Consider the following 48,689-nt stretch of genomic DNA (forward strand, 5'->3'; position numbering starts at 1 on the left):
CGTGTGCCAGGCGTACAGGTGAGCAGCCCTGGCGGTGTGGCGTCGCTGTCGCTGCGCGGCACCGGCACCGCGCAAACACTGGTGCTGGTCGACGGCCAACGCATTGCCTCGGCCACCAGCGGCTTCGCCCGTCTCGACTATCTGGCCATCGACAACATTGAGCGTGTCGAAGTGATCCGTGGCCCACGCTCGTCGCTCTATGGCGCGGATGCCGTTGGCGGCGTCATCCAGATCTTCACCCGTGGCGGTGAACCTGGAATAAATCCGGAAGTCCGTATTGCGGCCGGCAGCGAGCAGACCTTTCAGCGCAGCCTGAGCCTGGCCGCCGGGACCGAGCAGACCCGTGTCCATCTCGGCGCCAGCCTCGACGAGCGCGACGGCTTCGATATCACCCGCGACAACCGCGGCGCCGATCGGGACAACGATGGCCAGCGTAACAAGGCTCTGCATTTAAAACTGGATCATCAGTTCGACTCGAACTGGAAAGCCGGCTTGAGTCTCAACGACCAGCGCGGCAAGAACGAGTACGACGATGCCAATGACTTCGAACCCGGAAGGCCGCAGGACGAGTTTCGGGTCAGCAGTTACAGCGGCTACCTGGACGGTCAGTTGACCGACATGTGGAATAGCCGTCTGGAACTGGGTCGCAGCTTCGATCGTAATCACGCCGTCGGCGCCGGTAGCGCTTGGAATAACACCCTGTTGGAAACCACGCGTCATTCGGCGGCCTGGATAAATCGGCTGCAATTGAGCGAGCGCCACCAACTGAGCGTCGGCGGCGACTGGTATGAAGACCAACTCGATTCCGCGACGACTTTTGAGGAAGACAGCCGCGACAACTGGGCTTTCTTTGCCCAGCACAGCTTTCAAGGCGAGCGCTTCGGCACCGAGCTGGGGCTACGCCACGATGACAACCAGCAGTTCGGCAGCCACAACAGCTGGAATGCCGCGGTCAGCCTGCCGGTAGGTCAGTCGCAGCGCTGGATTCTGAGCTATGGCGAAGGCTTCCGCGCGCCGACATTCTCCGATCTTTACGGACCGCCGTTGTGGGGACCAAATCCGGACCTCAAGCCGGAGACCTCGAAGACCTATGAGTTGCAATGGCGCGCCGAATTCGACGAGACCCAGCTGGAAGCCGCGCTTTATCGTACCGACCTCGAAGACATGATTGCCTGGGGTGGAACCCGGATGGGGAACGTCAGCCAGGCACGGATCAACGGTTTCGAAGCCAGTGCGGCGCGCCAACTGCTGGGGTGGCAGGCGAGCCTCGGCGTTAGCATCATCGATCCACGCGATCGGGACAGCGGCCATACTCTGGCGCGCCGGGCAAAGCGCACGCTCAGCATCGACCTTGATCGCACTTTCGGCACGCTTTCGGCTGGCGCCGGTTGGCACGTTTCCAGCGCTCGTTACGACACGATCGCAAACACCCGCGAGCTGTCCGGCTATGGGGTTTTTGATCTGCGCGCTGGCTGGCAGAGCCATCCGGAGCTGCGTTGGGAGGCGAAGGTCAACAACCTGTTCGACCGCGACTACGCGCTGGCGACCTACAACCGCCCAGACGGAACTAATTGGTGGGATCACGGCTATCGCGAGGCGGGCCGTACAGGGCTGTTCGCCGTCACCTGGACTCCGTCGCTGTAGTCGCGTTAACTGGCGCGCCCGCTCAGGGCGCTGCCGCCATCACTTCGCAGAGCTTCCCGATCGCCCCCAGCATCTGGAAGCTCGGCCGCTCCAGCCCCTTGTCGGGGACTTCCAGTAATCGCCCATCGCGCACAGCACTGAGCTGCGGCCAGGCCTGCCACTCATCCAGCTGCGCACCACTGCCGGCCAGAATGACTTCAGGATCGCGAGCAAGCACGGCTTCGATGCTGACCTGAGGCGCCGCCTGGGTCAGATCGGCGAAAACATTCTGCCCACCACACACCTCGATCGCTTCGCTGATGATCTGCTGTCCGCCGAGGGTATACAGCGGGCGATTCCAGATCTGATAGAACACCCGCAGCGGTTGCTCACGTACATACTTCCGGCGCAGCTCGACCAAGCCCTGGCGAAAACGCTCGGCCAGTATCTCCCCTTCCTCGGCTCGATTGACGGCATTGCCGACCACGACGAATTGTTCGGCCAGCCTTTCGAGACGGGTTTGCTCGACGACTAGAACAGGAATACCGAACTGCTGCAGCTGCTCTCGCTGGCTACGCGGCACGCTGTCCGGCCAGAGCAGGACGAGATCAGGACGCAGGCTGAGCAGGGTTTCCATTTCCACCTGGCCGTAGCGCCCAACCGAAGGTACCGACTGCAGCGCAGCTGGCCGCTCGCCGCCATCCAGAACGCCAACCAAGCGGTCGGCGGCATCGAGTTCGAGCATGATCTCGCTGAGCGATGGCGCCAGGCTCACCACCCGCTCGGCAGCCAACGCAAGCAATGACGCCAGGGAAAGAAGCGCGGCGAGCAGCAGACGTCGCATCAATGCAATTGCCGCGGAATGCGGTAGAGCACCAGCAACACCAGGCTGCCAAATACCAGCAACAGGCGAGCAACCGGCTCCATGCCGAATAGCGCACCCGCAGCGCCGAACCAGGCCGGTAATGAGGCGATCAGCAGACCGCGACGGCGCACACGCCGCAGATCGCTCCAGGCATCGTCTTCCTCCGGGCCATTTAGCGCCTGTTCGGTGGCGATCAGAGCATGTTTGAAGCGGGTGAAGGCTCGCAGGCTGAAGAACAGCGAAACCAGGCCGGCAGCGAACAGCGGCAGCCCCCAATCGGCAAACACCACCGATGTGCGCCCAAGCACCAACACAGGCAGCACCATTAGCAGCGTATGCAGCCAGCCGTCACGTGCGAGCTGGCGAAGGGCGGCGGCTCGCGTCACGACTGCTCGGCTTCGCCCTGGTGAATCTCGCCGAGCATGTGGCCGAGCTTGCCGGCCTTGGTGGCGAGGTAGTTGCGGTTGTATGGGTTATGCGCGATCTGCAATGGCTTGCGCTCGGCGACGCGAATGCCGAAGCCCTGCAGCGCCTTGACCTTGCGCGGGTTGTTGGTCATCAGCTTGATCTCAGCGATGCCCAGGTGTTCGAGCATCGGCAGGCAAATAGCGTAGTCGCGCATGTCCGGGGCGAAGCCCAGGCGCTCGTTGGCCTCAACGGTATCGGCGCCGGCATCCTGCAGCTCGTAAGCGCGAATCTTGTTCAGCAGGCCGATACCACGGCCTTCCTGGCGCAGATAGAGCAGCACACCACGCCCCTCTTCGGCAATCGCGCGCAGCGCCGCTTCGAGCTGGAAGCCGCAGTCACAGCGCAGGCTGAACAACGCATCGCCGGTCAGGCACTCGGAGTGCAGACGACCCAGTACCGGCTTGCCATCGGCCACATCGCCGAGCGTCAGCGCGACATGTTCCTTGCCAGTGTCCTGGTCGAGAAAACCATGCATGGTGAACACGCCGAACGGCGTCGGCAGTTGGGAAGCGGCGACGAACACGACAGACACGGGCGGAGATCCCAGAGGCAGAAAAGCGGACATTGTAACACCAACAAAAGGCGAGTCAGGCCGGAGAGTTTGCCGACGAAAGCGCCAATCGTGTCACCCAGAGAGCGGATGCGCAGGTGCTAGGAGGTCTTCGACTCCAGCACGAGCATACCCTGCTCCTCGCGCCAGCTGACGCGACCGAGGAAGCTCATGCCAAGCAGGGCCTCAGTGGGCGAGCCACCTTCGACGACAACCGCCTCCACCCCAATAACCTCGATTGCCCCAACTTTGACGCTGTTGAGGTGCACCCGCCAGGCCTTCGCCGTGCCGCTGGCGGTGTTCACCACCATCGGCCGTCCGTTGACCCGATAGTCGATACCCAAGCGGCGGGCCTGATGCTCGTTGATCGCCACCGAGGTAGCGCCGGTATCGACGAGAAACTGGATCGGCTGGCCATTGATAGTGCCGGCGATCCAGTAATGGCCGCCGGTGCCCTTGGCTACGCTCAGTTGGGTCTTGCTTGGTGTGGCGTAGGCGCCGCTGTATTCGCGGCTCAGGTTGTAGTGACGTTCGACGCCATCGACCCGCAGCACCGCGCCGCTGGCATCGGCACTGACTACCTGAACGCCACCTGGGCCGGTCTGCCCGACCTTGACCAGCTTGCGCTGGCCGTCGACATTGACCACCGCCGCTCCCGGAAACAGCCCGACCACCTGCACCATGGATGCGGCCTGCGCCAGAGCGGGCGACAGCAAAAGGCTGGCGAACAGAATGTGGATGCTACGCATGGCAATTTCCCTCGAAACCAGGCCCGGGCAGGACGCCGATCATCCTTCAATGGCCAGCCGCCTGCAGCGACCGGACGCACAATCAAACCAATAGCGCCACCAGCCCCTGCATAACGACCCAGGCCGCGACGCCTGCAAGGATGTCATCGAGCATGATCCCGAAACCGCCGTGGATATGCCGATCGACCCAACTGATCGGCCAGGGCTTGGCGATGTCCATTACGCGGAAGATGACAAAACCGAGCAGCATCCAATACCAGCCTTCCGGCACCAGCCAGAAGGTGATCCAGATGCCGACGAACTCATCCCAGACGATGCCTTCGTGGTCATGCACACCGAGTTCGCGCGCCACCTTACCGCACAGCCAGACGCCGAACAGCATGGTCAGGCCGAGCATCAGCAGATAACCCCAGCCTGGCAGCAGTTGCCACAGCGGCACGAACGGCAGTGCTACCAGCGAACCCCAGGTTCCCGGTGCCTTGGGCATCAGCCCGGAGCCGAAGCCGAACGCCAGGTTGTGCCAGGGGTCGGACCAGACCAGGGTTTGCGGCTTGGCCGCGACTGGTGAGGATTCAGTCAAAACAGCGTTCCTTTCTCGGATCGGAGGTAAGCGATCGCATCGCAGCACTTACGCATTGAAATGGTTGTAACCACGTTCGGACACAGCGACTTCATTACCCGCCGCATCGATCAGCTGCACACCCTCCCCTGCCAACACCCGGCCGATGACCTGTACCGGCCAGCCGGCGGCCTGCAGTGATACGAGCTCAGCAGCCGGCAGGGTGAACGCCAGCAGGTAGTCGTCGCCGCCGGCCAGCGCGCAACGCAGCGCTTCGGCGTCGCCGGCGAAGCGCCGCAAAGGTTCGGACAGCGGCAGGCGATCACGTACGATCTGCAAGGCCACGCCCGAAGCCTTGGCGATATGCCCACAATCGGCCAGCAGACCGTCGGAGATATCCAGCGCTGCAGTGGCCTTGCCTCGCAGCGCTTCACCCAGGGCCAGCTGCGGTTGCGGCGACCAGTAGCGTGCCAGCAGGTGTTCGGCGACGTCCGCATCGGCTTCGGCCTGGCGCAGCACCAGCGGCAGGGCACCGGCCGCCTCACCGAGCACACCGCCGACACAGAGCAGATCACCGACCTGCGCGCCAGACCGAACCAGCGCCAGCCCGGACGGCACCCGGCCGAACACGGTGACGGTCAGGCTCAGCGGGCCGCGGGTAGTGTCGCCACCAATCAAACGCAGGCTGCAATCAAGCGCCATCGAATCCAGGCCACGGGCAAGTTCCGCCAGCCAGAGTGGATCGCCAGCAGGCAAGGTCAGGGCAAGGGTGAAGCCGATGGGCGTGGCGCCCATGGCGGCGAGATCACTGGCGGCCACGGCCAACGAGCGCTGGCCGAGCAGGAAGGGATCGCAGGGATCGGGGAAATGTACCCCGGCGACCAGGGTATCGGTGGAAACCGCCAGCTGTTCGCCGACCGGAAGCTGCAGCAGGGCACAATCATCGCCGATGCCGAGAACAACTTCGCCGCCAGCCCTGGCACAAGCGGCGGCGGCGAAGTAGTGACGGATCAGCTCGAACTCACCCAGCAAGGCGAGCAGCCCTCAGCGCTTGTGATTGCGCACTTCGGCGCTGCGCAGCGTGGGGGCCAGCTTGTCCAGCACGCCGTTGACGAACTTGTGCCCGTCGGTGGCGCCATAGACCTTGGCCAGCTCGATGCCTTCGTTGATGACCACGCGGTAAGGCACGTCGATGCGCTGCATCAGCTCGTAGGTGGACAGCCGCAGAATCGCCAGCTCCACCGGATCGAGCTCCTCCAGCGGACGGTCGAGATTCGGCGCGATGGCACCGTCGACTTCGCTCTTGCTACGTGCGACACCGGTCAACAGCTCGTGGAAGTAGCTGCCGTCCACCCCGGAGAAATCGTTGTCGACGCGGAACTGCGCCTCGATTTCGTTGAGGCTCTGACCGGCCATGTGCCACTGATACAGCGCCTGCATCGCCAGGCTGCGGGCAACCCGGCGCGTGGCGATCTTGCCCTTGGCCTTGGGCTGGGGAGCGTCCTGGCTATCGTCGTGATTCAGGCTCACTTCGCCTCCAGCTGCGACAGCAGGCTCACCATTTCCAGTGCGGAAAGTGCGGCTTCGGCGCCCTTGTTGCCGGCCTTGGTGCCGGAGCGCTCGATGGCCTGTTCGATGGAATCGACGGTCAGTACGCCGAAGGCGACCGGCACACCGAATTCCATGGAAACCTGAGCCAGACCCTTGGTGCATTCGCCGGCAACGTATTCGAAGTGCGGCGTGCCGCCACGAATGACCGCACCGAGAGCGACGATGGCGTCGTATTCACCCTGCTGGGCGACCTTCTGCGCAACCAGCGGAATCTCGAAGGCACCCGGTGCACGGATGATGGTGATGTCGTTCTCGCTGACGCCGTGGCGAACCAGCGCATCGACCGCGCCGCTGACCAGGCTCTCGACGACGAAGCTGTTGAAGCGGCCTACGACCAGGGCGTATTTGCCCTGCGGGGCGATGAAGGTTCCTTCGATGGTCTTCAGGGGCATGGGTGCTTTCTCATCTCTTTAAAGAACGAAGGCGCCGCGGACTGCGCGGCGCCTCTGATTATTCGGCCGGGAGGTATTCTACAACTTCCAGATCAAAGCCGGATATCGCGTTGAACTTCATCGGCGCGCTCATCAGGCGCATCTTGCGTACACCAAGATCACGCAGGATCTGCGAACCGGCACCGACGGTGCTGTAGGTCGCCGGGGTCGGCGGCTGCTGACGGGTCAGCTGCGCCAGCAACTGCGGGCCGGTCAGCGGGTTGCCGAGCAGCAGCACAACGCCCTTGCCGGCCTTGGCCACTTCGCTCATTGCCGCGCGCAGGCTCCAGCGACCCGGCACGGTGACCAGCAGCAGATCACGCAGCGGCTCCATGTTGTGCACGCGCACCAGCGTGGGTTCTTCCGGGGAGATTTCACCGCGGGTCAGTGCCATGTGCACGGTGTCCTCGACGCCGTCGCGGTAGGTGACCAGGTTGAACTGACCCAGCTCGGTTTCCAGCGGCTGCTCGGAAACCCGCTCGACTGTGCGCTCGTGGATCATGCGGTAGTGGATCAGGTCGGCGATGGTGCCGACCTTCAGCCCGTGCTGCTCGGCGAACAGCTCAAGCTCCGGGCGGCGCGCCATGGTGCCGTCGTCGTTCATGATCTCGCAGATCACGCCGGATGGTTCGAAGCCCGCCATGCGCGCCAGATCACATGCCGCCTCGGTGTGACCGGCACGCGCCAGTACGCCGCCCGGTTGCGCCATCAACGGGAAGATGTGACCCGGGCTGACGATGTCCTCGGCTTTCGCTGCTCGCGCTACAGCTGCCTGCACGGTACGAGCGCGGTCGGCCGCGGAAATGCCGGTGGTCACGCCTTCAGCCGCCTCGATGGAAACGGTGAATTTGGTGCCGAAACCGGAACCATTGCGCGGCGCCATCAGCGGCAGTTTGAGCAGCTCACAGCGCTCGCGGGTCATCGGCATGCAGATCAGGCCGCGGGCGAAGCGTGCCATGAAGTTGATGTGCTCGGCGGTGACGCATTCGGAGGCGACGATGATGTCGCCCTCGTTCTCGCGGTCCTCGTCATCCATGAGGATGACCATCTTGCCGGCGCGGATGTCTTCGATCAGTTCTTCAGCGGTATTGAGCGCCATGGAGCGTCTCCTCAATTCTTCAGGTAGCCGTGCTCGGCGAGAAAACCTTCGGTGAGCCCCGAGGCCTTGGGTTCGGCGGCCTTGTCGCCCATCATCAGGCGCTCCAGGTAACGCGCCAGCAGGTCGACTTCCAGGTTCACCTGCCGCCCGGGGCGGTAGTCGGCCATGATGGTTTCGCCGAGGGTGTGCGGCACGATGGTCAGCTCGAACTCCGCGCCGTTGACCGCATTGACCGTGAGGCTGGTGCCGTCCACGGTGATCGAGCCCTTGAGCGCGATGTACTTGGCCAGCTCGCGCGGCGCACGGATGCGGAACTGCACGGCGCGGGCGTTATCTTCACGCGCCACGACCTCGCCGACGCCGTCGACGTGACCGCTGACCAGGTGCCCGCCGAGGCGGCTGGTAGGCGTCAGGGCCTTCTCCAGATTGACCCGACTGCCGGCCTTGAGGTCGATAAAGGCGGTGCGCGCCAGGGTTTCGCGGCTGACGTCGGCCCAGAAGCCGTTGCCCGGCAGCTCCACCGCAGTCAGGCAGACGCCGTTGACAGCGATGCTGTCGCCCAGTTTGACGTCGCCCAGATCCAGCTTGCCGGTTTCGACCAGCACGCGTACGTCGCCGCCCTTGGGCGTGAGCGCACGGATGGTGCCGATGGCTTCGATTATTCCGGTGAACATGTGGCCTCCCGAGGAAGGCGGGTAAAACGCTGCATACGACGAACTCCTGTTTTTGAAAAACAGGGCGCTACGGATCGATAGGGATGCATGACGGGCGCACGGACGACGTCCATCGGGATATCCCGCTCTCTCTCATCCGGACTATACCGTCGGCCCCGGAATCACACCGGGTCTGCTGACCTTGCCTAAGCAAGCGCTCGCGGGCTAGACGCGATTGAAAGCTACTGCGCGCAGAGCATGCTGCGTTGTGGTCCTCCTCGAAGTGCTCATTTACCGAGGTAAACTCCGCCTTCTCGTCGAATCACGCATTGCCTGCTCAGCGCTCGCTACGCTTTCATCCTTATAACTGCGCCATTACCGCCGGTGGGGAATCGCACCCCGCCCTGAGAACGTTGGGCCGCTTGCGGCCCGGCAGCGTTTTTAACACAAATAGCGGCGCGGGGCAGCCCGATATCGCCAGATAGCAGCTATGAGGGTGCAAGACACAGGCTATCGGCGGACACAGCCGACACGGGTTGCCGATCAGCTGGCCGGACGCGCCACCATCTTCCAGTCGTCACCCACCGCACGGATGTCGACGATCTTCAGCTCGCTCGCCTCGCTCATGCGCTCCAGAGGCAGCTCCAGCAGCGGCCGTGCGGAGGAGCCGAGAAACTTGGCGGCCATGAATATCTGGTATTCGTCGATCAACCCGAGGCTGGCAAACGCACCAATCAGCCGCGGGCCCGCTTCGACCAGCACCTCGTTGGCCCCGCGCGCGGCCAGTTCCCGCAGCAGTGCGACCAGATCGACCCGCTCCTGCCCCAGCACCAGTGCCTCATGGCCCGCTGCACGATAGGCCTCCTCGCAGCCCGGCACGGCCGTAGCGACCAACGCCGGACCAGCCTGGAAGAACGGCGCTTCCAGCGGCACGCGCAACCGGCCATCGACCAGCACTCGCAACGGCGGACGTTGCAGCGCCAGCGCAGTCGTTTCCGCATCCAGCCCTAGCTCGTCTCCGCGCACGGTCAGCCGCGCGGCATCCATGAGCACCGTATCGGCGCCGGTCAGCACGACGCTGGAACGGGCGCGCAGGCGCTGCACCTCGGCGCGCGCGGCCGGCCCAGTGATCCACTGACTCTCGCCGCTGGCCATCGCGGTGCGCCCGTCCAGGCTCATCGCCAGCTTGGCACGAACAAACGGCAGGCCGCTTTCCATACGTTTGATAAAGCCGCAGTTGAGCTCCCGTGCCTCGAACTCCAGCACCCCGCTGGCGACCTCGATGCCGGCGCTACGCAACAGCTCCAGACCGTTCCCGGCGACCTGCGGATTGGGATCCTGCATGGCCGCCACCACGCGGCCGACGCCGGCCTTGACCAGCGCTTCGGCACAGGGCGGCGTGCGCCCGTAATGGCTGCAGGGTTCGAGGGTGACGTAGGCGGTGGCACCGCGGGCGCGCTCACCCGCCTGGCGCAACGCGTGGACCTCAGCATGCGGCTCACCGGCACGCACGTGCCAGCCTTCACCGACCAACTCACCATCAGCGACGATGACGCAGCCGACCCGCGGGTTCGGGTGGGTCGAATACAGCCCCTTACGCGCCAACTGCAGTGCGCGGGCCATCCAGGCGTGATCGGTAGTCATTCGGGCTTCGCAGGCTCGCGGGACAGCCGCTCGATCTCCTCGCGGAATTCGTTGAGGTCCTGGAAGCGGCGGTAGACCGAGGCAAAGCGGATATAGGCGACCTCGTCGAGCTTCTGCAGCTCGGCCATCACCAGCTCGCCGAGCACCCGCGACTTGATTTCGCGCTCGCCGGTGGCGCGCAGCTGATGCTTGATATGGGCGATGGCCGCTTCGAGACGCTCGACGCTGACCGGACGCTTTTCCAGCGCACGCTGCATGCCGGCGCGCAGTTTCTGCTCGTCGAACGGCTGTCGGCTGCCATCGGACTTGATCAGGCGCGGCATCACCAGCTCGGCGGTTTCGAAGGTGGTGAAACGCTCGCCACAGGCCAGACACTCGCGGCGGCGGCGCACCTGATCGCCTTCGGCAACCAGGCGGGAATCGATGACCTTGGTATCGTTGGCGGCACAGAAGGGACAATGCATGGGGCTGAAATCGGTCGTACGTCGGGACGGCCATGGTAGCGCATCCGACCCGCAAGACAAGGCGACGGCTTTGCTGCTATACAACCCGCAATCATCGTTCAGGAGGCTGTCCGTGCCGCCACGTTTTTTCGTTCTCCCTGCCTTCCTGACCTTGCTCGCCGGCTGCAGCAGCCAACCCAGCGAGCCGCCGACCGCGCCGGTCGAGCTGAGCACTGCCCCGCACTCCAAATTGCTCAACGAACTGAGCGGCAGCCTGATCGGCGCGCCGGCTGGCAGCGACGTCGAACTCGCCTTACTGGAAGTCGATCGCCGCGACCAGCCAGACCGCCTGCTGAGCAACGTGCAGCTCAAGGGCCGCGGCAGCGAATTGCCATTCATCCTGCAGTTCAACCCGGACACTTTCCGTCCAGGCCAGCGCGTGGAGCTGCGCGGCCGTGTCACGCGAGCGGGACAGCTGATCATGCGCCTGCCATCGCGCAGCATTGCCAGCCCCGCCAGCCAAGCGCTCGGCCCGCTACAGCTGGTCCCGGCGCCGTGACGGCACCGGCACCCTTACAGGCGGCATTGAACGATCTGCTGGGCGACGCAGACCTGGTTGCCGAGCCGCTGCCGGGCACCGATCTGCGACTCTGGCTGATCGACGCCGCCAACATGGATCGCGCCTTCAGCCCCGAGGAAACCCGGCGGATACTCGAAGAGCCGCCGTACTGGAGCTTTTGCTGGGCCAGCGGCCTGGTGCTGGCGCGCTGGCTGGCCGAACGGCCGGAATGGGTGCGCGGCAAGCGCGTGCTCGATTTCGGCGCGGGCTCGGGCGTCGCCGCCATCGCCGCGGCCAAGGCGGGCGCTGCCGAAGTGGTGGCCTGCGACCTGGACCCGCTGGCGCTCGCCGCCTGCCAGGCCAACGCCGCGCTGAATGAGGTCGAGCTACGCTATTCGCAGGACTTCTTCGGCGAAGCGGATCGCTACGACCTGATCATCGTTGCCGACGTGCTCTACGATCGCGCCAACCTGCCGCTGCTGGATCACTTCCTCAGTCGCGGACGCGAAGCACTGGTGGCCGACTCACGGGTGCGCGATTTTGCTCATCCGCTCTATCGGCGTCTGGACGTGCTGGATGCCTGCACCTGGCCGGATCTGGCAGAGCCTGCGGAATTCAGGCGCGTTAGCCTCTATCACGCCGCAAGGAAATGAAAGCTGAAGAGTCTGAGGTAGCGTGGAAAACCACGAAACGTTTTCCGCCGAGATGTGCCGCCGCGACCGGAGACCAGACATGATCGACGACACCCTGCGTCTGTTCTTTGCCCTGCCCTGTCCACCCGCGCAGGCAGAGGCCATCTGCACCTGGCGTGACAGCCAGGCTCTCGACGGCCGGGCCGTGGCACGCGTCAACCTGCACCTGACTCTGGCCTTTATCGGCGAGCAACCGAAGAATCACCTCGATGCCCTGTTGCAAATGGCCGCGACGGTGCGGGCCGACTCATTCAACCTCTCGCTCGACCGCCTGACCACCATCGGTAAAGGCTTCATCTGCCTGCAGCCTTCCTCCACACCTTCCGAACTGCTGCAGCTGGTCGAAGCACTGACCGAACGGCTGGCGGCGCTTGGCGTGGTGCTCGACTGCCGGCCATTCCTGCCACACCTGACGTTGAGCCGCCAGGCCCGGAGCCGAGCGCAGAAACCGGCACCGGATTTCAGCTGGCACGTCGACCGCTTCGTGCTCTACCGCTCCCGCAATACCGAGGATGGTGTGCGCTACGACGAACTGGGAAGCTGGTCTCTGGCTGCGCCGTAGCGACCGCTCAGGGCCGCCATGGCACTGTCGTTCAACGTGGCACTTCGATCAGAAAACGAAACAGTGCGCCATGTTGCTCCACCGCCAGGCAGTTATAGCCCTTGGATTTGGTGTCCTCCGGAATGCCATGCACCGACTGCGAGCAATCGGTCACCACCTCGAGCAACTGACCCGGCTGCATCGTTTCCAGGGTTTCCAGCGTAGCGATGGCGTTGTACGGGCAGTGCTCGCCACGTAGATCAAGCGAGAGATTCGGTTTGGCCTGGCTCACGGGCAGGACTCCTTTTCGATTGGAAACGACGGGCATTGAGGTGCACCAGCAACATGGCGATGGCCAGGCCGGCAAAGGTCAATAGCAAACCACTGGCCGGGCCGAAGCTCTCCAGCAGATTGATCTTCGGATAGGGCAGCGCCAGCGATGTGCCGAGTTGGTCCCAGTAGACGGCGACCAATGTGCCGCCGATGACATTACCGACGCCGACCACCCAGAAGTGCACCTGCCCTTCCATGGCGCGATACATCCAGCCGGTTTCGCAGCCGCCAGCGACGACGATACCGATGCCGAACAGCACACCACCGATGATTGCGTTTGGGCCCATCCAGAAAATCTTCGGGCTTGCCCCCAGCGCGATGGCGCCGAAAGTACCGACGCAGGCCACCGCCATGCCCAGCAGGATGCCGTAGGCGGCGCGGGTGCGGCCGGTGGTCCAGAGATCGCGGGCAGCGCTGGTGAAGCAGATCTGTGCGCGCTCGATCAGCCCGCCGAACAACAAGCCGAACAGCACGGCCATGCCGAGCACCAGCGAAGCATCGAAGCGCCAGGCGGCGAACGCGATCGCGAGCACCGCAACCGCCGTGCCGATCCGGGCCTGTAATGTGGCCCGCCGCCGTGTGCCTTCCATGTCGCCAAACAGGGAACTGGCCTGGCTACCGACCTTCAGCGGCGTGCGCAGCCAGGGTAGCAGGCAGATCTTCACGCCAACCCAGGCGCCACCCACGGTGGCCAGCATGAAGGCCCAGGCGTGCAGCGAGAACATCGGAATGCCGGTGAAGAAGGCCGCCAGGTTGCAGCCCATCGCCAGGCGCGCGCCGAAGCCGGCGATCACCCCGCCGATCAGCCCCTGCAGCAAACGTCGTTTACTCGTCGGCCAGCGCAGGCTGACGTTGTTCGCCCACAGCGCCGCGCAAAGTGCGCCAAGCAACATACCGATGATCATCACGCCATCTACACGATCGAGCGGCGTGCCGGACAAGCCGATCAGCTTGAAGTAGCTCCACTCCTCGGGCGCGTAACCAAACCAGGAAATGACGTGTCCACCCCAGCGGGTGAACTCTCCGGTGACGGCCCAGAAGGTGCCGGTGATGGCAAAGTAGTAAGCGGAGGCGACGCCTAGCGCAACAAGCGCGGGCAATGGCGACCAGAAGCGCACGAGATAGCGCTCCCGGAAGTCGGAGAGGAAAGTCATGTACAACTCCTTTGACGCGCGACTGCAAACGCCGCACCGGTCTAGGAAAAAGGTGTTGCCTCAACGCCGCAGGCAAGTGCCCTGCCGCGCCGGGCGGCGAAACCATAGTCCAATACCCCGCCGCATGCGAGCCCTTGCTTCCGAAGTCAAGCGCCCCCACATACCATGCACGCCTTTCCTGTCATTTGTGCCCACGAGAATCCCGATGAGCCAGACGCCCTATATCTTCGATGTCACTACCGCCAGCTTCGAACAGCTGGTGCTCGAAAACTCGTTTCACAAGCCGGTACTGGTCGACTTCTGGGCCGAATGGTGCGCGCCGTGCAAGGCGCTGATGCCAATGCTGGCGAAGATCGCCGAGGAGTATCAGGGCGAGCTGCTGCTGGCCAAGGTCAATTGCGACGTCGAACCGGATGTCGTGGCCCGCTTCGGCATCCGCAGCCTGCCGACCGTGGTGTTGTTCAAGGATGGTCAGCCAGTGGACGGTTTCGCCGGTGCGCAGCCCGAATCGGCGATTCGCGCGATGCTCGAGCCCCACGTGCAGGCTCCGGCGACGCCGCAGGGCAACCTGCTGGAAAGCGCGCAGGCCGCCTTCGCTGAAGGCCGTTTCGCCGAGGCCGAGGCGCAGCTGCAGCAGCTGCTGAGTGAAGACAACGAGAACGCTGCCGGGCTGATTCTTTATGCCCGCTGCCTGGCCGAGCGCGGAGAACTGGGCGAAGCGGAAACGGTGCTCAACGCGGTAAAAGGCGATGAGCACAAGCAGGCTCTGGCCGGCGCCCGTGCTCAGCTGACGTTTCTGCGCCAGGCCAACGACCTGCCGGAAGTCGCCACCCTGAAGAGTCGCCTGGCGCAGAACGGCGAGGACGATGAAGCGGCGTATCAGCTGGCCATCCAGCAACTGGCTCGCCAGCAATACGAGGCGGCGCTCGACGGCCTGCTCAAGCTGTTCGTGCGCAACCGCGGCTACGCCGATGGGCAGCCGCACAAGACGCTGCTACAGGTTTTCGATCTGCTGGGTAATGACCACCCGCTGGTGACGCTGTACCGCCGCAAGCTTTACCAGGCGATCTACTGATCGCGGGCAAACCTCCGGCGTGCCCATCAGGAAGGCGCGCCGACCCAGTGATAGCAAGCCGAGTCGGCGCCGTGCTCGACCTTCACCTCGTCACAGTGACGCAAGCGCACCAGCAGCCGCTTGGCCAGCAGCGCATTGCCGGCAAGCGCTTCCAGTTCGGCGAGCAATTCCGGGCCGTCCAGTTTGCCGGCGCAGCGCAGTCGCTCCCGCGCGCTGTGCCACAGGGCATCGCCAGGTGGCGTCGCAGGCGCCGGGACGCCGCCCGCCGCAGCCTCATCGGTGCCGACGCTACGGGTCAGGTTCATCCAGTCCTGGGCGTCCAGCTCGATTTCCAGATCGACCGGCCAATCTCCTATGCGTCCGCGGATTCGAATCATGCTGTCCCTCCAGAGCTATGCGCTCATCCTCACATGAAGGCAGCGGACTGGCCAGCCGCACGGCAAAGTTGTTATAACGTAACGAACCCCTTTCGATGGAGCCGACCATGCGCCACCTACTCTTTGCCGTGCCTATGCTTCTGCTGCCCCTGAGCTACAGCCAAGCACATGAAGACGATCATCACCATGAACACGAAGGCGCGACCAGCCTGGGTGCGCATGAGCATGGCGCGGCGCGCCTGAATGCGGCACTGGATGGCAATCAGCTGGAGCTGGAGCTGATCAGCCCGGCGATGAACCTGCTCGGTTTCGAGCACGCTGCTGCCAGCGCAGCAGATGAGGCGAAGATCGCCAGCGTACGCTCGCAACTGGAACAACCTCTGGCCCTGTTCGGCCTCCCGGCGGCGGCAGGTTGCAGCGTCAGTGAGCAGCAGTTTGCCGGCGAACTGCTCGGCTCGGCCCATGCGGGCTATCAGCGCGGCGATGATCACGAACACAAGCAGGAGGATAAGCACGACCACGACGACCACGAAGCCGGTGGCCACAGCGATATCGAAGCGCACTACCAACTCGACTGCAGCAACCCAGAGGCGCTGCGCGCACTGGATCTCACACGGCTGTTCGAAAGCTTTCCCGGCACGGAAAAGATTCAGGTACAACTGATCGGCCCGAGCGGCCAGCAGGGCACGGAACTGACGCCGGCCCGCGCGCAGTTGCCCTTCTGAACCAGCACTGGACCCCGATGAGCGCTCCACTCCTCGCAATCGACAACCTCGGCTTCGCCTGGCCCCGCCAGGCCGAGCTGCTGGACATTCCCACGTTTCGCCTCGAACGCGGCGAAAGCCTGTTCCTCAAGGGCCCGTCGGGCAGCGGCAAGACCACCCTGCTCGGCCTGATCGGCGGTGTGCAGAAAGCCGGCCGCGGCAGTATCCGCCTGCTCGACCGCGACCTCGGCAGTCTGTCGGCCGGTGCCCGTGACCGCTTCCGCGTCGATCACACCGGCTACATCTTCCAGCAGTTCAACCTGCTGCCTTTTCTTTCGGTACGCGAGAACGTCGGCCTGCCCTGCCATTTTTCGCCGCTGCGTGCCGAACGTGCGCGCAAGCGCCACGGCAGTACGGACGCCGCGGCGGCGAGCCTGCTGGAGCATCTGGGACTGCCCCCGGAGCTGTTCGAGCGTCGTGCCGATGCGCTCTCCATCGGCCAGCAGCAACGCGTCGCTGCTGCCCGCGCACTGATCGGCCAGCCGGAGCTGGTCATCGCCGACGAGCCGACCTCGGCGCTGGATGCGGATAGCCGCGAAGTCTTTCTGCAGCTGCTGTTCTCCGAGTGCCGCGCAGCCGGCGCGAGCCTGCTGTTCGTCAGCCATGATCAGAGCCTGGCGCCTCTGTTCGACCGTAGCCTGTCGCTGGCCGAACTCAATCGCGCGACGCGCGCAGTGGAGTGCTGAGCGATGTATCTCCTGCGCCTGGCCCTGGCGAGCCTAAACAATCGGCGCTTCACCGCCCTGCTGACCGTGTTCGCCATCGCCCTCTCGGTGTGCCTGCTGCTCGCCGTCGAACGGGTGCGCAACGAAACCCGCGCCAGCTTCGCCAGCACCATCAGCGGCACCGATCTGGTGGTCGGTGCGCGCTCCGGCTCGGTCAATCTGTTGCTGTACTCGGTGTTCCGCATCGGCAATGCGACCAACAACATCCGTTGGGACAGCTACCAGCGCTTCGCCGAACACCCGCGGGTCGCTTGGGCGATCCCGATTTCCCTGGGCGACTCCCATCGTGGCTACCGCGTAATGGGCACCAACACGGCCTATTTCGAGCATTACCGCTACGGTCGCAAACAGCCGCTGCAACTGGCCGAAGGCCGCGCCTTCGAAAGCGACCCGTTCGAGGTTGTGCTTGGCGCGGAAGTGGCTAGTGCACTGGGCTACAAACTCGACGACAGCATCGTCCTCGCACATGGCGTAGCGCGTGTCAGCCTCGTACAGCACGATGACAAACCGTTCCGCGTGGTCGGCGTGCTGCAGCGCACCGGCACGCCGGTCGACCGTACCCTGCACATCAGTCTGGCCGGCATGGAAGCGCTGCATGTCGACTGGCAGAACGGCATGCCGGCCCGCGGTGCCGGGCGTATCGACGCCGAGCAAGCGCGGGCACTCGATTTACAGCCGCAGCAGATCACTGCGGTCCTGCTCGGTTTGAACAGCAAGGTCGCCACCTTCACCCTGCAACGGGAAATCAACCAGTACCGCAGCGAGCCGCTGCTGGCGATCCTGCCCGGCGTCGCCCTGCAGGAGCTCTGGAGCCTGATGGGCACGGCCGAGAAAGCGCTGTTCGTGGTCTCGCTGTTCGTCGTGCTGACCGGCCTGATCGGCATGCTCACGGCGATCCTCACCAGCCTCAACGAGCGACGCCGGGAGATGGCGATCCTGCGCTCGGTGGGTGCTCGCCCCTGGCATATCGCCGCGCTATTGATCATCGAGGCGTTCGGCCTGGCCCTCGCGGGCACGCTGCTGGGGCTGGCGCTGCTGTATATCAGCATCGCCATCGCGCAGTCGCCGCTGCAGAGCCTCTACGGCCTTTATCTGCCGCTGGCCTGGCCGAGCGCCTATGAGTGGGGACTGCTCGGCGCTATCCTGCTGGCGGCACTGCTGATGGGCAGCGTGCCGGCCTGGCGGGCCTATCGCCAATCGCTGGCCGATGGCCTGTCGATTCGACTGTGAGGAACCCGATGTCGCGCCTGCTGCTTGCTCTGCTACTGGCCTGTGCGGTCTCTGCGTATGCCGATGACGTCCGCGATCTACAGTGGTCGGAGCTGATTCCCGAGGGTGCGCCGCCACCACCGCCGCCAATGGCCATGCATGACATGTCGCAGCTGGCCGATGCACTCGCTGCCGAGGCTGGGCCGGCTGCCGCACAACAGTCGCCGGCCGCGCCAGTGGTCGAAGCCCTCGATGGGCAGATGGTGAAGTTGCCGGGGTATATCGTGCCGCTGGACATGACCGAGGAAGGGCGCGTCATCGAATTCCTGCTGGTGCCCTACTTCGGCGCCTGCATTCACGTGCCCCCGCCGCCATCCAACCAGATCGTGCATGCCACCAGCGAGCTGGGCGTGCGGGTGGAAGCGCTATATGAACCGTTCTGGATCGAGGGCCCGCTGAGGGTGGAACACGCCAGCAGCGAGCTGGCGGAGTCTGGTTATCGCATGCAGGCACAGAAGATCTATCCCTACGAATTGCAGTAATCACCAGCCGGCAGGTTACGTTCTGCCAGCTCGATCAGTGCGCGCTGGCGATCTGCTTCTCACGCTCGAAACTGAGCTCACCTTCCGCCCACTCGCGCCATTCGCGCACGCGACGACGTTCGGCGCCGGCCCGCTCGGCCTGCTTCAATGCGTCAAGCCCGGCCTGCCAACGAGCCTGTTCCAGCTCGAGCTGCGCCACATTCATCCAGAACTTCGCGCTGCCGGTCTGAGTCGCCAGCTGGCGATAGATCTTCGCGGCCTCGGTGCGCTCGCGGGCCTGCCACCAGAGCATGCCCATGCGCTCCTGGCGACTGGCATTGCTCGGCAGCAAGCGTGACGCCAGCATCCCTTCGAGCAGTTTGGCGCCTTGCCATGGCTGCCCAGCGGCACTAGCGAGAGCGACCAGGTTGTCCAATTCCGCCTCACTGAAGCGCAAGCCCTTCGCGTGCGCAGTGCGCAGCGTCGCCAGCGCGCGATCTTCAGCGCCGGCCATCTGCTGCAGGCCGGCCAGCTGCCGCCAGGCCTTGACCTGATCGGGGTGGCGCAGCAGCAGCTTCTGTTGCCAGCGTTCGGCAGCCTGATAGCGCTTGAGCTCGGCGTTGCCGGCAACCAGGAACTGCAGCCAGGTATCGCCCGCCTTCGGGTTCGCCTGCACATAACGCTCGGCCAGCGGCAGCGCCTTGGCATGCTGACCGAGGCCCTGGTAAGCCTGCACCAGCATCTGCAGCACTTCTTCGTTGCCCTGATTAGCCGATCCCAGCAGGCTGACCACCTTGGCGTAGCGACCCTCGACTAGGTTCAGCCGCGCAAGGTTCATCCGCTCACCGGCCAGCAGCTCTTCGTCCAGCTTGCCGCTGGCCACTGCCTTGTCCAGCCATTCCAGCGCCTGGCGATTATTGCCTTCGGCCCAGGCCAGATAGCCGCGACTGCGCCAGAGCAACGCCTCTTCACCGCTACCGGCCTTAGCGCTGACGCCCTCCAGCGCCTTGCGCGCAGTGGCATAGTCGCCCTTGCTCTGCGCGGTCTGCGCTCGCTCGAGCGCCATGAACACCGCGGGGTCGATGGCCAGGGCGGCCTGGGCCGAAGCGGAGAGAAAAAGCGACAGCACGAGCAGCAAACAAAGCATCTCAGCGTTCTCCTTGCAGGCGGAAGTGCAGGGTTTTCACGGCTTCACGGGATACCGGTGCACCGTTTTCGGTACGCGGCGCGAAACGCCAGCGGGCCGCCGCGCGCCGGGCCTCGCGGTCGAACACGTTACGAGGCGAGGCTTCCAGCACGCGGATGTTCTCCACCCGCCCCTGCGGGTTGATGGTGAACGCCAGTTTGATATGCCCTTCGATGCCCTGTTGCCGTGCACGGTAGGGATACTCCGGACGCACATCATTGAGCGGCATCACTTCCTGCTCCGGGCCGCCGGGCTTGCCCGCCGCTTCAACTGCCGCACTGGCCGGCGCTGGCGCCGCGGCCGGGGCACTCTGTGCCGCCGTCAGGCCGGACAGACTCGGCGCTGGAGCGGTGGCGACCGATACGCCTGCGTCGATGTTCGGCAGGTCGAGGTCGAGCTTGGGCAGATTGGCGTCTGGGGTCGCCATGTTCGGCGTCGGTGGCGTCGGCGGTTGTGGCGTCTTCGGCTGCGGTGGCTGTGGCGCCTGCTGACGTGAACGCGTGGCGGTGTCCTCGTTGCGCCCATCCATGCGCACGAAATTGGCAATCGCCAATGGATCTTCCTCAATCTTGCTGCGCGGGGGATTGACCATGCTCAGCATCAGGGCGAACAGCAGCAACGCCACCACACAGGCGGCGATGAAGGCCAGACTGAAACGGACCAGCCGCGGTTGCATCAGCGCGACCCCGTGCTGGCGGCCAGCGCAACGTCTTGCACGCCGGCCTGACGCGCCTGGTCCATGACCTGCACCACCAGGCCGGTGCGCGCGTCCTGGTCAGCCTGGACGACCACTGCGCCCTCCGGCTGATCGACGCGCAGCCGCTCGACATGCGCCCGCACACTGCGTACGTCGACCACCTGCTTGTCGATCCAGACCTGGCCATCGGCCGTGACGGCGATGAGGATATTGCCCTTGTCCTGGGTGCTGGCGGTGTCCGCCTGCGGGCGCTGGACTTCGACACCGGATTCCTTGATGAAGGAGCTGGTGACGATGAAGAAGATCAGCATGATGAAGACCACATCGAGCATCGGCGTGAGATCGATGCCGGTATCTTCTTCCTGCTGGTAATGATGACGGCGCATACGCATCCCGCTAATCCTCAGTCGTGACGCAGCTGGTCAGCCAGCCGGTCGAGAGACTGGCGCGCGATTCGCTCTAGGCGCGCCAGACTGAACAATCCTGTGATGGCCAGCACCATGCCGGCCATGGTCGGCAGGGTCGCCTGCCAGACACCCGCGGCCATGCCGCGTGGGTTGCCGGAGCCACTGAGCGCCAGCACGTCGAAAACCGCGATCATGCCGCTGACCGTACCGAGCAAGCCAAGCAGCGGATACATCGCCACCAGGGTCTTGCTCAGCCGTAGCGGTCCGGACAACTGCTGCTGAGCCTGCGCCAGCCAGGCCGAACGCACCGCACGCTGCCAGCTACCAGGCTCATCGGCCATCTGCGCCCAGGCCTGGCGGCGTGACTCGACCCAGTGCGGGAAGACCCGCCGCATGAACCAGAGGCGCTCGAAGACCAGTGTCCAATACAGCACGCACAGGCCAGCCAGCGCCCACATCACCACGCCGCCGGCAGCCATGAAATCGAGCAGCGCGTGACCGCTGTCGATCAGACCCAGCCAGTGAGCGCGCAGATCAGTCACGACGTGGCGCCCCCGACAGGTGCAGCGCGATGAGGCCGGCGCTCTGCTGCTCCAGCAACTGGATCAGCGCCTTGCTACGGCTGGCCAGCAGGCTGTGCAGGAACAGCAGCGGAATCGCCACCACCAGGCCCAGCACCGTGGTTACCAGCGCCTGGGAGATACCGTCGGCCATCAGCCGCGAGTCGCCGCCACCGCTCTGGGTGATGGCCTGGAAAGTGATGATCATGCCGGTCACGGTGCCCAGCAGGCCGAGCAGCGGTGCAACAGCTGCCAGCAGCTTGAGCAGCGGCTGACCGCGCTCCAGTGGCGGGGTTTCCTGGAGGATCGCCTCGTCCAGCTTGAGCTCGAGGGTCTCCAGATCCGACAACTGTGGCTTCGGCCCCAGCACGCCGATGATTCGGCCGAGCGGATTGTCATCGCGCGGCTGGTTCAGCTCGCGCATCTGGCTGCCCACCTTGCGACCGACGCCACCCAGATACACCATGCGCCAGATCGCCAGCAGCAGGCCGACGGCACCGAGCACCAGAATGACGCCACCCACCAGACCACCTTGCTTGACGCGATCCCACAGGTCCGGCTGGCGTTGCAACTGGGCGATCAGCGTGCCGCGGCTCGGATCCACCGGCAATGTAGCCAGCGCATCGGAGCTGCTCAGATAGTCTTCGATCAAACCCTGACCGGACGGCTGGCGTGTCGGTACCAGCAGCTCGCCGGCATCGGCGTCGTAGCGCAGGAAGGCCTCGTCGGTGAATGCGGAGAAGCTGCCGACCCGCAGTACCGGCTGCTCGCTGCGCGCGCCATCGGTGCCCACCACCGGCAGCTGTACGCGCTCGACGCGGCCGCTGGCCGCCAGGTCTTCCAGCAGGGTCATCCAGAACGCATCGAGGTCATCGGCCGACGGCAGCGCGCGGCTTTCCGCCAGGCTGCGCAGCTGGGTCAGGCGCTCGGGATACTGAGCGTTGAGCAGACTGTCCTGCCACTGGCCAGCGATGTCACCTGCACTCTGGCGCACGACGCCGAACAGCTCACCCAGATGGCCAACACGCTGCGCCAGGAGTTTTTCCTGCTCGGCCAGCTCGGCCTCCTGGCGATCGAAGTCGGCCTTCAGGCGTTCGGCCTCGGCCTTCTGCTCGGCCAGTGCGGCACGGGCACGGGAAAGCAGTTGCTGCTGCTCGCCACGATCACGAACGAAGCCCTGCTCGCGGGCCTGCATGGCGCTGACCTCGGCGGCACGGTCGCTGCGAATGCGTTCGAGCAGCTGGTCGGGACTGAGCGGTTCTGCCGAATGAGCCGTGAGGGGCAACAGCGCGACAAGAAGGAGGGAAAACAGACGGCTCATTGCGCGGCCTCCTCGGCCAGGGTCTTCACGGGCAATTGCAGGTAGGCCGGAGCCTGTTGCTGACGGGCGATGGCGATGGCCTGCGTAAGCGGCCGGCGGGCGCTGCCGTCGAGCACTTCCCAGGCGCGAGTCTGCGGATTCCACCAGCCGCTCTCGTGAGCATCGAGAGTCTGGTAATAGAGCATCACTCGACCGAGCCGCAGGAATTCGACGCTGCGTGACTCCGCGTCGCCCGGCAGCTCACCACGCCAGGCTTCCAGCGTGCGGCCGTAATCGCTTTCGATCTGATAGGCCTCGAGGATGCGCCGGTACTTTTCCGCCAGGCTGACGTCGGCGCGTGGCAGTAGGTCCTGCAGGCCGGCCAGACGGTCGGCACGCTCATCGGGGAGGAACGGCAGATCGGCCGCGATGAATTCCCCCAGCACCTCGACCATACGACTCATCTGCGGCGTAACGGCTTCCTGGGTGCGCTCGATGCTGTCCAGCTGGCGCTGAAAGCCCACCAGCTCCTTGCTCTGCGCTGCGGTCAGCTCCTGCAACTGCTTGTTGTAGGCCTTCAGCGCTTCGGTCTGCTGCAAAGCACTGCGGTACTCGTTGAGCATCTCGCGAGTGGCGTCGTCGAGCTGGTCGATCCGCGCCTGCGAGGCCTTCGCCTCGGCGGACAAACGCTCGCTCTCATCCAGCGCTGCGTCCAGCGGTGCCGCGGACAGCGACCCGGCATAAAGCTGAAGACAGCACGGCAGCACGGCAACCGCCAGCAGGCGGGGAAAGAAGGAAGGCATTGAAGGGTCCTTGCAGACGGTCGTTAACTCAAAAGAGAAACATTATCATCTGTGAGTTGACGCAAAGCAACCCGGGCGTTTCGTCGCAGTCGAGGCGGCGTTTTTCATTGAGCTGGATCAAAAAGCCCCAGCGCTCAGTCCCTACCATGGCGCTCAATCGCATTCCAACAAACGGAGCATCATCATGCGCAAGACCCTGTTCACCGCTTCCGCGCTGGCCCTGGCGCTGGCCGCACCCTTCGCCCAGGCTTTCGAAGCCGGGGACATCATCGTTCGCGCTGGTGCTATTACCGTTGATCCGCGTGAAGATAGCGGGGAGGTCAAAGCTGGCGGCACACCATTCACTGGCAGCCAGGCGACGCTGAACAGCGACACCCAACTCGGCCTAAACTTCGCTTACATGGTCACTGACAAGGTGGGTATTGAACTGCTTGCCGCCACCCCATTTAGCCACGACGTGGGCGTCAAAGGCGTAGCAGCTGGTATTGATGGAAAGCTCGGAAGCCTGAAGCACCTCCCACCGACGCTCGGCGTGATCTACTACCCGCTTGAGAAGAACTCCGCCTTCCAACCTTATGTAGGGGCTGGCATCAACTACACATGGTTCTTCGATACGAAGCTGAGCAGCTCTGCGGATCAAATCTTTGACGGCCTGGACGTTAAAGACTCGTGGGGTTTAGCCGCTCAAGTGGGCATGGACTACATGCTGACTGACAACATCATGCTGAACGCCCAAGTTCGCTATATCGACATTGATACCACCGGCACCACTCACCTGGGTGACACCAAAGTGAAAGTAGATATCGATGTCGACCCCTTCGTCTACATGGTCGGTCTCGGCTACAAGTTCTGACGTAACCGGCCCAGCCGGATCGCAGACAGACAAAAGGCGCCTGGGGCGCCTTTTGTGTTTTCAGAGTTTGCAACCTACAAACCCAACAGCTTGGCCAACCCTTCCCGCATGTCGGTCGGCGGTTCCGGCAGACGATAGCGCTGCACTAGCCGGGCATTATTCGCCCGCGAATGACGAATATCCCCCGGCCGCGCGGCCTGATAGCTCACCTTGGGAAGCCCGCCCAACACGTCACCGATGGCCACCAGCAGCTGATTCAGCGAAGTGGCCTGATTCAGCCCAACATTCACCGCGCCCTCCACCGCCTCGGGCGACTCCAGCGCCTGCACCAACACCTCGACCAGATCGGCAACGTAGAAAAAATCGCGCGTCTGCTCGCCATCGCCGAACACCGCAATCGGCAACCCCTTCTGCGCCCGCTCGGTGAAGATGCTGATCACACCGGAATACGGTGACGATGGATCCTGCCGCGGCCCGAAGATATTGAAGAAACGGAACACCACCGGCTCCAGACCATGCTGGCGCCGATAGAAATCCAGGTAGTGCTCGCTGGCTAGCTTGTCCGCGGCGTAGGGTGTCAGGGGCGCCTTCGGTGTGTCCTCATCGATAGCATGGCCTTCGCCGTTGTTGCCATAGACCGCTGCGCTCGAGGCAAACAGCACACGCTTCACACCCGACTCGCGCATCGCCTCACACAGATTGAGCGTGCCAATCAGGTTGCTCTGGTGCGTACCGAATGGATCATCCACCGACGCCTGCACCGACGCCACCGCGGCCAGATGCACCACCGCCCGACATCCCTGCACCGCACGACGCACGCAATCGGCATCGGCGACATCGCCGACGATCAGTTCGACGCGTGTATCTTGCGGCAGGTTTTCGCGCTTGCCGGTCGAGAGATTGTCCAACACACGAACGGCATAGCCGCGCGCCAGCAACGCATCGACCAAGTTCGAGCCGATGAACCCGGCACCGCCGGTGACCAGAATCGGGGCATCAGCCATGACGGTAGTAACGCTCCAACAGGCTCGGCAACCCGGTGCGCCAGGCGCGAGGCTTGATGCCGAAAGTGGTGAAAATCTTCTTGCAGGCGAGTACGCCGTGCTGCGGTTCGGCTGCGGCATCCGAACAGGCGGCATGCGCCACGGCCGTCAGATTCGCCGTTGTGACGTCGCGATACTTGCCGGCCTCGCCGAGCAACGCCTGGGCGACCAGCAACGGGGTGGAAGCCTCATGTCCGCCGTAGTGATAGGTACCCCACAGCGGTGCCTGGCAGTCGAGCTGCTTCAATACCGCAAGGATCACGCGCGCGGCATCGTCGACAGGTGTCGGATTGCCGCGCCGGTCATCCGCCAGCAGTATCGCCTCGCTCTGCTCGAGTCGTTGCAGCACGCGCCCTAGAACACCGTCCCGACTGTCATCGAGCAACCAGCCAAAACGCAGCAGGACATGTCGCGGGCATAGCGAACGCACACTCTGCTCGATGCGCCACAGCGCCCCGCCTCGTGCATCCAGCGGCGCCACCTCGTCCTTTTCGCTATAGGCCGTGGTTCGGGCACCGTCGAATACCCGGTAGCTCGATGGCTGCAACAGGACGAAATCATGGTGCTGACAGAGTTCGGCGAGCCGCTCGACCGCACGCTCCTGTGCGGCGAGCGCCGGCTCGTTGGGCTGTCCGCTCTGGAACCAGTCGTAATAGTAGGCAAGGTTGACCACGACATCCGGACGGTTGTCGTCGAGCAACTGGGTAAGACTGGCGGCGTCCCAGCCCTGAGCGGGCGGTCGCGGTGCGAGGAAGCCGATGTCTTCCTCGGCGCCGAGGCGGATGAGCGCCTGGCCCAGGGCATTGCCGCCGCCCAACAGCATCAGGCGCATTCGCATTCAGATAACTCTAGAAAGGGATGTCGTCGTCGAAGCTGTCGTAGTCCGGTGCCGGCTGCTGCCGCGCAGCGGGCTGCTGCGGCTGGGCCTGCTGACGCGGCGCCTGCTGCGGCTCACGCTGCTGCGGGCGAGCCTGACGCGGCGCATCGTCGGAACTGCCGCCACGGCCACCGAGCAGCTGCATGGTGCCGTTCATGTCGACGACTATTTCGGTGGTGTAGCGCTTGACGCCGTCCTTCTCCCACTCGCGGGTCTGCAGGCGTCCCTCGATGTAGCATTGCGAACCCTTGCGCAGATATTCGCCGGCGATCTCGGCAACCTTGCCGAACAACACCACGCGATGCCACTCGGTACGCTCCTGAAGCTGGCCGGTCTGCTTGTCCTTCCAGCTATCGGTGGTTGCCAGCGTGATGTTGGTCACCGCATTGCCATTGGGCATGTAGCGGGTTTCCGGGTCGCCGCCGACATTGCCGATCAAGATGACTTTATTCACCCCTCTGGCCATGGGTAACTCCTCATTGGAACGTTGAATTGGATGGATTCACCGATGGCGGTTGTACCGCCAGCAAAGCCGATGACCGCGAATCTTACCTCAGCCACCCTTGACGGCCAACCGACGCACTTTCATGTTGCGCGGCACTATGCAGCCGCGAACAGGCGCCTCAGGCAACCAAGCGATCAAGAGCTTCACGATCCAGCTGCTGCGTATCGACCTTGATATAGGCCGCTGCCTCGTCGGCAACGATGAGCACGTCGCTAACACCGGCGACTTGTAGCAGGTCACGCCCAAGCCCTGCGTTGGCCAGCGCTCTGGTCGAAAGCGGCAAGCGCAGGCTCGTTACATAAGGAGGTTCGCGCATGCTGAAGGCCACCACGAACCACAACGCGCACAGCGCAGCGCAACCGGCGAACACCAGCGCCAGGCCACCCTGCTGATAGAGCATACCGCCCAGCACGCCACCGAGACCGGCACCGAGAAACTGACTGGTGGAGTAGACGCCCATCGCGGTGCCCTTGCCGCCGGCCGGCGCGACTTTGCTGATCAACGAAGGCAGCGACGCTTCCAGCAGATTGAACGCGATGAAGAAGCCCACCATGCCGACGACCAGCATCCACAAGCCATTTCCGAACCACCAGAAGAACAGCTCGCAGAGCAGCAGCGCGGTGACCGCGCCCAATAGCACGCGGCGCATCTGGCGCTTCTTCTCGCCATAAATAATGAAGGGAATCATGCCGAAGAAGCCGACCAGCAGTGCCGTGAGGTAGACCCACCAATGCTCTTCCTTGGGCAACGCGCCCTGCTCTACCAGTGCCAGCGGCAGCGCGACGAAGCTGGCCATCAGGATCGCATGCAGCGCCAGGATGCTGAAATCCAGACGCAGCAGATCAGGATGGCGCAGCGTCAGGCCGAGTGCCTGCTTGGCGACGCCCGATTCGCGATGGCGCACATGCGCCTGGGCCTTGGGCAGCAACGCGACGATGACTCCGCCAAGCAACGCCATGCCGGCGGTTACCCAGAACAGTCCGGAGAGACCGAAGGCACGGGTCAGCAACGGCCCGACGATCATCGCGACAGCGAAGGAAAAACCGATGCTCACGCCGATCAGCGCCATCGCCTTGGTCCGGTGCTGTTCGCGGGTCAGGTCCGAGAGCAGCGCCATCACTGCAGCGGAAATCGCCCCCGCCCCTTGCAGGATGCGCCCGGCGATGACGCCCCAGATGCTGTCGGACATCGCCGCGAGCACCGCTCCAGCGGCGAAGATCAGCAGGCCGAAATAGATGATAGGCAAGCGACCAATACGATCGGAAAGAATACCGAAGGGAATTTGCAGCAGCGCCTGGGTCAAACCATAGGCACCTATCGCAAGACCGATCAGGGTCGGCGTAGCGCCTTCCAGGTCCATGCCGTAGGTTGCCAGCACGGGCAAAACCATGAACATGCCGAGCATGCGAAAAGCGAAAACCAGGGCCAGCCCGGAAGCTGCGCGTTTTTCGCTGGCGCTCATGCGCTCGCTGTAGGGGTCCTGCATGGAGGGTCTCGCTTGTATGAACCGGCGGCGATTCTAGCAGCCCTACCCTGTTCGGCACAGGCGCGCGGTTTTGCCGCGACTATCACCCCGGCCGTATACTTTCGGGTTTCCGCCCGCCACGCGAGGCTGTTTTGGACAAGATTCTGATTCGTGGGGCCCGCACCCACAACCTGAAGAACATCGACCTCACCCTGCCGCGCGACAAGCTGATCGTCATCACCGGCTTGTCCGGTTCTGGCAAATCATCCTTGGCATTCGACACTCTCTACGCAGAAGGCCAGCGCCGTTACGTCGAATCGCTTTCGGCGTATGCGCGCCAGTTCCTCTCGATGATGGAAAAGCCCGACGTCGACACCATCGAGGGGCTCTCCCCGGCGATCTCCATCGAGCAGAAATCGACCTCGCACAACCCGCGCTCCACCGTGGGCACCATCACCGAGATCTACGACTACCTGCGTCTGCTCTATGCGCGGGTCGGCACGCCGCGCTGTCCAGATCACGATGCCCCGTTGGAAGCGCAGACGGTCAGCCAGATGGTCGACCAGGTGCTGGCACTGCCCGAAGGCCGCAAGCTGATGCTGCTGGCCCCGGTCATCCGCGAACGCAAGGGCGAGCACCTGGCCGTGTTCGACGAACTGCGTGCTCAGGGTTTCGTGCGCGCCCGCGTCAACGGGCGGCTGTACGAGCTCGACGAGCTACCCAAGCTGGACAAGCAGAAGAAGCACTCGATCGACGTGGTGGTGGATCGCTTCAAGGTTCGCGGCGACCTGCAGCAGCGCCTGGCCGAATCCTTCGAAACGGCGCTCAAGCTGGCCGATGGCATCGCCCTGGTCGCCTCCATGGAAGAGGACGACGACAGCGAGGAAATGATCTTCTCCGCACGCTTCGCCTGCCCGATCTGCGGCCACTCGATCAGCGAGCTTGAGCCCAAGCTGTTCTCCTTCAACAACCCAGCCGGCGCCTGCCCCACCTGTGACGGCCTGGGCGTGAAGCAGTTCTTCGACGCCAAGCGCCTGGTCAATGGCGAGCTGACCCTGGCCGAAGGCGCCATACGCGGCTGGGACCGGCGCAACGTTTACTATTTCCAGATGCTCGGCTCACTGGCCTCGCATTATGGCTTCAGCCTCGACGAGCCTTTCGACTCACTGGCCGCCGATCATCAGAAGTCCATCCTGCGCGGCAGCGGCCGTGAGAATGTCGAGTTCCGCTACCTCAACGACCGCGGCGATATCGTCAAGCGTTCGCACCCGTTCGAAGGCATCGTTCCCAACCTGGAACGCCGCTACCGCGAAACCGAATCCAATTCGGTTCGCGAAGAGCTCGCCAAATACCTGAGCACCCAGCCCTGCCCGGACTGCCGCGGCACGCGTCTGCGCCGCGAAGCACGCCACGTGTGGGTTGGCGACAAGACCCTGCCTGCGGTCACGGCCATGCCCATCGGCGACGCCACCGACTACTTCGGCGTCCTCTCGCTCAGCGGACGACGCGGCGAGATCGCCGACAAGATTCTCAAGGAGATCCGCGAACGCCTGCAGTTCCTGGTCAACGTCGGCCTGGATTATCTGACCCTGGATCGCAGCGCCGACACCCTGTCCGGCGGCGAAGCCCAGCGTATTCGCCTGGCCAGTCAGATCGGCGCCGGCCTGGTTGGGGTGATGTACATCCTCGACGAACCCTCGATCGGCCTGCATCAGCGCGACAACGAACGCTTGCTGGGCACCCTTCGCCACCTGCGCGACATCGGCAATACGGTGATCGTCGTGGAGCATGACGAGGATGCGATCCGTCTCGCCGACTACGTCGTAGACATCGGTCCAGGTGCCGGCATACATGGCGGCCGCATCGTCGCTGAAGGCACACCTGACGAGGTGATGGCGCACCCGGATTCGCTGACCGGCAAGTACCTCTCTGGCCGGGTGAAGATCAACTATCGGCCTGAGCGCACCCGCCGTGATCCGAAGATGCTGCTCAAGCTCAAGGGCGCGCGTGGCAACAACCTGCGCAACGTCGACCTGGAGATTCCGGTCGGCCTGCTCACCTGCATCACCGGTGTGTCGGGCTCGGGCAAATCAACGCTGATCAACAACACGCTGTTCCCGATCACGGCGACTGCACTCAATGGCGCGACCACGCTGGAAGTAGCACCGCACGACAGCTTCGACGGGCTGCAGCATCTGGACAAGGTAGTGGACATAGATCAGAGCCCGATTGGTCGCACCCCGCGCTCCAACCCGGCGACCTACACGGGGCTGTTCACGCCGATTCGCGAGCTGTTTGCCAGCGTGCCGGAAGCGCGCTCACGCGGCTACGGCCCGGGCCGCTTCTCTTTCAACGTCAAGGGCGGACGCTGTGAAGCCTGCCAGGGCGACGGCGTGATCAAGGTGGAAATGCACTTCCTGCCCGACATCTACGTGCCCTGCGACGTGTGCAAGGGCAAGCGCTACAACCGCGAAACGCTGGAGGTGAAGTACAAGGGCAAGAGCATTACCGAAGTGCTCGACATGACCATCGAGGAAGCCCGTGAATTCTTCGACCCGGTACCGGCCGTCGCGCGAAAACTGCAGACGCTGATGGATGTGGGGCTGTCGTATATCAAGCTGGGGCAGAGTGCGACGACGCTGTCTGGCGGCGAGGCGCAGCGCGTCAAGCTGTCCCGTGAGCTGTCCAAGCGTGACACCGGCAAGACCCTGTACATCCTCGACGAACCCACCACCGGCCTGCATTTCGCCGATATCCAGCAGCTGCTCGACGTACTGCACCGTTTGCGCGACCACGGCAATACGGTCGTAGTGATCGAGCACAACCTTGACGTCATCAAGACGGCCGACTGGCTGGTGGATCTCGGCCCGGAAGGTGGCTCGAAGGGTGGCCAGATCATCGCCTGCGGTACGCCGGAAGAGGTGGCAGGTATGGCCCAGTCTCATACCGGTCATTTCCTCAAACCGTTACTTGAGCGCGACGGCTCGGCGGGTTGATCATCGCGTCGGCAGCCGTTTCGGCAACAAGCGCAAGCGCAGCGGGGTCCACTACGGATCCCGCCGGGCAGTTGGGCGGGACACTCCAGCCCGATAAGGAGAAATCCTGATGCGAATTGCGCTTGCTGCCTGCTGCTTGGCGCCGGCCTGCTACCCGGTCTCGCCGCTGCCGCCCAACCCAACGGCCCTTGGATCCCCAATGAGCAGAACGTCTCGCTGGAGGCGTTCATGAGCACCAACAGCTGTACGATCAACTGAACGCGCTGTCACGGCGCTTCCCGGACGCCCTGCGGCTGGAACAGGCCGGCAGCAGCAACGAAGGCCGGCCGATCTGGCTGGCCAGGCTGAGTAATTCAGACAAACCAGCCGTAATGATCACAACCCAACAGCACGGCAACGAACCTCACGGCACCGAAGCGGCGGTCAATCTGATAAAACGCCTTGCCTCGGGCGGGGCCTTGTCCCGTCAGGTGTTGGATAATCTGCAGGTGGCTGATCGTGCCGAGGGTCAACCCGGACGGCGCCGAGCGTTTCAGTCGCGGCAACATGGATTTCAGCGCCCCGCAAACCAGCGCTGACTGCCTGCGCGCCGATGGCACCCTGAATCCTGCCAAGTTGGATCAGCACCTCGGCGCCAACGTGACCGCTTTCAATGCCGACGGCCAACGCCAATTTAGCTACGACATCAACCGGTACCACTGGACAGACTGGAGCAATAGCACGCAGATACGCTGCAATCCAGGCCTAGCCAGTGAGCAGCACTTCAACCCGGGGCAGAACCCGGTGCCCGAAGCGGTTGCGGTACGCGGCATCTATGACCGTTACCGTCCCATCTGGCTGGTAGATGTGCACAATCAGAACCCTGCCGTGGTAATCAAGGATGTGGATCCTGAAGTGAACCGCCCGGGACGCCAGGTGACCGGCTCTATCACCTGGCCAACTCTCCCGGATGTCGCCCCGGAAGCGGTAGCACTGTCGAAGCAGCTGGCAATCGTGATGAAGCAGCGCTCCACGCAGCTTGGCTTCATGGAAATCACCAACTACTACTATGAGCCCCCAACGGCGATGTCCGCCGCGGCGGCGGCGATCCGGGCATTGCCCGAAACGCCTACGGCCTGCTGAGGACCGAGCGACTGGCCGCCGGCGAAACAGGCCCATTGGGCGGCAGTGTGCTCATGGAAATCGGCGGATTGAACAGTCGCGGCCAGAAGTCTGTCGGCATGCTGCGCAACAATGTGCGTGAAATGCTTGAGGCCGTGCTTGTCGCAACTGCCGACGGCAGCCTGACGGCGATCGATCCGGCAGAGGCCGATCGCCTTCTGCCACACGGACAGGAGAGCGATAAGCCGCTCAACAATCCCCACGAATAGCGCTGAAGAAACAAGAAAGCCCGCAGCACTCGCTGCGGGCTTCTCGATCCTGCGGATACCGCGAATCGCTTATGCCGGCACTTCCGACAGCGGAATATCCAGGGCGGCGGCAATACCTGCTCCATAGGCCGGATCAGCCCTCAGGCAGTGACTGATGTGGCGAATCTTGATATGACGCGCCACTCCCTGCATCGACCGTGCGGTATTTTCGAACAACCGCTGCTGTTCATCGGCCTTCATCAAGCGGAACAGGTTGCCCGGCTGAGTGAAGTAATCGGCGTCGTCGGCACGGTAGTCGTAACGATCCGCCGCCTCCTCGAGAGCCAGCGGTGGCTCGCTGAAGTCAGGCTGTTCCTGCCACTCGCCATAGGTATTCGGCTCGTAATGCAGACGACCACCCTGATTGCCATCTACGCGCATGGCACCATCGCGATGGTAGCTGTGGACCGGGCAACGCGGAGCGTTGACCGGAATCTGATGGTGATTCACCCCCAGCCGGTAGCGTTGCGCATCCCCGTAGGAGAAAAGACGGCCCTGCAACATACGGTCTGGAGAGAAGCTGATGCCTGGAACGACATTCGCCGGTGTGAATGCCGCCTGCTCGACATCCTGGAAGTAGTTGTCGGGATTGCGGTTGAGCTCGTAATAGCCGACCTCGATCAGCGGGTAGTCGGCATGCGGCCAGACCTTGGTGAGGTCGAACGGATGGTACGGCACCTTGGCGGCGTCGGCCTCCGCCATTACCTGCACATACATCGTCCAACGTGGATATTCGCCACGCTCGATGGCCTCGAACAGATCGCGCTGCGAACTCTCCCGGTCATTGGCAACGATGGCTGCCGCCTCGGCGTCGGTGAGATTCTTGATGCCCTGCTGGGTCCGAAAGTGAAACTTCACCCAGAAACGCTCGTTGTTCGGACTGATGAAGCTGTAGGTGTGCGAACCGAAACCGTGCATATGGCGGTACGACGCCGGAATGCCCCGATCGCCCATGACATAGGTGATCTGGTGCAAGGCTTCAGGCAGCCCGGTCCAGAAGTCCCAGTTGTTGTTCGCGCTGCGCATGTTGGTGCGCGGATCGCGTTTTACTGCGTGGTTGAGGTCCGGAAACTTCAGCGGATCGCGGAAAAAGAACACCGGGGTGTTATTGCCCACCATGTCCCAGTTGCCTTGCTCGGTGTAGAACTTCAGTGCGTAACCACGAATGTCACGCTCGGCATCGGCGGCACCACGCTCGCCTGCGACGGTCGAAAAGCGCGCGAACAGCGGAGTGCGCTTGCCGATCTCGGAAAACAGCTTGGCTTTGGTGTAGCGGGTGATGTCATGGGTGACGACGAATTCTCCGAACGCCCCCGACCCCTTCGCATGCATGCGCCGCTCCGGAATCACCTCCCGGTCGAAATGAGCGAGCTTCTCTAGAAACCATACGTCCTGAAGCAGCATGGGACCACGGCGGCCCGCAGTCATGGAGTTCTGGTTTTCGGATACCGGCGCACCGGCAACGGTTGTGAGCTTCTGCTTGTCAGTCATGGTTGCAGCTCCTTGGTATTCAATAGCTTCCAGGGTCTTGGTAAGTACCTGCTGGTTGAATGCCATCATAGGAAGCAAGCGCAACGCCGACTAATGATGAAGATCAACGCCCCTTATAGAGCCAGTCTCTCAGAATCCTTTGGGCATAAAAAAACCGAGCCAAAAGGCTCGGTTTTTAATTGCTGCTACCGATCTTACTCGGCGGCTTCCACTTCACCAGTGACCGGACGGTCAACCAGCTCGACGTAAGCCATAGGTGCGTTGTCACCAGCGCGGAAGCCGCACTTGAGGATACGCAGATAGCCGCCCTGACGGGTGGCGTAACGCTTGCCCAGATCGTTGAACAGCTTGCCTACGGCAGCCTTCGAACGAGTACGGTCGAAAGCCAGACGACGGTTAGCGACGCTGTCTTCCTTAGCCAAGGTGATCAGCGGCTCGGCAACGCGACGCAGCTCCTTGGCCTTGGGCAGGGTGGTCTTGATCAGTTCGTGCTCGAACAGCGACACCGCCATGTTTTGGAACATGGCCTTGCGGTGGGCGCTGGTGCGGCTCAGGTGACGGCCACTTTTACGATGACGCATGATTGAAATTCCTTACCAAACGTTCAGTTCGGTTACTGGGGGCGATCAGGCAGTGGCCTTATCGTCCTTCTTGAGACTTGCCGGCGGCCAGTTATCCAGACGCATACCGAGGGACAAACCACGCGAAGCCAGAACGTCCTTGATCTCAGTCAGGGACTTCTTGCCCAGATTCGGCGTCTTCAACAGCTCTACTTCGGTGCGCTGAATCAGATCACCAATGTAGTAGATGTTTTCCGCCTTCAGGCAGTTGGCCGAACGTACGGTCAGCTCCAGGTCATCAACCGGACGTAACAGGATCGGATCGATCTCGTCTTCCTGCTCGATTACAACCGGCTCGCTGTCGCCTTTGAGGTCGACGAACGCAGCCAGCTGTTGCTGCAGGATGGTCGCTGCACGACGGATCGCCTCTTCGGGATCCAGGGTGCCGTTGGTTTCCAGGTCAATGACCAGTTTGTCCAGGTTGGTGCGCTGCTCGACACGAGCATTCTCGACCACGTAAGCCACGCGACGAACCGGGCTGAAAGTGGCGTCGAGCTGCAGACGACCGATGCTACGGCTCTCGTCTTCATCGCTCTGACGCGCATCAGCAGGCTCGTAACCGCGGCCGCGAGCGACCTTGAGCTTCATGTTGAGCGAGCCGTTGGCCGCCAGATTGGCGATCAGGTGATCGCCATTGACGATTTCGACATCGTGATCCAGCTGGATATCGGCAGCGGTAACAGCGCCCGCGCCCTTCTTCACCAGGCTCAAGGTCACTTCATCACGGCCGTGCAGCTTGATGGCGATACCTTTGAGGTTGAGCAGGATTTCGATGACATCTTCCTGCACGCCCTCGATGGCGCTGTACTCGTGGAGCACACCGTCGATCTCGGCCTCGACCACAGCGCAGCCGGGCATGGAGGACAACAGAATACGACGCAGCGCGTTGCCAAGGGTGTGGCCAAAACCACGCTCGAGGGGCTCGAGAGTGATCTTGGCACGGGTCGGACTGACCACCTGCACATCGATATGGCGGGGGGTCAGGAACTCATTTACCGAACTCTGCATGGATACACCTATTTTCTAGCCCTTACTTGGAGTAGAGCTCGACAATCAGGTTTTCGTTGATGTCGGCGGACAGATCGCTGCGAGCCGGAACATTCTTGAAAACACCGGATTTCTTGTCGGCATCTACTTCGACCCATTCAACGCGACCGCGCTGAGCGCACAGTTCGAGGGCCTGGGCGATACGCAGCTGGTTACGGCACTTCTCACGAACAGCCACTACGTCACCGGCCTTGACCTGGTAAGACGGAATGTTCACGGTCTGACCGTTGACGCTGATTGACTTGTGCGAGACCAGCTGACGCGATTCGGCACGAGTAGAGCCGAAGCCCATGCGATACACGACGTTGTCCAGACGGCACTCGAGCAGCTGCAGCAGATTCTCACCGGTAGCGCCCTTACGGCTGGCCGCTTCCTTGTAATAACCACTGAACTGACGCTCCAGCACACCGTAGATGCGGCGTACCTTCTGCTTTTCACGCAGCTGGGTGCCGTAATCGGACAGACGTCCGCGACGCTGACCGTGAACACCCGGCGGGGTTTCGATATTGCACTTGGATTCGAGCGCGCGCGCACCACTCTTCAGGAAGAGATCGGTGCCTTCACGACGAGACAGTTTGCACTTGGGACCAATATAACGAGCCATTCTTCACTGTCTCCTGATTACACGCGGCGCTTCTTCGGCGGACGGCACCCGTTATGCGGGATAGGCGTCACGTCGGTGATGCTGGCGATTTTATAACCACATGCGTTCAAAGCACGCACGGCGGACTCCCGACCCGGACCTGGGCCCTTGACGTTGACGTCGAGGTTCTTCAGGCCGTACTCCAGCGCAGCCTGGCCAGCGCGCTCTGCAGCGATCTGGGCAGCGAACGGAGTGCTCTTACGCGAGCCGCGGAAACCGGAACCACCCGAAGTAGCCCAGGACAACGCATTGCCCTGACGATCGGTGATGGTCACGATGGTGTTGTTGAAAGACGCGTGGATGTGGGCGATGCCATCAACCACTGTCTTTTTGACTTTTTTACGAGGACGAGCAGCAGGTTTTGCCATGACTAAATTCCTGTCGATTCGCTAACGCGATTACTTGCGGATCGGCTTGCGCGGGCCCTTACGGGTACGTGCGTTGGTCTTGGTACGCTGACCGCGAACCGGCAGACCACGACGATGACGCAGGCCGCGATAGCAACCCAGGTCCATCAAGCGCTTGATTTTCATGTTGACTTCGCGACGCAGGTCGCCTTCAACGATGAACTTGCCGACTTCGCCACGCAGCAGTTCGACCTGCTCGTCGGAAAGATCCTTGATCTTCGCTGCCGGATTCACACCGGTAGCAGCACAGATTTCCTGTGCACGGGTGCGACCAACACCGTAGATGTAGGTCAGCGAGATAACAGTGTGCTTGTTATCCGGAATGTTGACGCCTGCAATACGGGCCATTCAGTGAAACTCCAATTGACAGCTACCTACGCCCCGGAAGCCAAGAAAAGGGCGCGAGATATTAACGCTGTAATAACAAATATTCAACCCGGCAGCGCACTAGCTGCCGGGTTATAACGCCTTACACAATCAGCCTTGGCGCTGCTTGTGACGCGGTTCTGCGCTACAGATCACGCGCACGACACCGTCGCGACGGATGATCTTGCAGTTACGGCACAGCTTTTTAACCGATGCACGAACTTTCATCACCAACTCCTAGAACCTTACGAGCCACCTCAGCGGAGCATTCCACTGCCGTAGCCCTTCAGGTTGGCTTTCTTCATCAGGGAATCGTACTGGTGCGACATGAGGTGTGACTGCACTTGGGACATGAAGTCCATTACAACCACAACCACGATCAGCAACGAGGTCCCACCAAGGTAGAACGGCACGTTGGCTGCAACCACAAGAAACTGTGGCAGCAGGCAGACAGCCGTCATGTACAGGGCGCCGAACATGGTCAAACGAGTCAACACGCCATCAATGTAGCGAGCCGACTGCTCACCAGGACGAATCCCGGGAATAAACGCGCCAGACTTCTTCAGGTTCTCTGCTACGTCTTTCGGATTGAACATCAATGCCGTATAGAAGAAGCAGAAGAAGATGATCCCGGCACTGAACAGCAGAATGTTCAACGGCTGCCCGGGCGCGATCGCCTGCGAAATGTCAGCCAACCAGCCCATGCTCTCTGACTGACCGAACCACTGCCCCAGCGAAGCCGGGAACAGCAGAATGCTGCTGGCAAAGATAGCCGGGATGACCCCCGCCATATTCACCTTCAACGGCAAGTGACTGGTCTGCGCGGCAAAGACCTTACGGCCCTGCTGACGCTTCGCGTAGTGAACCGCGATACGGCGCTGACCACGCTCGATAAACACCACGAAACCGATGATCGCTACAGCGAGCAGGCCGACAGCGAGCAGCGCGATGATATTGATATCGCCCTGGCGAGCAGACTCGAACGACTGACCGAGCGCACCCGGCAAGCCGGCGACGATACCTGCGAAGATCAACATCGAGATACCGTTGCCAACGCCACGCTCGGTGATCTGCTCACCCAGCCACATCATGAACATAGCACCAGACACGAACGTCGTGATGGCCACGAAGTAGAAGCCGAAATCGTTGCTGAACGCGACACCTTGCCCCGCCAACCCGACCGACATACCGATCGCCTGAACGATGGCCAGCACGAGCGTACCGTAACGCGTGTACTGACTGATCTTGCGACGACCGGCCTCACCTTCTTTCTTCAACTGCTCCAGCTGTGGGCTGACAGCGGTCATGAGCTGCATGATGATCGATGCCGAAATGTACGGCATGATCCCCAAAGCAAAAATACTCATGCGCTCCAGCGCACCACCGGAAAACATGTTGAACAAGCTAAGGATGGTCCCCTCGTTCTGACGGAACAGCTCGGCCAGCCGATCGGGATTTATCCCGGGAACAGGGATGTGTGCGCCAATCCGATAGACGATGATCGCCATGAACAGAAAGCGCAGACGAGCCCAGAGTTCGGACAGACCACCATTACTCAGCGCGGAGAGAGCACCTTGCTTAGCCATTTATTCCTCGAACTTGCCGCCAGCTGCTTCGATAGCCGCACGCGCACCTTTGGTGGCTGCGATACCCTTGAGAGTAACCGCACGACCAACCTCGCCCGACAGCATGATTTTCACGCGCTGTACGTTCTGGTTGATTACGTTGGCGTCTTTCAGGCTTTGCACGGTAACGACATCACCTTCCACCTTGGCCAACTCAGAGGTACGAACCTCAGCGCGATCCATGGCTTTCAGCGAAACGAAACCGAACTTCGGCAGACGACGATGCAGAGGCTGCTGACCACCCTCGAAACCGGGAGCGATCTTGCCGCCGGAACGAGAGGTCTGACCCTTGTGACCACGGCCACAGGTCTTGCCCAGGCCACTACCGATACCACGACCGGGACGCAGCTTTTCGCGACGGGCACCCGGCGCAGAACGCAGATCGTTCAGTTGCATGGCTTAGCCCTCCACACGGAGCATGTAATAAGCCTTGTTGATCATGCCGCGATTTTCAGGAGTATCCTGAACCTCGACGGTGTGACCAATGCGACGCAGGCCAAGACCCTTGACGCACAGCTTGTGATTGGGGATACGACCGCTGACACTCTTGATCAGCGTGACCTTGACGGTGTTAGCCATGATCAGGAAATCTCCTCGACGCTCTTGCCACGCTTGGCAGCAATCGACTCAGGCGACTGCATCGCCTTCAGACCCTTAAAGGTGGCGTGAACCACGTTGACCGGGTTGGTAGAGCCGTAGCACTTGGCCAGTACGTTCTGAACGCCAGCAACTTCCAGAATGGCGCGCATGGCACCACCGGCAATCACGCCGGTACCCTCGGAGGCAGGCTGCATGTAGACCTTGGACGCGCCATGCGCGGCCTTGGTGGCGTACTGCAGAGTAGTGCCATTCAGGTCGACCTGGATCATGTTGCGGCGAGCCGCCTCCATAGCCTTTTGAATAGCAGCCGGTACTTCACGGGACTTGCCACGACCGAAGCCGACACGACCCTTGCCATCACCGACCACAGTCAGCGCGGTGAAGGTGAAGATACGACCACCTTTTACAGTTTTTGCGACGCGGTTAACTTGAACCAGCTTCTCGATGTAGCCTTCGTCGCGCTTTTGCTCGTTATTCGCCATAACTTAGAACTCCAGCCCGCCTTCACGAGCAGCTTCAGCCAGTGCCTTGACACGACCGTGGTACTTGAAGCCAGAACGGTCGAACGCCACCTGAGTGACACCTGCGGCTTTCGCGCGCTCAGCGACCAGCTGACCGACTTTCTTGGCAGCGTCGACGTTGCCGGTGGCGGCGTCACGCAGTTCTTTGTCCAGAGTCGAGGCGCTGGCCAGGACCTTGCCGCCGTCGGCCGAAAGGACCTGGGCGTAGATGTGCTGGGAAGAGCGGTACACGCAGAGGCGTACGGTTTCCAGCTCGCGCATCTTCAGGCGTGCCTTGCGAGCGCGACGCAGACGAGTTTCTTTCTTTACGCTCATTTGCTATGCCCTACTTCTTCTTAGCTTCTTTGCGACGGACTACTTCATCCGAGTACCGCACGCCTTTGCCCTTGTAAGGCTCAGGGCGACGGAAGTCGCGGATTTCAGCAGCCACCTGACCGACCAGTTGCTTGTCGACACCCTTGATCAGGATATCGGTCTGGCTGGGGGTCTCAGCGGTAACGCCTTGCGGCAGTTCGTAATCCACCGGATGCGAGAAACCGAGAGCCAGGGACAGCACTTGACCTTTGGCTTGCGCCTTGTAACCAACACCAACCAGCTGAAGCTTGCGCTCGAAGCCTTGACTGACGCCGATCACCATGTTGTTGACCAGTGCACGAGTAGTGCCGGCCATGGCGCGAGTTTGCTGATCGCCATTACGGCCAGCAAAACGCAGCTCACCAGACTCCTGGATGACCTCCACGGACGGATGAACATTCAGTTCGAGAGCGCCTTTTGCGCCCTTCACCGAAAGCTGCTGACCAGACATCTTGATTTCGACGCCAGCAGGCAGCTTGACGGGGTTCTTAGCAACGCGAGACATGCTTATCCCCCCTTAGAACACAGTGCAGAGCACTTCGCCGCCAACACCAGCAGCCCGAGCAGCCCGATCAGTCATCACACCCTTGTTGGTGGAGACAATCGACACACCCAAACCGCCACGTACTTTCGGCAACTGGTCAACGGATTTGTACTGGCGCAGGCCAGGACGACTTACGCGCTTGAGCTCTTCGATGACCGGACGGCCTTCGAAATACTTCAGCTCGATGGACAGTTGCGGCTTGGCGTCGCCACTGACCTGGTATCCCGCGATATAGCCTTCACCTTGAAGAACGTTGGCAACAGCCACCTTCAGAGTGGAAGACGGCATGCTTACGACGGACTTTTCGGCCATCTGGGCATTACGGATACGAGTTAGCATGTCCGCTAACGGGTCCTGCATACTCATGGGCTCTTAGCTCCTAATACAAAAAAATAAGCCTTGGACGGCTCGTGTCGCCAACAGGCAAACCCCACAAAAAATGCAAGGCTCAGGCGAGCCGGGCATTCTAGAGAGTTGCCAGAAACGAATCAAGCCCCATGAGGGGCTTGAGCGAAAAACAAACAGGACCCGCAGGGCCCTGGATGCTTTTATTACCAGCTGGCCTTAACCAGACCCGGCACGTCACCACGCATTGCAGCCTGACGCAGCATATTGCGCGCGAGGCCGAACTTGCGGTAAACGCCGTGCGGACGACCAGTCAGACGGCAGCGGTTGCGCAGGCGCGAAGCGCTTGCGTCACGAGGCTGCTTCTGCAGTGCGACCTGAGCTTCCCAGCGCGCTTCCGGAGAGGACTCCGGGCTTGCGATGATTGCTTTCAGTGCAGCACGCTTCTGGGCGAACTTGGCGACCGTTTGCTGACGCTTCAGCTCACGGTTCTTCATGCTTTGCTTAGCCATGTGCCTACTCCAATCAGTTACGGAACGGGAAGTTGAAAGCACGCAGCAGAGCGCGACCTTCTTCATCCGTCCGAGCAGTAGTGGTCAGAGTGATGTCCAGACCACGCAGGGCATCGATCTTGTCGTAATCGATTTCCGGGAAGATGATCTGCTCTTTGACGCCCATACTGTAGTTGCCGCGGCCATCGAAGGACTTGGCATTCAGGCCGCGGAAGTCACGCACGCGCGGCAGGGAGATCGAAAGCAGTCGATCCAGGAACTCATACATACGATCACTGCGCAGCGTGACCTTGACACCGATCGGCCAGCCTTCGCGGACTTTGAAGCCTGCGATGGACTTGCGAGCGTGAGTCACTACAACCTTCTGGCCGGTGATCTTTTCCAGATCGGCAACAGCATTATCGATGATCTTCTTGTCACCGATCGCTTCGCCGATACCCATGTTGAGGGTGATCTTGGTGATACGCGGAACTTCCATCACGTTGCCAAGCTTCAGTTCTTCCTTCAGCTTGGGCGCGATTTCCTTCCGATAAACTTCTTTTAGTCGTGCCATGGTTATCTACCTAGCAGTCTCAAGCGTCAACCGGCTTCTGGGTCGACTTGAAGACACGAATTTTCTTGCCTTCTTCAACCTTGAAACCAACGCGGTCTGCCTTGTTGGTCTCACCGTTGAAAATGGCGACGTTAGAGACGTGCAAAGGCGCCTCCTTCTCGACGATACCGCCCTGAACGCCGGACATCGGGTTAGGCTTGGTATGGCGCTTCACGAGATTGATCCCGCCAACGACCAGACGGTCGTCCGCGAGGACCTTCAGCACCTTACCGCGCTTGCCTTTGTCTTTGCCGGCGATGACGATGATCTCGTCGTTGCGACGAATCTTTTGCATGCGGCTACTCCTTACAGCACTTCAGGGGCGAGCGAGACGATCTTCATGAACTTCTCGGTACGAAGTTCACGCGTCACCGGCCCAAAGATACGGGTGCCGATAGGCTCCTGCTTGTTGTTCAGCAGAACAGCAGCATTGCCATCGAAGCGAATGATGGAGCCATCGGGACGACGAACACCGTGACGAGTGCGAACCACAACAGCGGTCATCACCTGGCCTTTCTTGACCTTGCCACGAGGAATCGCTTCCTTGACGGTTACCTTGATAATGTCGCCGATGCCGGCGTAACGGCGGTGGGAACCGCCGAGCACCTTGATACACATGACGCGACGAGCGCCACTGTTATCAGCCACATCGAGCATGGATTGAGTCTGAATCATATAATTTCTCCGACCCCTAGCCCTTAGACTTCGACGGCGCGTTCAACGACGTCAACCAGCATCCAGGACTTGGTCTTTGCCAGCGGACGAGTCTCGCGGATGGTGACCTTGTCGCCGATACGGCACTGGTTGGTTTCGTCGTGGGCGTGCAGTTTGGTCGAACGCTTCACGTATTTACCGTAGATCGGGTGCTTTACGCGACGCTCGATCAGAACGGTGATGGTCTTGTCCATCTTGTCGCTGACGACACGACCGGTCAGCGTGCGGACGGTTTTCTGAGCTTCAGCCATGATCACTTACCTGCCTGCTGGTTGAGCACAGTCTTGACACGAGCGATGTCGCGCTTGACTTGCGAGAGCAGGTGAGACTGCCCCAACTGGCCAGTCGCTTTCTGCATACGCAGATTGAACTGGTCCCGCAGCAGCTCGAGCAGTTGCTCGTTCAGCTGCTCAACGGATTTTTCACGAAGTTCATTCGCTTTCATCACATCACCGTCCGCTTAACAAAGGAGGTGGCGAGCGGCAGCTTTGCAGCGGCCAGGGCGAAAGCCTCACGCGCCAGCTCTTCGGAAACACCCTCGATCTCGTAGAGGACCTTGCCCGGCTGAATCTGGGCTACCCAGTACTCGACGCTACCCTTACCTTTACCCATCCGGACTTCCAGAGGCTTCTTGGTTACAGGCTTGTCGGGGAACACGCGGATCCAGATCTTTCCGCCACGCTTTACGTGACGGGTGAGCGCACGACGTGCAGCCTCGATCTGACGCGCGGTCAGACGACCACGGGAAACAGACTTCAGCGCGAATTCGCCGAAGCTGACCTTGCTACCGCGCTGAGCCAGACCACGGTTGTGGCCGGTCATCTGCTTGCGGAATTTTGTACGCTTGGGTTGCAACATTTGGCGTACCCCTTACTTAGCAGCTTTTTTACGAGGAGCAGGCGCTTGAGGCTTGAGCTCTTCATGGCGACCACCAATTACTTCGCCCTTGAAGATCCACACCTTCACGCCGATCACACCGTAAGTGGTGTGCGCTTCGTAAGTGTTGTAATCGATATCGGCACGCAGGGTGTGCAGAGGCACACGACCTTCGCGATACCACTCGGTACGGGCAATTTCAGCCCCACCCAGACGACCACTGACCTGGATCTTGATGCCTTTGGCACCAATGCGCATGGCGTTCTGTACGGCGCGCTTCATGGCGCGACGGAACATCACGCGACGCTCCAGCTGCTGAGCTACGCTCTGTGCAACCAGCATTGCGTCGAGCTCCGGCTTGCGGATCTCTTCGATATTGATGTGCACCGGCACACCCATTTGCTTGGTCAGGTCCTGACGCAGCTTCTCAACATCCTCACCCTTCTTGCCGATCACAATGCCGGGACGAGCGGTGTGGATGGTGATGCGTGCGGTTTGAGCCGGGCGATGGATATCGATACGGCTTACGGACGCGCTTTTTAATTTGTCTTGGAGGTACTCACGCACGTTCAGATCTGCAAGCAGATAGTCTGCATACGTACGGCCGTCTGCGTACCAGACGGAGGTGTGCTCCTTGACGATTCCCAGGCGAATGCCAGTGGGATGTACTTTCTGACCCATCTGATCGACTCCGTTACTTGTCCGCAACCTTGACAGTGATATGGCAAGACCGCTTGACGATGCGATCAGCGCGGCCTTTGGCACGCGGCATGATGCGCTTAAGCGAACGCCCCTCGTTGACGAAGACCGTGGAGACTTTCAAGTCATCCACATCTGCGCCTTCGTTGTGCTCGGCGTTGGCAACGGCCGACTCCAGCACTTTCTTCATGATCTCGGCGGCTTTCTTGCTACTGAAAGCCAGGAGGTTGAGCGCTTCGCCCACCTTCTTCCCGCGGATCTGGTCGGCGACCAGGCGGGCTTTCTGGGCGGAGATGCGAGCGCCCGACAACTTAGCGGCTACTTCCATCTTTCCTTACCCCTTAGCGCTTGCCTTTCTTGTCCGCCACATGCCCGCGATATGTACGGGTTGCAGCGAACTCGCCGAGTTTGTGGCCGACCATGTCTTCGGACACGAGGACCGGTACATGTTGACGACCGTTATGTACAGCGATGGTCAGACCGACCATTTGCGGCAGGATCATCGAACGACGCGACCAGGTTTTAACTGGCTTACGATCGCTCTTTTCCACCGCCGCTTCGACCTTCTTCAGTAGGTGAAGATCGATAAAAGGACCTTTTTTCAGAGAACGCGGCACTGTCGTATCCCTCTAGTTACTTGCGACGACGGACAATCATGTTATCGGTGCGCTTGTTAGTGCGGGTCTTCGCGCCCTTAGTCGGGAAGCCCCATGGCGACACCGGATGACGACCACCGGAGGTACGACCTTCACCACCACCGTGCGGGTGATCGACCGGGTTCATCGCGACACCACGAACGGTAGGACGAATGCCCTTCCAGCGCTTAGCCCCTGCCTTGCCCAGCGAACGCAGGCTGTGCTCGGAGTTCGAGACCTCGCCCAGGGTCGCACGGCACTCGGCCAGCACCTTGCGCATCTCGCCGGAGCGCAGACGCAGCGTCACGTAGGAACCCTCGCGAGCAACCAGCTGAGCCGAAGCGCCAGCGGAGCGAGCGATCTGAGCACCCTTACCCGGCTTGAGCTCGACACCGTGAACGGTAGAACCCAGCGGGATGTTGCGCAGCGGCAGGCTGTTGCCAGCCTTGATCGGAGCATTGATGCCCGAGACCAGCTGATCGCCAGCGCTTACACCCTTCGGCGCGATGATGTAGCGACGCTCACCATCGGCATATTTCAGCAGCGCAATGTGCGCAGTACGGTTCGGGTCATATTCGATACGCTCGACGATGGCAGGAATGCCATCCTTGTTGCGACGAAAATCAACCAGACGGTAATGCTGCTTGTGACCACCACCAATGTGGCGAGTGGTGATACGACCGTTGTTGTTACGGCCGCCAGTCTTCGACTTCTTCTCGAGCAGCGGTGCGTAAGGAGCGCCTTTGTGCAGCTCCTGATTGACCACCTTGACCACAAAACGGCGGCCCGCGGAAGTCGGTTTGCATTTAACGATTGCCATGATGCACCCCTTCCTTACTCAGCACTGCCGGAGAAATCGAGATCCTGGCCCGGCTGAAGCGCGATATATGCCTTCTTCCAGTCGTTGCGCTTGCCCAGACCGCGAGCGGTACGCTTGGTCTTGCCCTGAACGTTCAGGGTGTTGACGGCGGCGACCTTCACGTCGAACAGGCTCTCAACAGCCTTCTTGATTTCCAGCTTGGTTGCGTCGGTCGCAACCTTGAAAACGAATTGCTTCTTGCTGTCAGCCAGCACGGTAGCCTTCTCAGAGACGTGCGGACCAAGCAGGACTTTGAATACGCGTTCCTGGTTCATCCCAGCAGCTCCTCGAATTTCTTCACAGCCGACACGGTGATCAACACCTTGTCATAGGCGATCAGGCTGACCGGATCGGAACCCTGGACATCACGCACATCGACATGCGGCAGGTTGCGCGCAGCCAGGTACAGGTTCTGATCGACAGCATCGGAAACGATCAGCACATCGCTCAGGCCCATACCATTGAGCTTGCTAGCAAGCACTTTGGTTTTCGGCGCGTCGACGGCGAAATCTTCTACAACAACCAGACGCTCGGAGCGGACCAGCTCAGCAAGAATGGAGCGCAGCGCAGCGCGATACATCTTCTTGTTCAGCTTCTGATCATGATTCTGCGGGCGAGCGGCGAAAGTTACGCCACCGCCACGCCAGATCGGGCCACGACTGGTACCAGCACGAGCACGACCTGTGCCCTTCTGGCGCCACGGACGCTTGCCACCACCGGACACATCGGAGCGGGTTTTCTGCTGCTTGCTACCCTGACGACCGCCGGCCATGTAGGCGACGACTGCCTGGTGCACCAGCGTCTCGTTGAACTCACCACCAAAGGTGCGATCGGAGACTTCGATGGCTTGTGCGCCATTTACATTCAATTGCATGTGAACTCCCCCTTAACCGCGAGCCTTGGCGGCCGGACGCACGAGCACGTCACCACCAGTGGCACCGGGCACTGCGCCCTTCACCAAAAGCAGATTCCGCTCAGCATCGACACGCACGATTTCCAGAGACTGCACGGTTACGCGCTCGGCGCCCATGTGCCCGGACATCTTCTTGCCCTTGAATACACGACCTGGGGTCTGGCACTGACCGATAGAGCCCGGGACGCGGTGGGATACGGAGTTACCGTGGGTATTGTCCTGACCACGGAAGTTCCAGCGCTTGATGGTACCGGCGAAGCCTTTACCCTTGGACTGACCGGTGACATCCACCATCTGCCCAGCCTGGAAAATCTCAGCGTTGATCTGGTCACCAGCCTGGAACTCCTCGCCATCGAGGCGGAATTCCCAGACGCCACGACCAGCAGCAACATTCGCTTTAGCGAAGTGGCCGGCCTGAGCCTTGGTAACACGGGACGCGCGACGCTCGCCGACAGTGACCTGCACTGCACGATAGCCATCGCTCTCTTCATTTTTGAACTGAGTGACGCGATTCGGCTCGATCTCGATGACCGTAACCGGAATAGAGACACCATCCTCGGTGAAAACGCGGGTCATACCGCATTTGCGACCGACTACACCAATAGTCATTTTGAAACCTCTTGAGTGTACGGGGCTTTCACCCGCTATGGCCGCCCATTTCAGAGCGTTACACGACTAAAACTCTCAGGTTTTAGCCGAGGCTGATCTGCACTTCCACACCAGCCGCAAGATCGAGCTTCATCAGCGCATCGACGGTTTTGTCGGTCGGCTGAACAATGTCCAGCACACGCTTGTGGGTTCGAATTTCATACTGATCGCGCGCGTCTTTATTGACGTGCGGGGAGACCAGCACAGTGAACCGCTCTTTGCGGGTTGGCAGCGGAATCGGACCACGCACCTGAGCACCAGTACGTTTCGCGGTTTCCACGATTTCCTGGGTTGATTGATCGATCAGGCGATGGTCAAAAGCCTTCAACCGAATACGGATTTGTTGGTTTTGCATTTTGACCTCAGACTCCAAGTAGCCACCCTACCAGGCGCAATACCCCCGGTAAAAGGAGGCGCAATTGTACGGATGCGCCCATAGGGTGTCAATAAATGATCAACAATAGAAAAAGGCCCCCGAGGGGGCCTTTTTCATCATCGTCAATTATTACTCGACGATCTTGGCAACCACGCCGGCACCAACGGTACGACCACCTTCGCGAATTGCGAAGCGCAGGCCGTCTTCCATGGCGATCGGCTTGATCAGGGTGACAACCATTTTCACGTTGTCGCCCGGCATTACCATCTCAACGCCTTCCGGCAGTTCGCACGAACCAGTCACGTCGGTGGTACGGAAGTAGAACTGCGGACGATAGCCCTTGAAGAACGGGGTGTGACGACCACCCTCTTCCTTGGACAGAACGTACACTTCGGCTTCGAACTTGGTGTGCGGCTTGATGGTGCCCGGCTTGGCCAGAACCTGGCCACGCTCGACGTCATCACGCTTGGTACCACGCAGCAGAACGCCGCAGTTCTCACCGGCACGACCTTCGTCGAGCAGCTTGCGGAACATTTCGACACCGGTACAGGTGGTC

At 61.8% G+C, this 48,689-nt stretch carries 69 protein-coding genes (1 of these 69 running past the window's edge); 14 read left to right on the forward strand and 55 right to left on the reverse strand.

The features are described 5' to 3' along the window. A protein-coding gene (locus BM275_RS04190) for a TonB-dependent receptor domain-containing protein (RefSeq protein ID WP_090519459.1) crosses the window boundary here: on the forward strand, nt 1–1,644 show its 3' portion. The gene continues 201 nt to the left of window position 1, outside the view; only the last 1,644 of its 1,845 coding nucleotides appear in the window; its start codon lies beyond the left edge, outside the window; it ends in the stop codon at nt 1,642–1,644. Nucleotides 1,645–1,666: 22 nt separating this feature from the next. On the opposite strand, the gene BM275_RS04195 is transcribed toward BM275_RS04190, so the two are convergent. The 12 genes from BM275_RS04195 to nrdR all read right to left on the reverse strand — a co-directional run bounded on the left by BM275_RS04195 (nt 1,667) and on the right by nrdR (nt 10,716). Continuing rightward, nucleotides 1,667–2,467, reverse strand: coding sequence for a cobalamin-binding protein (locus tag BM275_RS04195; RefSeq protein ID WP_090519460.1), 801 nt, complete (start codon nt 2,465–2,467; stop codon nt 1,667–1,669). Next, nucleotides 2,467–2,874 carry a hypothetical protein gene (locus tag BM275_RS04200; protein ID WP_090519462.1) on the reverse strand — a complete coding sequence of 136 codons (408 nt, stop codon included), beginning with the start codon at nt 2,872–2,874 and terminating at the stop codon, nt 2,467–2,469. The genes BM275_RS04195 and BM275_RS04200 overlap by 1 nt, the downstream gene beginning before the upstream one ends. Next, nucleotides 2,871–3,488 (reverse strand): GTP cyclohydrolase II, encoded by a 618-nt coding sequence (gene ribA / locus BM275_RS04205; RefSeq protein WP_045633051.1) that lies wholly within the window; start codon nt 3,486–3,488, stop codon nt 2,871–2,873. The genes BM275_RS04200 and ribA overlap by 4 nt, the downstream gene beginning before the upstream one ends. Nucleotides 3,489–3,607: 119 nt before the next feature. Continuing rightward, the gene (locus tag BM275_RS04210) at nt 3,608–4,255 is read right to left on the reverse strand and encodes a retropepsin-like aspartic protease family protein (RefSeq protein ID WP_045633050.1); all 648 of its coding nucleotides are present in this window, start codon (nt 4,253–4,255) and stop codon (nt 3,608–3,610) included. Nucleotides 4,256–4,337: 82 nt separating this feature from the next. Further along, nucleotides 4,338–4,835 carry a phosphatidylglycerophosphatase A family protein gene (locus tag BM275_RS04215; protein ID WP_090519464.1) on the reverse strand — a complete coding sequence of 166 codons (498 nt, stop codon included), beginning with the start codon at nt 4,833–4,835 and terminating at the stop codon, nt 4,338–4,340. A 48-nt stretch (nt 4,836–4,883) separates the two neighbouring features. Beyond that, nucleotides 4,884–5,846: a thiamine-phosphate kinase gene (gene thiL / locus BM275_RS04220; protein WP_090519466.1), complete on the reverse strand. Its 963-nt coding sequence runs from the start codon at nt 5,844–5,846 to the stop codon at nt 4,884–4,886. Between the two features lie 12 nt (nt 5,847–5,858). After that, nucleotides 5,859–6,344, reverse strand: coding sequence for a transcription antitermination factor NusB (nusB, locus tag BM275_RS04225; RefSeq protein WP_041014979.1), 486 nt, complete (start codon nt 6,342–6,344; stop codon nt 5,859–5,861). Continuing rightward, nucleotides 6,341–6,817: a 6,7-dimethyl-8-ribityllumazine synthase gene (ribH, locus tag BM275_RS04230; RefSeq protein WP_003289143.1), complete on the reverse strand. Its 477-nt coding sequence runs from the start codon at nt 6,815–6,817 to the stop codon at nt 6,341–6,343. The genes nusB and ribH overlap by 4 nt, the downstream gene beginning before the upstream one ends. 58 nt (nt 6,818–6,875) lie before the next feature. Continuing rightward, nucleotides 6,876–7,955, reverse strand: a complete 1,080-nt coding sequence (gene ribBA / locus BM275_RS04235; protein ID WP_090519468.1) for a bifunctional 3,4-dihydroxy-2-butanone-4-phosphate synthase/GTP cyclohydrolase II — start codon at nt 7,953–7,955, stop codon at nt 6,876–6,878. Nucleotides 7,956–7,966: 11 nt separating this feature from the next. Continuing rightward, complete coding sequence (locus BM275_RS04240) at nt 7,967–8,629, reverse strand: riboflavin synthase (RefSeq protein WP_011912026.1); 663 nt, start codon at nt 8,627–8,629, stop codon at nt 7,967–7,969. Nucleotides 8,630–9,151: 522 nt separating this feature from the next. Then, a complete protein-coding gene (gene ribD / locus BM275_RS04245; RefSeq protein WP_090519470.1) occupies nt 9,152–10,252 on the reverse strand; it encodes a bifunctional diaminohydroxyphosphoribosylaminopyrimidine deaminase/5-amino-6-(5-phosphoribosylamino)uracil reductase RibD in 1,101 nt (366 codons plus the stop codon). Then, nucleotides 10,249–10,716, reverse strand: a complete 468-nt coding sequence (nrdR, locus tag BM275_RS04250) for a transcriptional regulator NrdR (RefSeq protein WP_003281766.1) — start codon at nt 10,714–10,716, stop codon at nt 10,249–10,251. Before nrdR ends, ribD begins: the two co-directional genes overlap by 4 nt. 112 nt (nt 10,717–10,828) lie before the next feature. Here nrdR and BM275_RS04255 point away from each other — a divergent pair, with 112 nt between their 5' ends. The 3 genes from BM275_RS04255 to thpR all read left to right on the forward strand — a co-directional run bounded on the left by BM275_RS04255 (nt 10,829) and on the right by thpR (nt 12,508). Further along, nucleotides 10,829–11,254, forward strand: a complete 426-nt coding sequence (locus tag BM275_RS04255; protein ID WP_023444679.1) for a YbaY family lipoprotein — start codon at nt 10,829–10,831, stop codon at nt 11,252–11,254. Then, the gene (locus BM275_RS04260; RefSeq protein WP_090519472.1) at nt 11,251–11,907 is read left to right on the forward strand and encodes a class I SAM-dependent methyltransferase; all 657 of its coding nucleotides are present in this window, start codon (nt 11,251–11,253) and stop codon (nt 11,905–11,907) included. The genes BM275_RS04255 and BM275_RS04260 overlap by 4 nt, the downstream gene beginning before the upstream one ends. Nucleotides 11,908–11,986: 79 nt before the next feature. Next, complete coding sequence (gene thpR, locus BM275_RS04265) at nt 11,987–12,508, forward strand: RNA 2',3'-cyclic phosphodiesterase (protein ID WP_003281769.1); 522 nt, start codon at nt 11,987–11,989, stop codon at nt 12,506–12,508. Nucleotides 12,509–12,539: 31 nt separating this feature from the next. Here the strand turns inward: thpR and yedF are convergent, their stop codons facing one another. Continuing rightward, nucleotides 12,540–12,779 (reverse strand): sulfurtransferase-like selenium metabolism protein YedF, encoded by a 240-nt coding sequence (gene yedF / locus BM275_RS04270; RefSeq protein ID WP_003281770.1) that lies wholly within the window; start codon nt 12,777–12,779, stop codon nt 12,540–12,542. Then, nucleotides 12,748–13,974 carry a selenium metabolism membrane protein YedE/FdhT gene (gene yedE, locus BM275_RS04275; RefSeq protein ID WP_090519474.1) on the reverse strand — a complete coding sequence of 409 codons (1,227 nt, stop codon included), beginning with the start codon at nt 13,972–13,974 and terminating at the stop codon, nt 12,748–12,750. Before yedE ends, yedF begins: the two co-directional genes overlap by 32 nt. 205 nt (nt 13,975–14,179) lie before the next feature. Between yedE and trxA the strand changes: the two genes are divergently transcribed. Continuing rightward, nucleotides 14,180–15,049: a thioredoxin gene (gene trxA / locus BM275_RS04280; RefSeq protein WP_090519476.1), complete on the forward strand. Its 870-nt coding sequence runs from the start codon at nt 14,180–14,182 to the stop codon at nt 15,047–15,049. Between the two features lie 26 nt (nt 15,050–15,075). Here the strand turns inward: trxA and BM275_RS04285 are convergent, their stop codons facing one another. Continuing rightward, the gene (locus tag BM275_RS04285; RefSeq protein WP_014821577.1) at nt 15,076–15,426 is read right to left on the reverse strand and encodes a hypothetical protein; all 351 of its coding nucleotides are present in this window, start codon (nt 15,424–15,426) and stop codon (nt 15,076–15,078) included. 95 nt (nt 15,427–15,521) lie between these two features. On the opposite strand from BM275_RS04285, the gene BM275_RS04290 reads away from it, so the two are divergent. The 4 genes from BM275_RS04290 to BM275_RS04305 are packed head-to-tail and all read left to right on the forward strand — an operon-like array spanning nt 15,522 to nt 18,666. Beyond that, a complete protein-coding gene (locus tag BM275_RS04290) occupies nt 15,522–16,151 on the forward strand; it encodes a DUF2796 domain-containing protein (protein ID WP_014821578.1) in 630 nt (209 codons plus the stop codon). 17 nt (nt 16,152–16,168) lie between these two features. Next, on the forward strand, nt 16,169–16,876 hold the full coding sequence (locus BM275_RS04295) for an ABC transporter ATP-binding protein (protein WP_090519477.1): 708 nt from the start codon (nt 16,169–16,171) through the stop codon (nt 16,874–16,876). A 3-nt stretch (nt 16,877–16,879) separates the two neighbouring features. Next, nucleotides 16,880–18,145 (forward strand): ABC transporter permease, encoded by a 1,266-nt coding sequence (locus tag BM275_RS04300; protein ID WP_090519479.1) that lies wholly within the window; start codon nt 16,880–16,882, stop codon nt 18,143–18,145. 8 nt (nt 18,146–18,153) lie between these two features. Next, nucleotides 18,154–18,666 carry a DUF3299 domain-containing protein gene (locus BM275_RS04305; RefSeq protein WP_090519480.1) on the forward strand — a complete coding sequence of 171 codons (513 nt, stop codon included), beginning with the start codon at nt 18,154–18,156 and terminating at the stop codon, nt 18,664–18,666. A gap of 34 nt (nt 18,667–18,700) precedes the next feature. On the opposite strand, the gene BM275_RS04310 is transcribed toward BM275_RS04305, so the two are convergent. From BM275_RS04310 to BM275_RS04335, 6 genes are read right to left on the reverse strand one after another with little or no spacing between them, the layout of a single operon-like run. After that, nucleotides 18,701–19,792 carry a tetratricopeptide repeat protein gene (locus BM275_RS04310; RefSeq protein WP_090519482.1) on the reverse strand — a complete coding sequence of 364 codons (1,092 nt, stop codon included), beginning with the start codon at nt 19,790–19,792 and terminating at the stop codon, nt 18,701–18,703. Nucleotide 19,793: 1 nt separating this feature from the next. Further along, the gene (locus BM275_RS04315; RefSeq protein WP_014821583.1) at nt 19,794–20,507 is read right to left on the reverse strand and encodes an energy transducer TonB; all 714 of its coding nucleotides are present in this window, start codon (nt 20,505–20,507) and stop codon (nt 19,794–19,796) included. Further along, nucleotides 20,507–20,920, reverse strand: a complete 414-nt coding sequence (locus BM275_RS04320) for an ExbD/TolR family protein (protein WP_023444691.1) — start codon at nt 20,918–20,920, stop codon at nt 20,507–20,509. Before BM275_RS04320 ends, BM275_RS04315 begins: the two co-directional genes overlap by 1 nt. 11 nt (nt 20,921–20,931) lie before the next feature. Next, nucleotides 20,932–21,477 (reverse strand): MotA/TolQ/ExbB proton channel family protein, encoded by a 546-nt coding sequence (locus tag BM275_RS04325; RefSeq protein ID WP_014821584.1) that lies wholly within the window; start codon nt 21,475–21,477, stop codon nt 20,932–20,934. Then, a complete protein-coding gene (locus tag BM275_RS04330; protein ID WP_090519484.1) occupies nt 21,470–22,816 on the reverse strand; it encodes a MotA/TolQ/ExbB proton channel family protein in 1,347 nt (448 codons plus the stop codon). The genes BM275_RS04325 and BM275_RS04330 overlap by 8 nt, the downstream gene beginning before the upstream one ends. Continuing rightward, nucleotides 22,813–23,598 carry a DUF3450 domain-containing protein gene (locus BM275_RS04335; RefSeq protein ID WP_023444693.1) on the reverse strand — a complete coding sequence of 262 codons (786 nt, stop codon included), beginning with the start codon at nt 23,596–23,598 and terminating at the stop codon, nt 22,813–22,815. The genes BM275_RS04330 and BM275_RS04335 overlap by 4 nt, the downstream gene beginning before the upstream one ends. A 184-nt stretch (nt 23,599–23,782) precedes the next feature. On the opposite strand from BM275_RS04335, the gene BM275_RS04340 reads away from it, so the two are divergent. Next, nucleotides 23,783–24,451 carry an OmpW/AlkL family protein gene (locus tag BM275_RS04340; protein ID WP_090519485.1) on the forward strand — a complete coding sequence of 223 codons (669 nt, stop codon included), beginning with the start codon at nt 23,783–23,785 and terminating at the stop codon, nt 24,449–24,451. A 74-nt stretch (nt 24,452–24,525) separates the two neighbouring features. Here the strand turns inward: BM275_RS04340 and BM275_RS04345 are convergent, their stop codons facing one another. The 4 genes from BM275_RS04345 to BM275_RS04360 all read right to left on the reverse strand — a co-directional run bounded on the left by BM275_RS04345 (nt 24,526) and on the right by BM275_RS04360 (nt 28,362). Next, nucleotides 24,526–25,455 carry an NAD-dependent epimerase/dehydratase family protein gene (locus BM275_RS04345; RefSeq protein WP_090519487.1) on the reverse strand — a complete coding sequence of 310 codons (930 nt, stop codon included), beginning with the start codon at nt 25,453–25,455 and terminating at the stop codon, nt 24,526–24,528. Beyond that, nucleotides 25,448–26,332 (reverse strand): sugar nucleotide-binding protein, encoded by an 885-nt coding sequence (locus BM275_RS04350; protein WP_090519488.1) that lies wholly within the window; start codon nt 26,330–26,332, stop codon nt 25,448–25,450. The genes BM275_RS04345 and BM275_RS04350 overlap by 8 nt, the downstream gene beginning before the upstream one ends. Nucleotides 26,333–26,342: 10 nt before the next feature. After that, complete coding sequence (locus BM275_RS04355) at nt 26,343–26,837, reverse strand: single-stranded DNA-binding protein (RefSeq protein WP_003304048.1); 495 nt, start codon at nt 26,835–26,837, stop codon at nt 26,343–26,345. A 157-nt stretch (nt 26,838–26,994) separates the two neighbouring features. Then, entirely contained in the window at nt 26,995–28,362 is a 1,368-nt protein-coding gene (locus tag BM275_RS04360; protein ID WP_090519489.1) for an MFS transporter, read from the reverse strand. A gap of 131 nt (nt 28,363–28,493) precedes the next feature. On the opposite strand from BM275_RS04360, the gene uvrA reads away from it, so the two are divergent. The 4 genes from uvrA (at nt 28,494) to BM275_RS22390 (ending at nt 32,707) form a co-directional block, all read left to right on the forward strand. Continuing rightward, nucleotides 28,494–31,337: an excinuclease ABC subunit UvrA gene (gene uvrA, locus BM275_RS04365; RefSeq protein ID WP_023445627.1), complete on the forward strand. Its 2,844-nt coding sequence runs from the start codon at nt 28,494–28,496 to the stop codon at nt 31,335–31,337. A 293-nt stretch (nt 31,338–31,630) separates the two neighbouring features. Next, on the forward strand, nt 31,631–31,915 hold the full coding sequence (locus BM275_RS22525; protein ID WP_255779644.1) for a M14 family zinc carboxypeptidase: 285 nt from the start codon (nt 31,631–31,633) through the stop codon (nt 31,913–31,915). Further along, nucleotides 31,836–32,459 carry a hypothetical protein gene (locus tag BM275_RS04370; protein ID WP_255779588.1) on the forward strand — a complete coding sequence of 208 codons (624 nt, stop codon included), beginning with the start codon at nt 31,836–31,838 and terminating at the stop codon, nt 32,457–32,459. The genes BM275_RS22525 and BM275_RS04370 overlap by 80 nt, the downstream gene beginning before the upstream one ends. Nucleotides 32,460–32,512: 53 nt before the next feature. Continuing rightward, nucleotides 32,513–32,707, forward strand: coding sequence for a hypothetical protein (locus BM275_RS22390; RefSeq protein ID WP_244153842.1), 195 nt, complete (start codon nt 32,513–32,515; stop codon nt 32,705–32,707). Between the two features lie 69 nt (nt 32,708–32,776). Here the strand turns inward: BM275_RS22390 and BM275_RS04375 are convergent, their stop codons facing one another. The 30 genes from BM275_RS04375 to BM275_RS04520 form a co-directional block, all read right to left on the reverse strand. Then, entirely contained in the window at nt 32,777–34,237 is a 1,461-nt protein-coding gene (locus BM275_RS04375) for a catalase (RefSeq protein ID WP_090519491.1), read from the reverse strand. A 194-nt stretch (nt 34,238–34,431) separates the two neighbouring features. Then, on the reverse strand, nt 34,432–34,818 hold the full coding sequence (rplQ, locus tag BM275_RS04380; protein WP_003304056.1) for a 50S ribosomal protein L17: 387 nt from the start codon (nt 34,816–34,818) through the stop codon (nt 34,432–34,434). Between the two features lie 45 nt (nt 34,819–34,863). Further along, the gene (locus BM275_RS04385; protein ID WP_014821626.1) at nt 34,864–35,865 is read right to left on the reverse strand and encodes a DNA-directed RNA polymerase subunit alpha; all 1,002 of its coding nucleotides are present in this window, start codon (nt 35,863–35,865) and stop codon (nt 34,864–34,866) included. Nucleotides 35,866–35,887: 22 nt separating this feature from the next. Then, nucleotides 35,888–36,508 (reverse strand): 30S ribosomal protein S4, encoded by a 621-nt coding sequence (gene rpsD, locus BM275_RS04390; RefSeq protein ID WP_003293044.1) that lies wholly within the window; start codon nt 36,506–36,508, stop codon nt 35,888–35,890. A 17-nt stretch (nt 36,509–36,525) separates the two neighbouring features. Continuing rightward, nucleotides 36,526–36,915 carry a 30S ribosomal protein S11 gene (gene rpsK / locus BM275_RS04395; protein WP_003281811.1) on the reverse strand — a complete coding sequence of 130 codons (390 nt, stop codon included), beginning with the start codon at nt 36,913–36,915 and terminating at the stop codon, nt 36,526–36,528. Between the two features lie 30 nt (nt 36,916–36,945). After that, nucleotides 36,946–37,302 carry a 30S ribosomal protein S13 gene (gene rpsM, locus BM275_RS04400; protein ID WP_003289190.1) on the reverse strand — a complete coding sequence of 119 codons (357 nt, stop codon included), beginning with the start codon at nt 37,300–37,302 and terminating at the stop codon, nt 36,946–36,948. Nucleotides 37,303–37,431: 129 nt separating this feature from the next. Further along, nucleotides 37,432–37,548 (reverse strand): 50S ribosomal protein L36, encoded by a 117-nt coding sequence (gene rpmJ / locus BM275_RS04405; RefSeq protein WP_003281814.1) that lies wholly within the window; start codon nt 37,546–37,548, stop codon nt 37,432–37,434. Between the two features lie 29 nt (nt 37,549–37,577). Continuing rightward, the gene (gene secY / locus BM275_RS04410) at nt 37,578–38,906 is read right to left on the reverse strand and encodes a preprotein translocase subunit SecY (RefSeq protein WP_003304058.1); all 1,329 of its coding nucleotides are present in this window, start codon (nt 38,904–38,906) and stop codon (nt 37,578–37,580) included. Continuing rightward, nucleotides 38,907–39,341, reverse strand: a complete 435-nt coding sequence (rplO, locus tag BM275_RS04415; RefSeq protein WP_014821627.1) for a 50S ribosomal protein L15 — start codon at nt 39,339–39,341, stop codon at nt 38,907–38,909. A 3-nt stretch (nt 39,342–39,344) separates the two neighbouring features. Beyond that, nucleotides 39,345–39,524 carry a 50S ribosomal protein L30 gene (gene rpmD / locus BM275_RS04420; RefSeq protein WP_003281818.1) on the reverse strand — a complete coding sequence of 60 codons (180 nt, stop codon included), beginning with the start codon at nt 39,522–39,524 and terminating at the stop codon, nt 39,345–39,347. Nucleotides 39,525–39,526: 2 nt separating this feature from the next. Further along, nucleotides 39,527–40,027, reverse strand: coding sequence for a 30S ribosomal protein S5 (rpsE, locus tag BM275_RS04425; protein WP_003304059.1), 501 nt, complete (start codon nt 40,025–40,027; stop codon nt 39,527–39,529). A 3-nt stretch (nt 40,028–40,030) separates the two neighbouring features. Beyond that, nucleotides 40,031–40,381, reverse strand: coding sequence for a 50S ribosomal protein L18 (rplR, locus tag BM275_RS04430; protein WP_003304061.1), 351 nt, complete (start codon nt 40,379–40,381; stop codon nt 40,031–40,033). Nucleotides 40,382–40,391: 10 nt separating this feature from the next. After that, nucleotides 40,392–40,925 carry a 50S ribosomal protein L6 gene (gene rplF / locus BM275_RS04435; protein ID WP_014821628.1) on the reverse strand — a complete coding sequence of 178 codons (534 nt, stop codon included), beginning with the start codon at nt 40,923–40,925 and terminating at the stop codon, nt 40,392–40,394. A gap of 12 nt (nt 40,926–40,937) precedes the next feature. Then, entirely contained in the window at nt 40,938–41,330 is a 393-nt protein-coding gene (rpsH, locus tag BM275_RS04440; RefSeq protein ID WP_003293036.1) for a 30S ribosomal protein S8, read from the reverse strand. A gap of 185 nt (nt 41,331–41,515) precedes the next feature. After that, a complete protein-coding gene (rpsN, locus tag BM275_RS04445) occupies nt 41,516–41,821 on the reverse strand; it encodes a 30S ribosomal protein S14 (protein ID WP_014821629.1) in 306 nt (101 codons plus the stop codon). A 13-nt stretch (nt 41,822–41,834) separates the two neighbouring features. Further along, complete coding sequence (gene rplE, locus BM275_RS04450; RefSeq protein WP_003304066.1) at nt 41,835–42,374, reverse strand: 50S ribosomal protein L5; 540 nt, start codon at nt 42,372–42,374, stop codon at nt 41,835–41,837. A gap of 19 nt (nt 42,375–42,393) precedes the next feature. Continuing rightward, nucleotides 42,394–42,708, reverse strand: a complete 315-nt coding sequence (gene rplX / locus BM275_RS04455; protein WP_003304067.1) for a 50S ribosomal protein L24 — start codon at nt 42,706–42,708, stop codon at nt 42,394–42,396. Between the two features lie 11 nt (nt 42,709–42,719). After that, nucleotides 42,720–43,088 carry a 50S ribosomal protein L14 gene (gene rplN, locus BM275_RS04460; RefSeq protein WP_003281831.1) on the reverse strand — a complete coding sequence of 123 codons (369 nt, stop codon included), beginning with the start codon at nt 43,086–43,088 and terminating at the stop codon, nt 42,720–42,722. Nucleotides 43,089–43,111: 23 nt separating this feature from the next. Next, nucleotides 43,112–43,378 carry a 30S ribosomal protein S17 gene (rpsQ, locus tag BM275_RS04465; protein WP_003293030.1) on the reverse strand — a complete coding sequence of 89 codons (267 nt, stop codon included), beginning with the start codon at nt 43,376–43,378 and terminating at the stop codon, nt 43,112–43,114. 2 nt (nt 43,379–43,380) lie between these two features. Continuing rightward, entirely contained in the window at nt 43,381–43,572 is a 192-nt protein-coding gene (gene rpmC / locus BM275_RS04470; RefSeq protein ID WP_003281834.1) for a 50S ribosomal protein L29, read from the reverse strand. Beyond that, nucleotides 43,572–43,985 (reverse strand): 50S ribosomal protein L16, encoded by a 414-nt coding sequence (gene rplP / locus BM275_RS04475; protein ID WP_003281836.1) that lies wholly within the window; start codon nt 43,983–43,985, stop codon nt 43,572–43,574. The genes rpmC and rplP overlap by 1 nt, the downstream gene beginning before the upstream one ends. Nucleotides 43,986–43,997: 12 nt before the next feature. Continuing rightward, nucleotides 43,998–44,684: a 30S ribosomal protein S3 gene (rpsC, locus tag BM275_RS04480; protein ID WP_003289210.1), complete on the reverse strand. Its 687-nt coding sequence runs from the start codon at nt 44,682–44,684 to the stop codon at nt 43,998–44,000. Nucleotides 44,685–44,697: 13 nt separating this feature from the next. After that, a complete protein-coding gene (gene rplV, locus BM275_RS04485) occupies nt 44,698–45,030 on the reverse strand; it encodes a 50S ribosomal protein L22 (RefSeq protein WP_003103908.1) in 333 nt (110 codons plus the stop codon). A 13-nt stretch (nt 45,031–45,043) separates the two neighbouring features. Further along, complete coding sequence (gene rpsS / locus BM275_RS04490) at nt 45,044–45,319, reverse strand: 30S ribosomal protein S19 (protein WP_014821630.1); 276 nt, start codon at nt 45,317–45,319, stop codon at nt 45,044–45,046. A gap of 16 nt (nt 45,320–45,335) precedes the next feature. Continuing rightward, complete coding sequence (gene rplB / locus BM275_RS04495) at nt 45,336–46,157, reverse strand: 50S ribosomal protein L2 (protein ID WP_003281841.1); 822 nt, start codon at nt 46,155–46,157, stop codon at nt 45,336–45,338. A gap of 14 nt (nt 46,158–46,171) precedes the next feature. Further along, a complete protein-coding gene (rplW, locus tag BM275_RS04500; protein ID WP_003281842.1) occupies nt 46,172–46,471 on the reverse strand; it encodes a 50S ribosomal protein L23 in 300 nt (99 codons plus the stop codon). Further along, nucleotides 46,468–47,070, reverse strand: coding sequence for a 50S ribosomal protein L4 (gene rplD / locus BM275_RS04505; protein ID WP_014821631.1), 603 nt, complete (start codon nt 47,068–47,070; stop codon nt 46,468–46,470). The genes rplW and rplD overlap by 4 nt, the downstream gene beginning before the upstream one ends. A 12-nt stretch (nt 47,071–47,082) precedes the next feature. Then, entirely contained in the window at nt 47,083–47,718 is a 636-nt protein-coding gene (rplC, locus tag BM275_RS04510; protein WP_014821632.1) for a 50S ribosomal protein L3, read from the reverse strand. Nucleotides 47,719–47,800: 82 nt separating this feature from the next. Next, nucleotides 47,801–48,112 carry a 30S ribosomal protein S10 gene (rpsJ, locus tag BM275_RS04515; RefSeq protein WP_003186070.1) on the reverse strand — a complete coding sequence of 104 codons (312 nt, stop codon included), beginning with the start codon at nt 48,110–48,112 and terminating at the stop codon, nt 47,801–47,803. Nucleotides 48,113–48,262: 150 nt separating this feature from the next. Continuing rightward, nucleotides 48,263–48,689: EF-Tu C-terminal domain-related protein (locus BM275_RS04520; RefSeq protein ID WP_244153843.1), on the reverse strand; the 427-nt coding region annotated here is incomplete at its 5' end.

The sequence above is a fragment of the Stutzerimonas kunmingensis genome, assembly GCF_900114065.1.
Classification (GTDB): Bacteria; Pseudomonadota; Gammaproteobacteria; order Pseudomonadales; family Pseudomonadaceae; genus Stutzerimonas; species Stutzerimonas kunmingensis.

Bases quoted from the DNA above. Each gene is read 5' to 3' on its own strand.
- nrdR (WP_003281766.1), bottom strand. From the start codon at position 10,716: ATGCATTGTCCCTTCTGTGCCGCCAACGATACCAAGGTCATCGATTCC.
- BM275_RS04285 (WP_014821577.1), bottom strand. From the start codon at position 15,426: ATGATTCGAATCCGCGGACGCATAGGAGATTGGCCGGTCGATCTGGAA.
- rpsN (WP_014821629.1), bottom strand. From the start codon at position 41,821: ATGGCTAAGCAAAGCATGAAGAACCGTGAGCTGAAGCGTCAGCAAACG.
- rpmC (WP_003281834.1), bottom strand. From the start codon at position 43,572: ATGAAAGCGAATGAACTTCGTGAAAAATCCGTTGAGCAGCTGAACGAG.
- BM275_RS04340 (WP_090519485.1), top strand. From the start codon at position 23,783: ATGCGCAAGACCCTGTTCACCGCTTCCGCGCTGGCCCTGGCGCTGGCC.
- rplQ (WP_003304056.1), bottom strand. From the start codon at position 34,818: ATGCGTCATCGTAAAAGTGGCCGTCACCTGAGCCGCACCAGCGCCCAC.
- rplV (WP_003103908.1), bottom strand. From the start codon at position 45,030: ATGGAAGTAGCCGCTAAGTTGTCGGGCGCTCGCATCTCCGCCCAGAAA.
- yedE (WP_090519474.1), bottom strand. From the start codon at position 13,974: ATGACTTTCCTCTCCGACTTCCGGGAGCGCTATCTCGTGCGCTTCTGG.
- rplD (WP_014821631.1), bottom strand. From the start codon at position 47,070: ATGCAATTGAATGTAAATGGCGCACAAGCCATCGAAGTCTCCGATCGC.
- rplO (WP_014821627.1), bottom strand. From the start codon at position 39,341: ATGCAACTGAACGATCTGCGTTCTGCGCCGGGTGCCCGTCGCGAAAAG.
- BM275_RS04310 (WP_090519482.1), bottom strand. From the start codon at position 19,792: ATGCTTTGTTTGCTGCTCGTGCTGTCGCTTTTTCTCTCCGCTTCGGCC.
- BM275_RS04330 (WP_090519484.1), bottom strand. From the start codon at position 22,816: ATGAGCCGTCTGTTTTCCCTCCTTCTTGTCGCGCTGTTGCCCCTCACG.
- BM275_RS04350 (WP_090519488.1), bottom strand. From the start codon at position 26,332: ATGCGAATGCGCCTGATGCTGTTGGGCGGCGGCAATGCCCTGGGCCAG.
- rplR (WP_003304061.1), bottom strand. From the start codon at position 40,381: ATGAGCGTAAAGAAAGAAACTCGTCTGCGTCGCGCTCGCAAGGCACGC.
- rplN (WP_003281831.1), bottom strand. From the start codon at position 43,088: ATGATTCAGACTCAATCCATGCTCGATGTGGCTGATAACAGTGGCGCT.
- BM275_RS04195 (WP_090519460.1), bottom strand. From the start codon at position 2,467: ATGCGACGTCTGCTGCTCGCCGCGCTTCTTTCCCTGGCGTCATTGCTT.
- BM275_RS04240 (WP_011912026.1), bottom strand. From the start codon at position 8,629: ATGTTCACCGGAATAATCGAAGCCATCGGCACCATCCGTGCGCTCACG.
- BM275_RS04320 (WP_023444691.1), bottom strand. From the start codon at position 20,920: ATGCGTATGCGCCGTCATCATTACCAGCAGGAAGAAGATACCGGCATC.
- BM275_RS04290 (WP_014821578.1), top strand. From the start codon at position 15,522: ATGGAGCCGACCATGCGCCACCTACTCTTTGCCGTGCCTATGCTTCTG.
- BM275_RS04385 (WP_014821626.1), bottom strand. From the start codon at position 35,865: ATGCAGAGTTCGGTAAATGAGTTCCTGACCCCCCGCCATATCGATGTG.
- rpsK (WP_003281811.1), bottom strand. From the start codon at position 36,915: ATGGCAAAACCTGCTGCTCGTCCTCGTAAAAAAGTCAAAAAGACAGTG.
- rpsE (WP_003304059.1), bottom strand. From the start codon at position 40,027: ATGGCGAATAACGAGCAAAAGCGCGACGAAGGCTACATCGAGAAGCTG.
- secY (WP_003304058.1), bottom strand. From the start codon at position 38,906: ATGGCTAAGCAAGGTGCTCTCTCCGCGCTGAGTAATGGTGGTCTGTCC.
- rpsQ (WP_003293030.1), bottom strand. From the start codon at position 43,378: ATGGCTGAAGCTCAGAAAACCGTCCGCACGCTGACCGGTCGTGTCGTC.
- rplF (WP_014821628.1), bottom strand. From the start codon at position 40,925: ATGTCTCGCGTTGCTAAGAACCCCGTCAAGCTGCCTGCTGGCGTCGAA.
- BM275_RS04360 (WP_090519489.1), bottom strand. From the start codon at position 28,362: ATGCAGGACCCCTACAGCGAGCGCATGAGCGCCAGCGAAAAACGCGCA.
- rpmD (WP_003281818.1), bottom strand. From the start codon at position 39,524: ATGGCTAACACCGTCAAGGTCACGCTGATCAAGAGTGTCAGCGGTCGT.
- BM275_RS04300 (WP_090519479.1), top strand. From the start codon at position 16,880: ATGTATCTCCTGCGCCTGGCCCTGGCGAGCCTAAACAATCGGCGCTTC.
- BM275_RS04305 (WP_090519480.1), top strand. From the start codon at position 18,154: ATGTCGCGCCTGCTGCTTGCTCTGCTACTGGCCTGTGCGGTCTCTGCG.
- rpmJ (WP_003281814.1), bottom strand. From the start codon at position 37,548: ATGAAAGTTCGTGCATCGGTTAAAAAGCTGTGCCGTAACTGCAAGATC.
- rpsH (WP_003293036.1), bottom strand. From the start codon at position 41,330: ATGAGTATGCAGGACCCGTTAGCGGACATGCTAACTCGTATCCGTAAT.
- rplP (WP_003281836.1), bottom strand. From the start codon at position 43,985: ATGTTGCAACCCAAGCGTACAAAATTCCGCAAGCAGATGACCGGCCAC.
- BM275_RS04210 (WP_045633050.1), bottom strand. From the start codon at position 4,255: ATGCGTAGCATCCACATTCTGTTCGCCAGCCTTTTGCTGTCGCCCGCT.
- rpsD (WP_003293044.1), bottom strand. From the start codon at position 36,508: ATGGCTCGTTATATTGGTCCCAAGTGCAAACTGTCTCGTCGTGAAGGC.
- BM275_RS04345 (WP_090519487.1), bottom strand. From the start codon at position 25,455: ATGGCTGATGCCCCGATTCTGGTCACCGGCGGTGCCGGGTTCATCGGC.
- BM275_RS22390 (WP_244153842.1), top strand. From the start codon at position 32,513: ATGGAAATCGGCGGATTGAACAGTCGCGGCCAGAAGTCTGTCGGCATG.
- BM275_RS04315 (WP_014821583.1), bottom strand. From the start codon at position 20,507: ATGCAACCGCGGCTGGTCCGTTTCAGTCTGGCCTTCATCGCCGCCTGT.
- rplX (WP_003304067.1), bottom strand. From the start codon at position 42,708: ATGCAAAAGATTCGTCGCAACGACGAGATCATCGTCATCGCCGGCAAA.
- BM275_RS04355 (WP_003304048.1), bottom strand. From the start codon at position 26,837: ATGGCCAGAGGGGTGAATAAAGTCATCTTGATCGGCAATGTCGGCGGC.
- ribBA (WP_090519468.1), bottom strand. From the start codon at position 7,955: ATGGCGCTCAATACCGCTGAAGAACTGATCGAAGACATCCGCGCCGGC.
- thpR (WP_003281769.1), top strand. From the start codon at position 11,987: ATGATCGACGACACCCTGCGTCTGTTCTTTGCCCTGCCCTGTCCACCC.
- BM275_RS04295 (WP_090519477.1), top strand. From the start codon at position 16,169: ATGAGCGCTCCACTCCTCGCAATCGACAACCTCGGCTTCGCCTGGCCC.
- BM275_RS04335 (WP_023444693.1), bottom strand. From the start codon at position 23,598: ATGCCTTCCTTCTTTCCCCGCCTGCTGGCGGTTGCCGTGCTGCCGTGC.
- rpsC (WP_003289210.1), bottom strand. From the start codon at position 44,684: ATGGGTCAGAAAGTACATCCCACTGGCATTCGCCTGGGAATCGTCAAG.
- rplC (WP_014821632.1), bottom strand. From the start codon at position 47,718: ATGACTATTGGTGTAGTCGGTCGCAAATGCGGTATGACCCGCGTTTTC.
- BM275_RS04375 (WP_090519491.1), bottom strand. From the start codon at position 34,237: ATGACTGACAAGCAGAAGCTCACAACCGTTGCCGGTGCGCCGGTATCC.
- rpsM (WP_003289190.1), bottom strand. From the start codon at position 37,302: ATGGCCCGTATTGCAGGCGTCAACATTCCGGATAACAAGCACACTGTT.
- rplB (WP_003281841.1), bottom strand. From the start codon at position 46,157: ATGGCAATCGTTAAATGCAAACCGACTTCCGCGGGCCGCCGTTTTGTG.
- ribH (WP_003289143.1), bottom strand. From the start codon at position 6,817: ATGCCCCTGAAGACCATCGAAGGAACCTTCATCGCCCCGCAGGGCAAA.
- ribD (WP_090519470.1), bottom strand. From the start codon at position 10,252: ATGACTACCGATCACGCCTGGATGGCCCGCGCACTGCAGTTGGCGCGT.
- rplE (WP_003304066.1), bottom strand. From the start codon at position 42,374: ATGGCACGACTAAAAGAAGTTTATCGGAAGGAAATCGCGCCCAAGCTG.
- rpsJ (WP_003186070.1), bottom strand. From the start codon at position 48,112: ATGCAAAACCAACAAATCCGTATTCGGTTGAAGGCTTTTGACCATCGC.
- trxA (WP_090519476.1), top strand. From the start codon at position 14,180: ATGAGCCAGACGCCCTATATCTTCGATGTCACTACCGCCAGCTTCGAA.
- rplW (WP_003281842.1), bottom strand. From the start codon at position 46,471: ATGAACCAGGAACGCGTATTCAAAGTCCTGCTTGGTCCGCACGTCTCT.